Annotated in this window: 54 protein-coding genes and 1 pseudogene (1 of these 55 only partly in view); 26 read left to right on the plus strand and 29 right to left on the minus strand. The window is 63.7% G+C overall.

Annotation, left to right across the window (positions count from 1 at the left end; translation table 11 throughout):
- Together CKW22_RS21810 and tnpB are read left to right on the plus strand one after the other, a co-directional pair.
- Window positions 1-176 (plus strand): annotated as a pseudogene (locus tag CKW22_RS21810) (IS630 family transposase); the annotation flags it as partial.
- A 148-nt stretch (window positions 177-324) separates the two neighbouring features.
- The gene (gene tnpB / locus CKW22_RS21815) at window positions 325-684 is read left to right on the plus strand and encodes an IS66 family insertion sequence element accessory protein TnpB (RefSeq protein ID WP_256577329.1); all 360 of its coding nucleotides are present in this window, start codon (window positions 325-327) and stop codon (window positions 682-684) included.
- A gap of 182 nt (window positions 685-866) precedes the next feature.
- Here the strand turns inward: tnpB and CKW22_RS27620 are convergent, their stop codons facing one another.
- From CKW22_RS27620 to CKW22_RS21835, 3 genes are all read right to left on the minus strand, one after another.
- Entirely contained in the window at window positions 867-1382 is a 516-nt protein-coding gene (locus tag CKW22_RS27620; protein ID WP_177447959.1) for a hypothetical protein, read from the minus strand.
- The gene (locus CKW22_RS21830) at window positions 1382-2002 is read right to left on the minus strand and encodes a hypothetical protein (RefSeq protein WP_095065089.1); all 621 of its coding nucleotides are present in this window, start codon (window positions 2000-2002) and stop codon (window positions 1382-1384) included. Before CKW22_RS21830 ends, CKW22_RS27620 begins: the two co-directional genes overlap by 1 nt.
- Before the next feature lie 297 nt (window positions 2003-2299).
- The gene (locus CKW22_RS21835; protein WP_047583893.1) at window positions 2300-3211 is read right to left on the minus strand and encodes an AraC family transcriptional regulator; all 912 of its coding nucleotides are present in this window, start codon (window positions 3209-3211) and stop codon (window positions 2300-2302) included.
- Between the two features lie 102 nt (window positions 3212-3313).
- Here CKW22_RS21835 and CKW22_RS21840 point away from each other — a divergent pair, with 102 nt between their 5' ends.
- The 5 genes from CKW22_RS21840 to CKW22_RS21860 are packed head-to-tail and all read left to right on the plus strand — an operon-like array spanning window position 3314 to window position 7751.
- The gene (locus tag CKW22_RS21840) at window positions 3314-3874 is read left to right on the plus strand and encodes a carboxymuconolactone decarboxylase family protein (protein WP_033697343.1); all 561 of its coding nucleotides are present in this window, start codon (window positions 3314-3316) and stop codon (window positions 3872-3874) included.
- A 47-nt stretch (window positions 3875-3921) separates the two neighbouring features.
- A complete protein-coding gene (locus tag CKW22_RS21845) occupies window positions 3922-4986 on the plus strand; it encodes an acyl-CoA dehydrogenase family protein (protein WP_033697344.1) in 1065 nt (354 codons plus the stop codon).
- On the plus strand, window positions 4983-5804 hold the full coding sequence (locus CKW22_RS21850; RefSeq protein WP_033697346.1) for an ABC transporter ATP-binding protein: 822 nt from the start codon (window positions 4983-4985) through the stop codon (window positions 5802-5804). Before CKW22_RS21845 ends, CKW22_RS21850 begins: the two co-directional genes overlap by 4 nt.
- Window positions 5791-6996, plus strand: coding sequence for an ABC transporter substrate-binding protein (locus CKW22_RS21855; RefSeq protein WP_033697347.1), 1206 nt, complete (start codon window positions 5791-5793; stop codon window positions 6994-6996). The genes CKW22_RS21850 and CKW22_RS21855 overlap by 14 nt, the downstream gene beginning before the upstream one ends.
- Window positions 6996-7751: an ABC transporter permease gene (locus tag CKW22_RS21860; protein ID WP_033697348.1), complete on the plus strand. Its 756-nt coding sequence runs from the start codon at window positions 6996-6998 to the stop codon at window positions 7749-7751. Before CKW22_RS21855 ends, CKW22_RS21860 begins: the two co-directional genes overlap by 1 nt.
- Window positions 7752-7784: 33 nt before the next feature.
- On the opposite strand, the gene CKW22_RS21865 is transcribed toward CKW22_RS21860, so the two are convergent.
- A complete protein-coding gene (locus CKW22_RS21865; RefSeq protein WP_033697350.1) occupies window positions 7785-8471 on the minus strand; it encodes a GNAT family N-acetyltransferase in 687 nt (228 codons plus the stop codon).
- Window positions 8472-8551: 80 nt separating this feature from the next.
- Window positions 8552-9493 carry an N-acetyl-gamma-glutamyl-phosphate reductase gene (gene argC, locus CKW22_RS21870; protein WP_095065091.1) on the minus strand — a complete coding sequence of 314 codons (942 nt, stop codon included), beginning with the start codon at window positions 9491-9493 and terminating at the stop codon, window positions 8552-8554.
- Window positions 9494-9597: 104 nt separating this feature from the next.
- Here argC and CKW22_RS21875 point away from each other — a divergent pair, with 104 nt between their 5' ends.
- On the plus strand, window positions 9598-10476 hold the full coding sequence (locus tag CKW22_RS21875; RefSeq protein ID WP_033697352.1) for a LysR family transcriptional regulator: 879 nt from the start codon (window positions 9598-9600) through the stop codon (window positions 10474-10476).
- A 368-nt stretch (window positions 10477-10844) separates the two neighbouring features.
- On the opposite strand, the gene CKW22_RS21880 is transcribed toward CKW22_RS21875, so the two are convergent.
- The gene (locus tag CKW22_RS21880; RefSeq protein ID WP_033697353.1) at window positions 10845-11495 is read right to left on the minus strand and encodes a TIGR04211 family SH3 domain-containing protein; all 651 of its coding nucleotides are present in this window, start codon (window positions 11493-11495) and stop codon (window positions 10845-10847) included.
- 203 nt (window positions 11496-11698) lie between these two features.
- Entirely contained in the window at window positions 11699-12748 is a 1050-nt protein-coding gene (locus tag CKW22_RS21885; RefSeq protein ID WP_160015223.1) for a cytochrome D1 domain-containing protein, read from the minus strand.
- Window positions 12749-12888: 140 nt separating this feature from the next.
- Between CKW22_RS21885 and CKW22_RS21890 the strand changes: the two genes are divergently transcribed.
- Window positions 12889-13368 carry a VOC family protein gene (locus CKW22_RS21890; protein WP_033697354.1) on the plus strand — a complete coding sequence of 160 codons (480 nt, stop codon included), beginning with the start codon at window positions 12889-12891 and terminating at the stop codon, window positions 13366-13368.
- Window positions 13369-13412: 44 nt separating this feature from the next.
- On the opposite strand, the gene CKW22_RS21895 is transcribed toward CKW22_RS21890, so the two are convergent.
- Window positions 13413-15164 (minus strand): BCCT family transporter, encoded by a 1752-nt coding sequence (locus CKW22_RS21895; protein ID WP_095065095.1) that lies wholly within the window; start codon window positions 15162-15164, stop codon window positions 13413-13415.
- Window positions 15165-15476: 312 nt separating this feature from the next.
- On the opposite strand from CKW22_RS21895, the gene CKW22_RS21900 reads away from it, so the two are divergent.
- From CKW22_RS21900 to CKW22_RS21915, 4 genes are all read left to right on the plus strand, one after another.
- Window positions 15477-15794 (plus strand): hypothetical protein, encoded by a 318-nt coding sequence (locus CKW22_RS21900; RefSeq protein ID WP_033697356.1) that lies wholly within the window; start codon window positions 15477-15479, stop codon window positions 15792-15794.
- Between the two features lie 8 nt (window positions 15795-15802).
- Window positions 15803-16003, plus strand: a complete 201-nt coding sequence (locus CKW22_RS21905) for a DUF1289 domain-containing protein (RefSeq protein ID WP_033697358.1) — start codon at window positions 15803-15805, stop codon at window positions 16001-16003.
- Window positions 16004-16055: 52 nt separating this feature from the next.
- On the plus strand, window positions 16056-16697 hold the full coding sequence (locus CKW22_RS21910) for a LysE family translocator (protein WP_033697360.1): 642 nt from the start codon (window positions 16056-16058) through the stop codon (window positions 16695-16697).
- Between the two features lie 136 nt (window positions 16698-16833).
- Window positions 16834-17649 carry an ABC transporter substrate-binding protein gene (locus tag CKW22_RS21915; protein WP_033697361.1) on the plus strand — a complete coding sequence of 272 codons (816 nt, stop codon included), beginning with the start codon at window positions 16834-16836 and terminating at the stop codon, window positions 17647-17649.
- Here CKW22_RS21915 and CKW22_RS21920 read toward each other — a convergent pair.
- From CKW22_RS21920 to CKW22_RS21940, 5 genes are read right to left on the minus strand one after another with little or no spacing between them, the layout of a single operon-like run.
- A complete protein-coding gene (locus tag CKW22_RS21920; RefSeq protein ID WP_033697363.1) occupies window positions 17643-18236 on the minus strand; it encodes an NTP transferase domain-containing protein in 594 nt (197 codons plus the stop codon). The genes CKW22_RS21915 and CKW22_RS21920 overlap by 7 nt on opposite strands.
- Window positions 18218-19246 (minus strand): XdhC family protein, encoded by a 1029-nt coding sequence (locus CKW22_RS21925; protein WP_033697364.1) that lies wholly within the window; start codon window positions 19244-19246, stop codon window positions 18218-18220. The genes CKW22_RS21920 and CKW22_RS21925 overlap by 19 nt, the downstream gene beginning before the upstream one ends.
- A gap of 34 nt (window positions 19247-19280) precedes the next feature.
- A complete protein-coding gene (locus tag CKW22_RS21930; RefSeq protein WP_095065097.1) occupies window positions 19281-20627 on the minus strand; it encodes a cytochrome c in 1347 nt (448 codons plus the stop codon).
- Window positions 20628-20644: 17 nt separating this feature from the next.
- Window positions 20645-22891, minus strand: coding sequence for a xanthine dehydrogenase family protein molybdopterin-binding subunit (locus tag CKW22_RS21935; protein ID WP_095065099.1), 2247 nt, complete (start codon window positions 22889-22891; stop codon window positions 20645-20647).
- Window positions 22891-23349 (minus strand): (2Fe-2S)-binding protein, encoded by a 459-nt coding sequence (locus CKW22_RS21940; protein WP_033697370.1) that lies wholly within the window; start codon window positions 23347-23349, stop codon window positions 22891-22893. Before CKW22_RS21940 ends, CKW22_RS21935 begins: the two co-directional genes overlap by 1 nt.
- Window positions 23350-23603: 254 nt before the next feature.
- Between CKW22_RS21940 and CKW22_RS21945 the strand changes: the two genes are divergently transcribed.
- The gene (locus tag CKW22_RS21945; RefSeq protein WP_095065101.1) at window positions 23604-25790 is read left to right on the plus strand and encodes an OsmC domain/YcaO domain-containing protein; all 2187 of its coding nucleotides are present in this window, start codon (window positions 23604-23606) and stop codon (window positions 25788-25790) included.
- Between the two features lie 97 nt (window positions 25791-25887).
- On the opposite strand, the gene CKW22_RS21950 is transcribed toward CKW22_RS21945, so the two are convergent.
- Complete coding sequence (locus CKW22_RS21950; RefSeq protein ID WP_033697374.1) at window positions 25888-26187, minus strand: hypothetical protein; 300 nt, start codon at window positions 26185-26187, stop codon at window positions 25888-25890.
- A gap of 234 nt (window positions 26188-26421) precedes the next feature.
- On the opposite strand from CKW22_RS21950, the gene CKW22_RS21955 reads away from it, so the two are divergent.
- The 3 genes from CKW22_RS21955 to CKW22_RS21965 all read left to right on the plus strand — a co-directional run bounded on the left by CKW22_RS21955 (window position 26422) and on the right by CKW22_RS21965 (window position 28774).
- Window positions 26422-26796, plus strand: a complete 375-nt coding sequence (locus CKW22_RS21955; protein ID WP_095065156.1) for a DUF2231 domain-containing protein — start codon at window positions 26422-26424, stop codon at window positions 26794-26796.
- Window positions 26793-28085, plus strand: a complete 1293-nt coding sequence (locus tag CKW22_RS21960) for a sorbosone dehydrogenase family protein (RefSeq protein WP_033697377.1) — start codon at window positions 26793-26795, stop codon at window positions 28083-28085. Before CKW22_RS21955 ends, CKW22_RS21960 begins: the two co-directional genes overlap by 4 nt.
- 110 nt (window positions 28086-28195) lie before the next feature.
- Entirely contained in the window at window positions 28196-28774 is a 579-nt protein-coding gene (locus CKW22_RS21965; protein ID WP_033697378.1) for a hypothetical protein, read from the plus strand.
- 20 nt (window positions 28775-28794) lie between these two features.
- Here CKW22_RS21965 and CKW22_RS21970 read toward each other — a convergent pair whose 3' ends face one another.
- Window positions 28795-29559 (minus strand): DNA alkylation repair protein, encoded by a 765-nt coding sequence (locus CKW22_RS21970; protein WP_033697379.1) that lies wholly within the window; start codon window positions 29557-29559, stop codon window positions 28795-28797.
- 223 nt (window positions 29560-29782) lie between these two features.
- Between CKW22_RS21970 and CKW22_RS21975 the strand changes: the two genes are divergently transcribed.
- Entirely contained in the window at window positions 29783-30298 is a 516-nt protein-coding gene (locus CKW22_RS21975) for a DMT family transporter (RefSeq protein ID WP_047583743.1), read from the plus strand.
- On the opposite strand, the gene CKW22_RS21980 is transcribed toward CKW22_RS21975, so the two are convergent.
- From CKW22_RS21980 to CKW22_RS21990, 3 genes are all read right to left on the minus strand, one after another.
- Window positions 30283-31203, minus strand: coding sequence for a LysR family transcriptional regulator (locus CKW22_RS21980; protein WP_033697381.1), 921 nt, complete (start codon window positions 31201-31203; stop codon window positions 30283-30285). The genes CKW22_RS21975 and CKW22_RS21980 overlap by 16 nt on opposite strands.
- A 161-nt stretch (window positions 31204-31364) precedes the next feature.
- Complete coding sequence (locus CKW22_RS21985; RefSeq protein WP_033697382.1) at window positions 31365-31694, minus strand: hypothetical protein; 330 nt, start codon at window positions 31692-31694, stop codon at window positions 31365-31367.
- Between the two features lie 74 nt (window positions 31695-31768).
- Window positions 31769-32416, minus strand: a complete 648-nt coding sequence (locus tag CKW22_RS21990; RefSeq protein WP_047583742.1) for a DUF998 domain-containing protein — start codon at window positions 32414-32416, stop codon at window positions 31769-31771.
- Between the two features lie 197 nt (window positions 32417-32613).
- On the opposite strand from CKW22_RS21990, the gene CKW22_RS21995 reads away from it, so the two are divergent.
- Window positions 32614-33363 (plus strand): FadR/GntR family transcriptional regulator, encoded by a 750-nt coding sequence (locus tag CKW22_RS21995; protein ID WP_033697384.1) that lies wholly within the window; start codon window positions 32614-32616, stop codon window positions 33361-33363.
- 81 nt (window positions 33364-33444) lie between these two features.
- On the opposite strand, the gene CKW22_RS22000 is transcribed toward CKW22_RS21995, so the two are convergent.
- The 11 genes from CKW22_RS22000 to CKW22_RS22050 all read right to left on the minus strand — a co-directional run bounded on the left by CKW22_RS22000 (window position 33445) and on the right by CKW22_RS22050 (window position 46041).
- A complete protein-coding gene (locus tag CKW22_RS22000) occupies window positions 33445-35025 on the minus strand; it encodes an aldehyde dehydrogenase (NADP(+)) (protein WP_095065103.1) in 1581 nt (526 codons plus the stop codon).
- Between the two features lie 69 nt (window positions 35026-35094).
- Window positions 35095-36648, minus strand: coding sequence for a galactarate dehydratase (gene garD / locus CKW22_RS22005; protein WP_033697386.1), 1554 nt, complete (start codon window positions 36646-36648; stop codon window positions 35095-35097).
- A 78-nt stretch (window positions 36649-36726) separates the two neighbouring features.
- Window positions 36727-38088 (minus strand): MFS transporter, encoded by a 1362-nt coding sequence (locus CKW22_RS22010; protein ID WP_033697387.1) that lies wholly within the window; start codon window positions 38086-38088, stop codon window positions 36727-36729.
- Window positions 38089-38191: 103 nt separating this feature from the next.
- Window positions 38192-39103 (minus strand): 5-dehydro-4-deoxyglucarate dehydratase, encoded by a 912-nt coding sequence (gene kdgD, locus CKW22_RS22015; RefSeq protein WP_033697388.1) that lies wholly within the window; start codon window positions 39101-39103, stop codon window positions 38192-38194.
- 380 nt (window positions 39104-39483) lie between these two features.
- The gene (locus CKW22_RS22020; protein ID WP_033697389.1) at window positions 39484-40293 is read right to left on the minus strand and encodes a gamma-glutamyl-gamma-aminobutyrate hydrolase family protein; all 810 of its coding nucleotides are present in this window, start codon (window positions 40291-40293) and stop codon (window positions 39484-39486) included.
- A gap of 369 nt (window positions 40294-40662) precedes the next feature.
- Window positions 40663-41445, minus strand: coding sequence for an amino acid ABC transporter ATP-binding protein (locus CKW22_RS22025; protein ID WP_047583739.1), 783 nt, complete (start codon window positions 41443-41445; stop codon window positions 40663-40665).
- Between the two features lie 20 nt (window positions 41446-41465).
- Entirely contained in the window at window positions 41466-42710 is a 1245-nt protein-coding gene (locus CKW22_RS22030) for an FAD-binding oxidoreductase (RefSeq protein WP_033697391.1), read from the minus strand.
- 16 nt (window positions 42711-42726) lie between these two features.
- Window positions 42727-43437 (minus strand): ABC transporter permease, encoded by a 711-nt coding sequence (locus tag CKW22_RS22035; protein WP_033697392.1) that lies wholly within the window; start codon window positions 43435-43437, stop codon window positions 42727-42729.
- Window positions 43434-44153, minus strand: a complete 720-nt coding sequence (locus CKW22_RS22040; protein WP_033697393.1) for an ABC transporter permease — start codon at window positions 44151-44153, stop codon at window positions 43434-43436. The genes CKW22_RS22035 and CKW22_RS22040 overlap by 4 nt, the downstream gene beginning before the upstream one ends.
- A gap of 241 nt (window positions 44154-44394) precedes the next feature.
- The gene (locus CKW22_RS22045; RefSeq protein ID WP_033697395.1) at window positions 44395-45147 is read right to left on the minus strand and encodes a transporter substrate-binding domain-containing protein; all 753 of its coding nucleotides are present in this window, start codon (window positions 45145-45147) and stop codon (window positions 44395-44397) included.
- Between the two features lie 21 nt (window positions 45148-45168).
- A complete protein-coding gene (locus CKW22_RS22050) occupies window positions 45169-46041 on the minus strand; it encodes a MurR/RpiR family transcriptional regulator (protein WP_033697396.1) in 873 nt (290 codons plus the stop codon).
- 142 nt (window positions 46042-46183) lie between these two features.
- Here CKW22_RS22050 and CKW22_RS22055 point away from each other — a divergent pair, with 142 nt between their 5' ends.
- The 7 genes from CKW22_RS22055 to CKW22_RS22085 all read left to right on the plus strand — a co-directional run.
- Window positions 46184-47209, plus strand: a complete 1026-nt coding sequence (locus tag CKW22_RS22055; RefSeq protein ID WP_033697397.1) for an Ldh family oxidoreductase — start codon at window positions 46184-46186, stop codon at window positions 47207-47209.
- Between the two features lie 138 nt (window positions 47210-47347).
- Window positions 47348-48544 carry an amino acid aminotransferase gene (locus CKW22_RS22060; RefSeq protein WP_033697399.1) on the plus strand — a complete coding sequence of 399 codons (1197 nt, stop codon included), beginning with the start codon at window positions 47348-47350 and terminating at the stop codon, window positions 48542-48544.
- Between the two features lie 196 nt (window positions 48545-48740).
- Entirely contained in the window at window positions 48741-50021 is a 1281-nt protein-coding gene (locus CKW22_RS22065) for a serine/threonine transporter (protein WP_033697400.1), read from the plus strand.
- Window positions 50022-50189: 168 nt separating this feature from the next.
- Window positions 50190-50690: a thiol peroxidase gene (gene tpx / locus CKW22_RS22070; RefSeq protein ID WP_033697401.1), complete on the plus strand. Its 501-nt coding sequence runs from the start codon at window positions 50190-50192 to the stop codon at window positions 50688-50690.
- A 231-nt stretch (window positions 50691-50921) separates the two neighbouring features.
- Entirely contained in the window at window positions 50922-52193 is a 1272-nt protein-coding gene (locus tag CKW22_RS22075) for an MdtA/MuxA family multidrug efflux RND transporter periplasmic adaptor subunit (protein ID WP_095065104.1), read from the plus strand.
- A complete protein-coding gene (locus tag CKW22_RS22080) occupies window positions 52190-55285 on the plus strand; it encodes an MdtB/MuxB family multidrug efflux RND transporter permease subunit (RefSeq protein WP_095065106.1) in 3096 nt (1031 codons plus the stop codon). The genes CKW22_RS22075 and CKW22_RS22080 overlap by 4 nt, the downstream gene beginning before the upstream one ends.
- A gap of 109 nt (window positions 55286-55394) precedes the next feature.
- Window positions 55395-55419, plus strand: partial view of an efflux RND transporter permease subunit gene (locus CKW22_RS22085; protein ID WP_033697405.1) — the 5' portion only. 3083 nt of this gene lie beyond the right edge of the window; 25 of the gene's 3108 nt are visible here — the first part of the coding sequence; the start codon lies at window positions 55395-55397; its stop codon lies beyond the right edge, outside the window.

Raw genomic sequence — 55419 nt, forward strand, 5'->3', positions numbered from 1 at the left:
CGCTGAGCGAGAAGTGGATCAAGCGGCAGGCACATGTCAGCGTTAAAGATCTGGAGGGGTCGATCGAGTACTACCTGGAAACCTACAACCAGAACCCGAAGCCATTTCGGTGGCACAAGAAGGCCGAGGACATCCTTGCCTCAGTCGCTCGCGCGGCGCGAGCGCTGGGCAAATGATTTTCAGCGGTATTTCTGAAACACCACACTAAATCCCGCAAATCCAATTACTGCCGTTTAAATGTAAGGGATCCATCATCCCCACATTCCAAGCGTCCACCTGATGCCCGATGCTGCGCTCCCGATTTCTTTCAGGAGCCCGCCCGCCATGATGCGACCCGACAGCAAAGTCGAAAAGGTGTACCTCTATCTCAAGCCCGTAGACTTCCGAAAGTCCATCGACGGCCTCACCGCGCTGGTCGAGTTGGATATCAAGGTCGCCGTGTTCGACCCCGTACTGTTCGTTTTCCTCAATAAAGCTCGCAATCGCATCAAGGTGTTGTATTGGGAGCGCAACGGCTTCTGTCTTTGGCTCAAACGCCTCGAAGCCGAACGTTTCAAAACCTCTCCCGACGCCAGCGACGAAGCGATTGTCCTGACCGTCCAAGAACTGAACTGGCTACTCGACGGTTTCGACCTCTGGCGCAACCGTCCGCATCAGGTTCTGACGCCCCGTTTCGTCGCCTGACCCGGTAATCCGGGCCATGATTTCAGTGCCCGAACCTCCCGGATGACCCTGTTCTGCTCAAGCAAATGCTGCTTGAGAGTTACGCTGCTCGTGCGTGTGAGCAATCGGCTGCCCGTGTGCGCGCGCAGGAGGTCAAGGAGGCTTATGCGACACACATCGACGACCTGAAAGAGCAGATCAAGTTATGGATAGGTGGGGTTCATGGATCGCACTCCCTCATGCAGGGCGCAAGCGTGGGTTATGTATTTGTGCGTCTCCGCGAAATTACCCAGCAAAATCCGCAGGGGCTTGTCGACTTGCCAGAGGTCGACGGTACCTTCGGCTTCGATATCGCCATCGACTGCAGTGTGGGTACCCAGGCGCACGTATTTACCTAGTTCTGACGCCTCCAGTTGTTCGCGGAAATAGGCGGACGATGCTTCCTTCGTGGTGTGTTCCCCGAATTTAAAGCTCAACCTTGGGCCTACTGGCATACCGGTCTCATCATCATGGACAAAGAGCAAACGTTCAGTGGTGGCATCCCTGCTGTCCAGCTTCAAGTGCGTGTTGCAGCGGCGCCAACCGATATTGCTCTGATCGGTCGCGGGCAATTCGGGTTTCTGGCCGCCCGCAGGTTTTTCAGTGCTCGGCTCTATTTTTATGCGCCCATACTCGTCGGCAACAAACTTCCACTCATCGGCCTGATAGGAGTCACCCATCAGGCGCTTTTGAACGCGTTCTGATATTCCTCTACGGTGTCCTCGTTGATACCGTCGGGGAGTGCCGAAGTGTCGCCTACATAATAGTAAAAACTGATAGAGCCTTGAAAAGGAATAGCGCAGTCCCCTGCGCGGATAGACTGTTGCTCCTCAATGGCGCGGTGAACAAGGGCGTTGTCGGCGTAAGCAGGGAGGTTGGTGAGGCTTTCTGTCGCCTTGAGCTGGTACTCGCCGACCCATGTTCTGTTATACGGTATACTGCCGTAGCCATAATAAATATTTAAATTTTTATTTGACGGAGCAAACTCTATAAGGAAGGGGTTAGGTGATAACTTATTTATCCCCGGACTTGGGCGTGCAACTTTGATCCAGCCTGCATCTAGAAGTGATCGTAACGCCATGCCGGCGCGTAGCCGCATGCTGCCGAGCCCGGGAATATTGTTTATGTCTGACCATGCTATTCTTTCGGACTTGCCATCGATCTCTACGGTGACTGAGGTTTCACCGCCCGTGACCCATATGCACTTTTTCCCATCAATTTCAAGCGCGTCACCCTTTTTATAATATTTCTCTACCGTGTCCCTGGTGAAGCTTGTCGTTGGCTTACTTGAAGAGGTCATGGGCTTTCATCCTGGTCGAGATAAAAAGTTCAAGTTGCCGCGCGCACATGTCGTGTTCGCCGCACGGGCGGGACGATTCGTTGGTTTGCTGAGAAAGGCTATGGCCGGCCCGGATGACACACAACTGGTAAAAATGTCAGTGGCAATAAGTTAAATAAGCGCTACATCCGGCCGCCGGCAATCGCCCATCTATCGATGGGCGTAGACGCGCTTTGATTGCCAAGCGCGATGTATCGAGTTCGAACATGCAGCGCAGCAGGTCCGTCCCGACCTGGCGCAGTGATAGGGCCTGTACGTTCAGCGGCTCACGTGTTGCCGCCGATAGGCCCCCGGCTGCTGGCCCACCGCCTTGGCAAAGGCCCGGGTAAACGCCGCCACCGATTGGTACCCCACCTGCGCGCCCACTTGCTCCACGGTATTGCCCGCCCGTAGCAGCTGACTGGCATGGCGCATGCGCAGCGCCAGCAGCACTTGCCCCGGAGATTGCCCGGCCAGTTCATTGAAACGCTTGAAAAACGCCGACCGCGACAAGCCGGTGCAGGCGGCCATGCTCTCCAGTGTCCAGGCTTGCCCCGGTTGCTCGATCAACTGTTCCAGCAGCCCGGCAAACGCCGGCTGGCGGGCGAGGGCGACCAGCCCGCTCAGTGACTGCCCGACATTGACCTGCTGGCGCAGCACGTACAGGAACAACAGGTGCGTCAGCCGCTCCAGCAACGTCTGTGACGGGCCGGCGGTGCGCCGACATTCTTCCAGAATCAGCTCGAACAGCGCCCGCGCTGCACTGCCGGCGGGGTCTTCGGCGCGCAGCAGGATCCAGTCGGCGAGGCCTTCGACAATCAGTGAAGAAAGGCCGGACTGGAAATGGAAGAAGCCACAAACCAGCCCGACGCCGTCGCGGGCTTCGCTATCCAGTGCCTGCATGGCCTGACGCGGTTGGGCGCAGGCGTCGACCGGGTCCTGCTCGCTGGAGAAGCGATAGGCAAGGTCGCGCAACAGGAATACTGCATCTCCCTTCTTCAGACGCACCGGTTGCGGCTGGCCGTCGATGTGCAGCCAGCAATATCCTTGCACCACCAAGTGGAAGCTGGCCCGCCCCATGCCCTGGGTGCTGGCGTGCCAGCCACCGCAATAGCGGCCGACATGAAACAGGCTGGCATCGAGCTCCAGGCCTTCTAATAACCAATCGACAAGGGGGCTGGACGAAATCATCTAATGCAAAGACTCAGGAGCAAGGAAAGGCGACTGATGAATATGGAGGCGAATTCTTATAACCAACAGACTGTAAGGACACCCACCACAGGAGACCACTCCATGTCCTCGCGCATTACTTTACACACGCTGCAGAGCGCCCCGGAAGCGGCCCGTCCATTCCTCGAGAACGCTCAGAAGAATTCTGGCTTCATCCCCAACCTGCTAGGCGTGCTGGCCAACGCCCCGGCCGCCCTGGAAACGTACGTGACCGTGTCGGCGCTCAATGGCAAGTCGGAGCTGACCCTGGCGGAGCGAGAGGTGGTGCAGCTGATTGCCGCTACCCAGCATGGCTGTGATTTCTGCGTCGCCGGTCACACTGCGGTGGCCCTGAACAAGGCCAAGCTGCCCCAGGCCGTGGTCGACGCGCTGCGCGCCCGTGGCGAACTGCCCGATGCCCGCTACGAAACCCTGGCCGCGTTTGCCCGTGAAGTGATCGCCACCCGTGGCAACGTCAGCGAGCCCACCTACCAGGCATTTCGCGATGCCGGCTTCAGCGAAGGCAACGCCCTGGAGGTGATTCTTGGCGTGAGCCTCGCAACCTTGTGCAACTTTGCTAATGTCTTCGCCCAGACACCGCTCAACGACGAACTCAGCAAGTACCGCTGGCAGCCGTCTGCGTAAGCCAAGTGTGGTGCCGGCCACGCCGGCGTTTTCAAAGGAGTAGAGACATGCTTGATCCCGCATTTCGGCAATGGCTGGATGCCAACGCCGAGGCAATCGACCAGGGCGTGTGCGACCCGCACCTGGTCCTGGCGCACATCGCCGAAGCGCAAGTGCTGCGCATCGGCGTCGATGCGGCCCTGGGCGGCACGGGCGGGCAGGTGACCGACGCGGTCGAAGCGATCGCGGCCATTGCCAGCCGTTCATTGGCGGCGGCGTTCGTCTGCTGGGGCCAGCGCGCCTTCATCGAATACCTGCTGCAAAGCCCCAACCAGCCGCTGCGCGAGCGCCTGTTGCCACGCCTGTTGACGGGCGAGCTGGCCGGTGCAACCGGGCTGTCCAATGCCATGAAGTTTCTCTCCGGCATCGAGAGCCTGCAGGTGCGAGGCCGCCAGAGCCGCGACGGGTGGCAGCTTGAAGGCCGGCTGCATTGGGTGACCAACCTGCGCAAGAGCGGTTTTGTGGTGGCGGCAGCCATCGAAGGTGATGCCGAAGGGGCACCGTTCGTGGTGGCCATTCCGTCCGAGGCGCAAGGGTTGGAGCGCTCGGACGACCTGCAACTGATGGGGCTGCAATCGAGCAATACCGCCGCGCTGGCGTTCCACCAAGTCGAGCTGGGCCGCGAGTGGCTGCTGCACGAGAATGCTCGCGCGTTCCTGCCCAAGGTGCGCCCGGCCTTCCTGGCACTGCAATGCGGCATGGCCATCGGCCTGGCCCGGCGGGCACTGGATGAGGTGGCGGAACACCTGCAAGGCCGTGGCTCGTTCCTCGACGAGGCCGGCCAGGTGCTAAAGGCGCGCCTGGAAAACACCGTGAGCGAACTCAAGCAGGGCCTGCTCGACGAGCGCTTCCTGCAGCAGCCAGCGGCGCTGTTCAAACTGCGCATCACCCTCGCCGAATGCGCTGCCGACGCGGTGCAGCTGGAGCTGCAGGCCAGTGGTGGCAAGGCCTACCTGAGCGAGTATGGCGAAGGCTTCGCCCGCCGTTGGCGCGAGTCGGCGTTCGTGCCGATCGTGACGCCGAGCCTGGTGCAACTGCGCGCCGAACTGCAACGCCAGGCGGGCGCCGCATGAGCGAGGTACTGCTCGACGCCCGTGCCATCAGCCTGGGCTACCCCCGCGAGGGGGGCTGGCAAGAGGTGCTGGCACAGTTCGACCTGCAGCTGGCGCCGGGCGAGGTGGTGAGCATCCTGGGCCCCAGTGGTGTCGGCAAGTCCAGCCTGTTGCGGGTGCTGGCGGGCTTGCAGGCGCCGCGTGGCGGTAGCGTGACGCTGCGCGGCGAGCCGCTGCAAGGGCCGCATCCGCGCCTGGCGGTGGCCTTCCAGGATCCCAGCCTGCTGCCCTGGTTGAGCCTTGAGAAGAACGTCGCCTTCGGCCTGGACTTCGCCCGCCAGCCCAAATTGGCGGCCAGCGAGCGGCGTGCGCGCATCGACCATGCGATTGCCGACGTGGGCCTCGCCCATGCGCGCAACCAGTACCCGGCGCAATTGTCCGGTGGCATGGCCCAACGCACCGCGCTGGCCCGCTGCCTGGCACGCCAACCTGAAGTGCTGTTGCTTGACGAGCCGTTTGGCGCCCTCGACGAGGTGACCCGGGCCGACATGCAGCAACTGCTGCTGCAACTGATCGCCACCCACAATACTGCGGCGGTGCTGATCACCCACGATATCGACGAAGCCCTGCTGCTGTCCGACCGGGTCCTGCTACTGGGCAACCACCCAGCGCATATCCTCGGCCAGTGGTGTATCGACCTGCCGCAGCCGCGCACGCACCGGGTCGAGGAACTGGGCGCCCTGCGCATCGAGATCGTCAAAACCCTTCGGCGGGCAAGCCGCACAGTCGAACCTTCCCCCACCCCCTTGCCCTCGGAGGCTGTCCATGTGCATGGATGACTGCTGTTCTGCTTCGTCGCGTCGCGACTTTCTCAAGCTTGGCGCCATGCTCACTGCCGCCGGTGCCTTGCCGTTGCTGTCGAGCTTGCAAGCCCGCGCGGCCGCCGAACCGGACGCGCCGGTGCGCATCGGCTACTTGCCGATCACCGACGCCACGCCGTTGCTGGTGGCGCACAACAATGGTCTGTTCGAGGCCGAAGGCATCAAGGCCGAGCGCCCGGTGCTGCTGCGCAGTTGGGCGCAGGTGATCGAGGCGTTCATCTCCGGTCAGGTCAACGTCATCCACCTGTTGTCGCCAATGACCGTATGGGCGCGCTACGCCAGCAAGGTGCCGGCCAAGGTTGTGGCCTGGAACCATGTCGGCGGTTCGGGCCTGACCGTGGCGCCCGACATCACCGACATGAAGCAACTGGGCGGCAAGACCGTCGCCATCCCGTTCTGGTACTCGATCCACAACGTCGTGCTGCAGCAGATGCTCAACGACAACGGCCTGACCCCGGTGTCCAAACCGGTCAATACGCAGCTTGCGGCCAACGAAGTCAACCTGCTGGTGCTGCCGCCGTCCGACATGCCACCGGCACTGGCCAGCAAGCGTATCGCTGGTTATATCGTCGCCGAACCGTTCAACGCCCTGGCCGAAAACCTCAAGGTTGGCCGTGTGCAGCGGTTTACCGGCGATGTCTGGCGCAACCACGCCTGCTGCGTGGTGTTCATGCACGAGCACGACCTCAACAACCGCCCGGAGTGGTCGCAGAAGGTGGTCAACGCCATTGTCAAGGCCCAGCAATGGACCCGCGAGCACCGCGCCGAAGCCGCCGCGTTGTTGTCCAAGGCCGGCCCCAACAAGTACACCCCGCACGAGCCTGCGGTGCTGAGCAAAGTCCTGGCCCCAGCCGCCGAGGACCGCGCAGCCTATATCGCCAGTGGTGCGATCCAGCACCAGCAATGGGACGAGCGGCGTATCGACTTCCAGCCTTACCCGTTCCCCAGCTACACCGAGGAGCTGGTCAAGCGCCTTCAGCGCACGTTGATCGAAGGCGACAGTGGTTTTCTCGCAGGCCTGGACCCGGCGCAAACCGCCCGCGACCTGGTCGACGACCGCTTCGTGCGCAACGCCATCGCGGCCGTTGGCGGGCCATCGGTGTTCGGTATTGCCGACAGTTTCGAGCGTAGCGAGGAGTTCGCGGTCTGATGGGCAAGCATGTGGTTCATACCGGCCTGGGCTTGGCCGGGCTGTTGCTGTTGCTGCTGGCGTGGTGGGCGGGTGTGGCGCTGTTTGGCGAGGCCGACGGCCTGTCGGCGCGCTTCTCGCCCGAGGCCACCCTGGCCAGCCTGGTCGAGCTGTTGGGGCAGGGCGAGGTCTACGGCCACGTGTGGGTCAGCCTCAAACGTATTTTGATCGGGCTGCTGCTGGCGCTGTTGATCGGCGTACCCCTCGGTTTGCTGGTAGGCAGCTACCGGCACCTGGAGGCGGCGACCACGCCGGCCTTCCAGTTTCTGCGGATGATTTCGCCGCTGTCGTGGATGCCGGTGGTGGTGATGCTGATGGGGGTGGGCGACCAGCCGATCTATTTCCTGCTGGCCTTCGCCGCGCTGTGGCCGATTCTGCTCAACACCGCTGCGGGCGTGCGCCAGCTCGACCCGCGCTGGTTGCAACTGAGCCGCAGCTTGAGTGCCACGCGCTGGGAGACGTTGTGCAAGGTGATCGTGCCGGGGGTGATCGGCCATGTGCTGACCGGTGTGCGCCTGGCCATCGGCATCCTGTGGATCGTGCTAGTGCCGTGCGAGATGCTAGGGGTCAGTGCGGGGTTGGGGTATTTCATTCTCGACACCCGCGACCGGCTGGCGTATTCGGAGCTGATGGCGATGGTGCTGCTGATCGGCGTGCTGGGCTTCATGCTCGATGCCCTGGCGCGTGGCTTGCATCGGCGCTGGGTGCATGGCTGAAAACAGTAGGGGCCGCTGTGCGGCCCCCCCGTATCAATGCACGGTCTTGCGCTGCCTTACACAGGCCTGCGCCTGAACAGCCAGCTCGTCCAGCCGCTCGTCGCGCATCTGCTCGGCCTCGATCATCGCATCCTCGCCCTGCTGGTTGAGCAGGTAGGTATGGATCTGATGTACCTCGGTGGTCTGGTAGATCGGCCCGATATCCAGCCGGCCAATCAACGCCCCGCTGGCTTGCCCGGTGCTGCTCATCAGCACCTGCGGCCCGTTGGCCGCCACCACCTGCATGCCCATCGCTTCGAACCACGGTACCTGGCCGGCAAAGGTGTTCAATTCGACGCAGGCATGGCGGGCCTGCAAATCACCCAGCAGGGCGCGGGCGATACCTTGGCGGCGATGGCTGGCGCGCACGGCGAGAAATGCCAGCGCGCAGGTGTCCGGGTCGTCATCGGCCGGCAACGCCAGGGCAAAGCCGAGCAATTGGTCCGGGGCCTCGGCATCCAGCGCCAAGGTCAGCGTCACCGACAGGCCACCGGTACCGTCCATGGCCTGCAGGTACTGGTGCACCTCCATCCCGACACCGTACTGGTACAGCGGATACAGCGGGTTGTCGGCAAGAATGGCAACGCTGCTCAATTCGCCGACGTGGTTGATCACCAGCTCACGGATCTGGTTCTGGAAAGACTCGGGCGGCACGCTGTCGAGGCGGCTCAGGATGAACATCGGGGGGCGGGCTCCGGCGGGTAGGAATACAACCCGCGCCTGGCTGACGCGGGTACTACAGTCTAACCGGTTTTGCCGAATCAGCCTTGCGCGTGTAGCGCCGCGAGCATCAGCTCGAGGTTTTGTACCGCCGCACCGGAGGCGCCCTTGCCAAGGTTGTCGAACACCGCAGTCAGCAGTACCTGGCCATGCTCCGGGTTGGCGTACAGCGCCAGGCGCAGGTCATTGCTGTCGTTCAGTGCTTCGGGGTCGAGCGCCGCCGCCGGGCCTTGCTGATGCAGGGGCATCAATTGCACGTGGCGAGCCCCTTCATAGTGCTGTTGCAGGCAGGCATGCAGCTGTTCGGCGCTGGCCTTGCCTGGCAGCAAGCGCAGTTGCAGCGGGATGCTGAGGACGATGCCCTGGCGATAGGCGCCGTAGCCGGGCATGAACACCGGCCGCGCCGACAGCCCGGCGTGCTGCTGGATCTCCGGCACATGCTTGTGCGCCAGCTCCAGGCCATACAGTTGCAAGGTCGGGGTTTTCTCGGTACCTGGCTGCTCATGGCGCTCGACCGCCGCGCGGCCGCCGCCGGAGTAGCCCGAGATGGCATGAATGCTCAGTGGGTAATCGGCTGGCAGCAGCCCGGCGCTGACCAACGGGCGCAGCAAGGCGATTGCTCCGGTGGGGTAGCAGCCAGGGTTGCTGACACGTTTGCTGTGGGCGATACGTTCGGCTTGCTGTTCATCCAGTTCTGGCAGGCCATAGACCCAACCTGGGCTGGTGCGGTGGGCGGAACTGGCGTCGATAACCCGTACCTGCGGGTTATGGATCGCCGCCACGGCTTCGCGCGCTGCGTCATCGGGCAGGCAGAGCACGGCGATGTCGGCGCTATTGATCGCTTCGGCGCGGCGTTGTGGGTGCTTGCGCTCGGCTTCGGGCAGGGTCAGCAGGCGCAAGTCGCTGCGCCCGTGCAGGCGGGCGTGAATCTGCAGGCCAGTGGTGCCTTGGTCACCGTCGATGAAGACAACAGGGGTGTGCATGGTCGGGGTCCGGTCGGGGGAGAGATGGCCTATGCTCGCCTGCGGCTGGACTAAAGGAAATTTGAATATCATGATGCTGATGTTCATTTTTACTGAAGCATGCCATGCGCGAAATCAGCCTTGACCGCCTCCGCACCCTGGTCGAAATCTCCGACCTGGGTTCTTTTGCCGAGGCCGCACGCCGGCTCAACCTGGCCCCGCCCACCATCAGCCTGCACGTGGCCGAGCTGGAGGCCCGGGTGGGCGCCCCCTTGCTCACCCGTAACCGTGGCCAGGTGCGCCCTACGGCCATTGGTGAGACGTTACTGGCCCGCGCCCGACGCCTGCTGGCCGACGCCGACCTGGCCCTGGAAGAGGTTCGCCGTCAGGTCGAGGGCCTGACCGGCCGGGTACGCCTGGGCGCCTCGACCGGCGCCATCGCCCACCTGTTGCCCAAGGCGCTGGAACACTTGCGTGTGGCTCACCCGGGGATCGACGTGCAGGTCCAGGTACTGACCTCCCAGGCGTCACTGGCGCGGCTGCGCGAGGGGGCTCTGGACATTGGCCTGGTGGCCTTGCCGCAAGTTGCGGGCAAGGGGCTGAAGGTCACCCCTTGGCGGCGCGACCCGATCCTGGCCTACGTGCCGGCCGACTGGCAGCCGCCGGCCAAGGTAACGCCGGCATGGTTGGCGCAGCGGGCGTTGATTCTGAATGACAGCAGCACGCAGTTGTCGCGGGTGACAGGGGAGTGGTTCGCGGCGGCGGGGTTGTTCCCCGCACCGCGCATCGAGCTGAACTACAACGATGCGATCAAGAGCCTGGTGGGGGCGGGGTACGGTGCGACGTTGCTGCCGCAGGAGGGCGACGCGGCGGAGCTGGACCGGCGTATTGCCCGCCGGCCGTTGCGTCCGGGGTTGTGGCGGCAGTTGGGGATTGCCTGCCGAGAGGGGCAGGTCGAGCGGGCCACGGGGTATGTGCTGGAGGCGCTGGAGCGGTTGTTGTAGGGCACCTGCTATAACAAGGGTCCTGGCAGTAGGACTTGGGAAAGCATCAGGGCTGGCGGGTGCATACCTTGATGCTTTCAGCACCGGTGAGATCGAGCGCCGCCCGCGCGGCGCTTCGCGGGGCAAGCCCGCTCCCACATCTGTTTCGGGCCAGTGAGTCCTGTTAAATAGGCGCGCGCCCCCTTGTTTGTACGACGCGATATCGAGGCGAGCACCAAAGGGCCGCGCGCCAATGCCTCAGGAATAATTGGCCCGAAACAGATGTGGGAGCGGGCTTGCCCCGCGAAGCGCCGCGCGGGCGGCGCTCGATCTCACCGGCGCTAAAACTCCCAAGGCATGCACCTTCCACCCCTAACGCCTAACCAACCTCAGAACCAGCGGTCGTTCTTCTTCCGCCCGCGGGTCAGCGCTGGCATGATCAACCCCACCAACAAACCCGCGCCCGCAATGCTGCCGCCATACACCATATAGCGCATCATCACCTGTTTGTTCTCGTCCCCCAGGCGCGCCTGGGTGTCGCGCAGGGTCGACTGGCTCTGGTCCAGCTGCTCATTCAGCGCCTGGTTGCGCGCCTCCAGCTCATCGATCAATTGCTTGCGCGAATCCAGCGTTTCCTGCATGCCCTGCACGCGGTTCTTCCAACTGTCATCGATGCTCTTGAGCTGCCCGGACAGGTCCGCCACTTGGGCATCGAGCTGCGGCAGCCGCTCGCCCTGGCCAGGCACGTCCTGCAGGTCGCTGCTGAGGATCCACACCAGGTCACCATTCTGCCCGCGTACCTGGCTGTAGCTGCCTTGGCTGCCGACCAGAGTCAGCTTTTGCCCAGACTTGAGCGTGCCGACAATGCGGTGGCCATCGGTCGGCCCGCTGCGCACATAGGTACTCAGGCTGTCACTGACCCAGCGCGCATCACTGGCAGGCGCTTCGGCATGCACCGGGGCGGCTAGAGCCACCAGGGCTGCGATCAAGCCGCCGCGCAGGGCTGGGAGGGCGGAAAATGTTGGACGGGAGTCGGGCATGTTGAGTCTTCGCTGAAACAGGACAAAAGTAGGCCCGATGACTGGGCCGATGAACCGGTCGGTGAGTTGACCGTCAGCGAAAGACCGTTTTTATGTAAGCAGGTTCACTACCTGATATCGGAAATGTCTGCAGAATGTTGCAAAAGCCGAGGTGTACGGCCTGTCGCGATGGTGGTTGAAACACCGCGACAGGCGCGTGGCGATCAGCTCTCTGGCTGCGGCACAATGGCCAGTGCATCAGGCTCCGGCCCGGTTTGCCAGCGTGCCTTCTCGCGCCAGTCAGCGGTATCGATGACGGCTATCTGGTCACCGCCGCTGATGGCCACGTAGACCCGTTTGCCATCCGGCGAGACCACCGCGCCGATGGGCAGGGCTTCGGCACCCAACAGTGTCTTGCGGTACTCGGCGCCTTCCTGAGCCAGGCTGATGCGCTTGATCTCGCGCTTGGCCGCGACGTCGAACACGGCCAGCTCCGCCGACTTGGCGCAGGTGACCAGAGCATGCTTGCCGTCCGGGGTCATGACGACGCGTATCGGAAACAGGCCGGTACGGAGGCGGTCGGTGACCTCTAGGCGTTCGGCATCGACGATCACCACTTCATTGCCTTCGCGATTGCTGACCCACACCTGGGCGCCCGTCTGGGTCACCGCAACGCCCTCGCTGCCGTTGCCGGTGGGGATGTCAGCGATCTTCTTCTTGTGCAGCAAGTCGATGACCGACAACGTGCCGGAGTCTACATGGGTCACGTAGGCGCGGTCCGCACCGGGCGACAGGGCGACCATGTGCGGCTTGCCGCCGCCGACGTCGATGCGGTCGAGGACCTGGCCCTGGGCCAGGTCGACAATCAGCAAGCGCTCGCTGTCCTCGGTGGTAACCACCACCCTCTGGCTGTCTGGCAGGAAGCGGATGCCATGGGGGCGCGAGTCCTTGCCCAGGTCGATAGTGCGCACCACGCTGCGTGACGGCCAGTCGATCACGCTCAGGCTGTTGTTGGCGGTGCCGTGGGCGCCATAGTTGGCCACCACGGCCAAGCGGCCATTGCTGGCAACTACCACCTCGTGCGGGCCGGTGCCCACGGGCAGGCGGACCAGTTCCTTGCCGTTGCTGATGTCCAGTGCCGAGACACTGGCATCGGCCTTGTTGCCCACCAGCAGCACATCCTGCGCCTGAACCAGCGACGCGCAGGCCAGTAGTGCGCCAGCCAAGGCCAGGTTACGGATGCGGAGGGCGATCGGGTTGTAAGGGTAGGGCATGTCCAGTCTCCTTTGGATTACAGTCCATGTTGCATGCTCATAGGGTGTGACCGGGGCAGGGTGGCAAGGGTTTCGTTTTTTTGCCGCGCCACGCTCACGATCTAGACTGAAGGGTTCACACCTGTTCATGGAGCTACACCATGACTGCCAAGAATACGGTTTGCCTCTGGTACAACAATGATGCCGAGGAGGCGGCGAACTTCTACGCCGTGACCTTCCCCGACAGCCGCGTGGTGGCGGTTCACCAGGCCCCCAGTGATTACCCGTCGGGCAAGGCTGGTGATGTGATCACCGTCGAATTCACCGTGATGGGCGTGCCCTGCGTAGGGCTTAACGGCGGCACGGCGTTCAAGCACAGCGAAGCGTTCTCGTTCCAGGTCAGCACTGAAGACCAGGCCGAGACTGACCGCCTGTGGAACGCCATCGTCAGCAATGGCGGCGAAGAGAGCGTCTGCGGCTGGTGCAAGGATCGATGGGGGGTATCGTGGCAGATCTGCCCGCGCATCCTGATCGAGGCCCTCGGCAACCCCGACCGGGCGGCGGCCAAGCGGGCCTTCGAGGCCATGATGGAAATGGGCAAGATCGATGTCGCCGGGATCGAGGCGGCCTTGAAGGGCTGACGGCGAGCAACCCAGGGGCCGACTGGCGGCCCCTGGGTTGCTGCTTAGTCGTTCAACTCCACGTCGGCCTGGGGTTGTGTCTGCTTGGTCGCAGACTTCTTCTCCTGCACCACGATGTAGAACTCCTCGCCATGTTTCACCGCGCCATACAGCACGGCCTTTTCGATCAGCTCGGTACCCCGCAGATGCCGCAGCATCATCGGGTCCTTGCGCAGGTCGCGGTACAGCGCCAGGCACAACAGCACCATCACTACGACAAACGGCAGCGCCACCACGATCGTCAGGTTCTGTAACCCCGTCAGTGCCTCGCCGGGGTTGCTGGGGTCGCCGATCGCCAACATGACCGCCGCCACCGTGCCGGTCAGCGCCCCCCAGAAGATCACGGTGCGCCGCGACGGCGCGGTGGTGCCGTGTTCCGACAGGGTGCCCATGACCAGTGAGGCGGCATCGGCGCCGGAGACGAAGAAGATGCCCACCAGGATCATCACCAGCACCGAGGTCAACGAGGCCAGCGGGTAGCTGTCCAGCAACTGATAGAGCGCGTGGTTGCTGTTGACGGCGCCATTGACCAGCGCGAAGCTGCCCTCGCGCAGGGCATCGATCGCCGCACCGCCGAAAATGGTGAACCACACCAGGCTGACCAGGCTCGGTACCAGCAGCACCCCGGTGACGAACTGGCGAATGGTGCGGCCGCGGCTGATGCGGGCAATGAACATGCCGACGAAAGGCGTCCAGGAAATCCACCAGGCCCAATAGAACACGGTCCAGCCGGCCAGCCAGCTGTCCATCTGCTCACCGCCGCTGGCGTTGGTGCGTGCCATCATTTCTGGCAGCAGCTTGATGTAGATGCCGATCGAGGTGGGCAGCAGGTTGAGCATCAACAGCGTCGGGCCGACCAGGAAGACGAAGGCCGCCAGCACCAGTGCCAGCACCATGTTGGTGTTGGACAACCACTGGATACCCTTGCCGATGCCGGACACTGCGGAGGTGACGAAGGCAATGGTCAGCAAGGTGATGATCGAGATGTAGAACAGCTTGCCGGGGCTCTCGATCCAGCCGTTGTATTCCAGGCCGCCGGCGATTTGCAGGGCGCCCAGGCCGAGCGAGGCGGCAGAGCCGAACAGCGTGGCGAAAATCGCCATCATGTCGATCACGCGGCCGACGGGGCCGTTGGCGTGCTTGCCGATCAGCGGCCGAAAGGCCGTGGAAATCAATTGCGAACGCCCGCGGCGGAACGTGCCGTAAGCAATCACCAGGCCGACGATGGCGTACATGGCCCAGGGGTGCAGGGTCCAGTGGAACAACGTGGTGGCCATGGCCACCTGCATCGCCTCGCTCGATTGCCCGGTCGTCGTTCCGGGAGGGGGCGTCACATAGTGCGACAAGGGCTCGGCAACGCCGAAGAACATCAGGCCGATGCCCATGCCGGCGCTGAACATCATGGCCACCCAGGAGACGGTACGGAATTCTGGCGCTTCGCCATCACGCCCCAGCGGGATCCTGCCATAGCGGCTGGCGGCTAGCCACAGCACGAAGATGACGAACACGGTCGAGGTGAGTACGAAGAACCAGCCAAAGTTGAGAATGACCCAGGACTGTGCCGACGACGCGCTGGCGGCAAGGCTGGCCTGGCTGACGAAGCCCCAGATGACGAAGGCAATGGCCAGAATGCTGGTGATGCCGAAGACGATCCAGTCGATCTTGCCCTCCAAGTGCCTGTCCTGGCGGGCCTCGGCGGTTTTCGAGGGGTCCGTAACGCCAAGGTCGAGCGTTTCGGTGATGTGTTCCTTTGCCATGAATAGTGATGCCCCTTTGTGGCTTACCTGCGTATGCAGGCTTGTTGTTGTGGGCTGCCGGGGTCGGTGACGGTCTCGGCGGGAAGTGCAGCTGGCCGAATTATCCTGCTTGGCAAACAGCGGCTCCTGTCCCGATAACGCCCTGGGGCGTCCACTGAACGACCTGTTTAATACTTTTAGTTCCGGGGGCGATGGCCCTTTCTGCGCTGCGTTCTGGTACCCTGATGGGCATTAACCTGGCCTGCATTCCCGAGCACCGTAGAAGCGGCGTTGCCTGCGGGCCTGGCCTTACCAGGAAACGGAGATTCGTCAATGGCCACTGACCGTGTGAGCCTGATTCATTTCGATAAATTGAGCATGAGCCCGGCTGCTGCCGATCGGTTCCAGACAGCCCTCGACGCGCTGGAAGCGCTCAAGCTGCAGGACCGTTACGTGTACCTCGTTGCTCCTTATCTGGGTGATATCGCCGACGCCTCCGACCGTGAGCAGCTGGCCACGGCCATGGAGCAGGGCATCCGCGTCGTGCATGACCTGTTGGCCGCCAAGTCGATCACCAAGGTGAAGTCCGAAGAGCTGTGCAACGTGTTTGAAAACGCCGCCGAGCGTGTGCGCGCTGAAATGCCGGCCTGAAGGGTGCAATGGCCAAGGACATAGACAACCCCTGCGTTTCGCTATGCCAGCTCAACAGCGAGCTGTGCGTCAGCTGTGGCCGCAGCCGTGAAGAAATCCGCAAGTGGCGTGGCATGAAGCGCCCGGAGAAGATGGCCACCGTGCAGCGGGCGGCCACGCGGATGAAAGCCATCGTCAAGAAGAGCGCGAAGCGGCAGAATGCCAACTGACCTTCGCATGCTGTTATAACCGCGTCCCCTGAAACTTTATCGAGCCTGGAAAATGGATTCTCACTCGCTTCTTGCCTTTACCCTGGTTGCCGCGATCGCCATCGCCAGCCCTGGCCCTGCGACCTTGATGGCGATCAACAACAGCCTGGCCCATGGGCAACGCAGCGCGGTCTGGTCTTCACTGGGCAATGGCTCGGGCCTGTTCTGCCTGTCGGCAGCGGCCATGCTCGGGTTGGGGGCGTTGCTGGCAAGCTCCGAAGTGCTGTTCAACGCCGTCAAGATCATCGGCGCGGGTTACCTGTTCTACCTCGGCGCACGGCAGTTGTTGAAGAAGAGCCCGATGCTGGAGGAGGGCGCCACCGCCGGGGTGGCCAAGGAGCGGCCGACACCGCTCAAGCTGTACAAGTCAGCATTCCTGACGGCGGTCACCAACCCCAAGGCGACCATGTTCTTCACCGCGCTGTTCCCGCAGTTCATCGACCAGGGCGCCGCGTTGCTGCCGCAGTTCCTGATCCTTACCGGGATCTTCGTCGCCTTGTCGCTCATTTCACTGACCCTTTACGCCGCGCTGGCCTCGCGGGCCAAGGGCGTGTTGACCCGGCCGGCGCTTTCGCGCTGGGTGAGCCGGGTCGTGGGCACGACCTTCATCGGCTTTGGTGCGGCGATTCTCACAATCCGTCGACAGTCGGCGTAGGTCTTTGCGGGCCGCCTGACGACGCGCAGCGGCCCTGGCAACTCGCCGGTCGATGAAAACCCTGGCGGCTGGCTGCCGATGGGCCAGACTGTCTACACCACGCGAAGCCAGATGCCCCATGTGCCGAGGGTTGTAGATGATCGAGCGTTGCTTTCGCCACGCCTTGCTGTCGTTGCTGTGCGCGCTGCTGCCCGCGGTTGCAGGCGCGCAGGAGGCCTGCCAGCGCCTGACGGCCACCGGTAACCCCGAATACCCCCCTTATTTGTGGCGCGACCCGCATGACCCTCACCAGTTGATCGGTGCCAATGCCGACCTGCTCAAATACTTGGGCAAGCAACTTGGGCTAGAGATCGAAGTGGTTTACGGGGGGCCGTGGTCACGTGCCCAGGAGCAAGTGCGCACCGGCCGTATCGACCTGCTTGCCGGGTATTTTCTGACCCAGGCACGGCAGCAGATGATGGACTTCATAAGCCCGGCCTTCCTGCACACGCCCAGCGTGGTCTGGGTACGCCAGCAAGGGGCCTTTGTCTACCATCAATGGGCTGACCTGCAAGGCCGCAAAGGCGGGACCCTGGTCAATAACAGCCACGGCCAGCAGTTCGATGACTATGCCAAGGCCAACCTCACGCTCGAAGCGGTGCCCAGTGCCAAGCAGGCTTTCGAGAAGCTGCTGCTCAAGCGCAGCGACTACGTGGTGTTCGAGCACTATCCAGGCATGGCGTTGGCGCAGACGCTGGGCATGCAAGACAGCCTGCAGGTGCTGGACCCGCCGGTGTCCAGCGAAGGCTTGTACCTGGCGCTGTCGCATCAATCACCGTGCAACCAGCCGCAGTTGCGCGAAGACCTGGCACGGGAGATGAAAGCGATCGTTTCCGGCGCATTGCCAGAACAGTTGTTGCGCCAGAACCTGGAGCGCTGGCATCAACAGCACACAGCAGCCATTGTTCAATGACCCATCGGTAAACCGAGGGCCTGAGGGACATCCACGTCCAGCACCACCCCGGCATCGTCAACGGCGACCGTGATACAGGCGTGCGGGTTGTCCAGAATGACCTGCCGGCCGCCCTGATCACCTTGCAGTTGCGCCAGCGCCGGCCAGAACGCACGGCCGAAAATCACCGGATGCCCGCGCTGACCCTGGTACTGCGGCAACACGATGTGTGCTGCGCTTGCTTGCCGGCAAAGTGTTTGCAAGCTGCCAGGTGCGATCCATGGCATATCCGCCAACAGCACCGCCACCGCCTGGGCCTGTGTCTGCAGCAGCGCCGTCACCCCGGCCGCGAGGCTGGTGCCCATGCCAAGCGCTGCCTGCTCGGCCCGCACGATATGGGCCCGCGGGTCGATACCCAGGTGCTGCGCATCGTCACCCGGCCGTAGCACGACGTGCACATCTGCAAAATGATCGAATGCGCGCGCCAATGCCGTCGCCAGCAGGGTGTGCCCGGAGGGCAGCCGTGCCAGGCGTTTGTCGCTGCCAAAGCGCTGCGCACGCCCGGCCGCCAGCACCAGCGCGGTGCAGATCACAGGTTGTGCTGGCACGCCTCGGCCTCCCGGGCAAGCTTGGCCTTGGTCACGTTGACTGCCCCAGGCAGGCTCACGTCATTCTTGGCTGCGAGGATCTCGGCCATGACGCTGACGGCGATTTCGGCCGGGGTCTTGCTGCCGATGTAGATGCCGATAGGGCCGTGCAGGCGCTTGAGGGTGGCTTCGGTTTCGCCAAAGTGTTCGATCAGGCGCTCGCGTCGCAACTGGCTGTTGCGCCTGGACCCGATCGCGCCGATGTAGAACGCCGGGCTGTGCAGCGCCTCGAGCAAGGCCAGGTCGTCAAGTTTGGGGTCGTGGCTGACGGCAACGATGGCGCTACGCACGTCGGGGGCGAAGGTACGCACCACATCGTCCGGCATGCCGGCCAGTTTCGAGACGCCCGCGACGCCCCAGCCGCCCATGTATTCTGGCCGTGGGTCGCACACCGAAACGTTGAAGCCATTGAACAGCGCCATGGTCGCCAGGTACTCGGCCAGCGCGCCGGCGCCGATCAGCAGCACGCGGTAGCCAGGGCCGAGGGTGCTGAGCATGCGCTGGCCATCGAAGCTGAACTGCTCGGGCGTGCTGCTAGCCATGAGCGCGGCTTCGCCGCTGTGCAAGTCCAGTTCACGGCGCACCAGGCTGCCGCTGTCGAGGCAGGCCAGCAGTTGTTCGAGGTGTTCTGCCGAAGGTTCGAACTCGAGGACCAGTTGCAGGGTACCGCCACAGGGCAAGCCGAACCGGTGAGCGTCCTCGGCGCTGACACCGTAGCGCACCACCTCGGGCAGCCCGGTCTGCATACCTGGGCCACCGTAGGCAGTGGTGTAGCGGTGGATGAGGTCATCCTCGATGCAGCCACCGGACACGCTGCCGACCACGCGACCGTCGCTGCGCAGCGCCATCATCGAACCGACCGGGCGAGGGGACGAGCCCCAGGTGCGGGCCACAGTGGCCAGCAAGACGCGCTCGCCGCTGGCAAGCCAGTCGCGGGCGGTGCGCAGGACCAGCAGGTCGATGCTCTCCATCATCTTTCTCCAAAGCGTAATGCTTGTGCCGGTTTCATCGCATGTGCAACACAATCGGGCTGCTGCTGGCCGGGTCTGTGTGCCCGCGCAACGTGCCCACGGCCTGCGCACCCACTGCACCACCGTGATTACCCCAGGCGCCGCGCACGAAGCTCAATACTTCGGCAATTTCCCGGTCGCTCAGCTGTTCACGGAAGGCCGGCATGCGGTAGGCATCGGGCAGCCCGGCAGCGACGATGCGCTGCGAGCCATTGAGGGTGATGTTGATCGCCGACGCGCTTTCCTTGGCCAAGGCCGACGTGGCCCCGGCCAACGGCGGCATCCACTCGGCCTGGCCCTTGCCGTCCAGGCCGTGGCACGACGCGCAACGGGTCACGTAAGTATGCGCCCCAGGGTTATCGAGCTTCGCGGCTACCGATTCAGCCTGGTACTGCCACGGCGTGCCGTCACGCTGTGGATCGCCGGGCAGCGATTTCAGATAGCGGCCGATCGCCGCCAGGTCATCGTCACTCATGAATTGCGTGGAGTTGTTGAACGCCTCGGTCATCGAGCCATAGACCACGGCATGCCGGTTGCGCCCGGTCTTGAGGAACTGCACGATTTCCGCTTCGCTCCAGCGGCCAAGGCCGGTGTTGTGGTCGGCGCGCAGGCTTGGTGCGTACCAGCCATCGAGCAGCGCACCGGCCAGGAAGGGTTTGCCACTTTCATCCAGGGCTTTCTCGTTGAAGGCCAGGCCACGGGGGGTATGGCAGCTGCCACAGTGCCCTGGGCCTTGAACGATGTAGGCGCCGCGGTTCCACTGGGCGTCCTGATCAGGCTTGGCGGCATACGGTGTGTTGGCGGCGAACAGCCCATTCCACAGGGCGATGGGCCAGCGCATGTTCAGCGGCCAGGGAATGTCACTGGCGAGGTTCGCCTGCTGGGCAGGTTGCACGCCCTTCATGAAGAACGCGTACAGGGCCCGCACATCGTCATCGCTGAGCTTGGCGTAGGAAGGGTACGGCATGGCCGGGTACAGCCGCCGGCCACCGGGGGCCACGCCGTGGCGTACGGCGCGGTCGAAGTCGGCAAGGCTGTAGTGACCGATGCCGGTGTCGCGGTCGGGGGTGACGTTGGTGGCGTGGATCGCCCCCAGTGGCGTGGCCATCTCCAACCCGCCGGCGAACGGTTTGCCGCCGGGCAGGCTGTGGCAGGCCACGCAGTCACTCAGCCTGGCCACATACTCGCCGCGGCTGACCAGTGCAGGGTCGAAACGGGCAGCCTGCTTGGCCTCGAAAGGTGACGCGGGGTCACGGGTGACGTACCAGGCCAGCAGGCCTGCCGCGACCAGGCACGGCAGCGCCAGCCAGCCGGCGGTTCTTGCGAATCGGCTGTGGGTCATGGGCGTTCCTTGTGCTGTCAGGTGAAGGTGTAGCGGCTTAGCGGAATGCTGCGGATGCGCTGGCCGGTAAGCCGCGCCACCGCGTTGGCCACCGCTGGCGCAACGGCAGGTAGCGGCGGTTCGCCGATGCCGCCCATCTTCGCGCCGCTTTCGACGATGCGCACATGCACCCGTGCCATGCGCGAAGGCGGCAGGATGGGGTACAGGTCGTAGTTGCGCCCGCGGGGCTGACCGTCGATGTACACCGCCTCTTCCAGCAACGTCTGCGACAGGCCCAAGGCCACGGCGCCGTTGACCTGGGCCTCGATAATCGCCGGGTTGACGATGCTGCCCGGGTCGATCGCCTGCCAGATGTCGTGCACCTTGACCTGGCCATTTTCGATCGAGACTTCGGCGATCACCGCCGCTTCCGAGCCGAACGGCGAGGCCATGGCCACGCCGCGCGCCCGCTTGCTGCCGTCCTCGGCAGTGAACGGCCCGCGCTTCCAGCCGCCAGACAGCTCGCCTACCGCGTGCAGCAGGTTGGTCAGGCGCTGATTGTCACGCAGCAGGTGCAGCCGCAGCTCATAGGGGTCCTTGCCACCCTTGTCGGCCAGCTCGTCAAGGAACGCTTCGTAGAAGAAGTCGTTCAGCGAATTGCCCACCGAGCGCCAGTAGCCGAGCATGACCGGGCCTTTGACGTAGATCTGGGCGATGCGTTTGTTGGCGATGGCGTACGCTTTACCCGACAGCCCTTCGAGGGCGGTGGGGTCTATCTTGTCCCCTTGCTTGCCGGCCAGTGCCTCGGTCGGGCCTTCGGTGGCGCTCACCGCTTCTATGGCCACGGGCAGCCCATCGGCGTCCAGCGCGGCGCGGAACTTGACCACCGCCAGTGGGCGCAACACGTCGCGCAGAAACTCTTCCTCACGGCTCCAGATCAGCTTGACCGGGCGGCCGACCGCTTTGGCCAGGGCGATGGCCTGAGGGTAAGGGTTTGCCGAGTCGTAGAGAAAGTGCCGGCCAAAAAAGCCGCCGAGCAAGGGCGAGTGCAGGGTGATGCGCGCAGCGTCCAGGCCGGTGCGCTTGGCGATGTCGTCGCGGAACATGTCTGGAGCCTGGTTGGGTAGCCAGACCTCCAGCGAGCCGTCGGGGTTGAAGCGGGCCAGGGCAGAAGGTGGTTCAAGCTGGGCGTGGTTGAGGTACTGGTTGTGGTAGGTGGCCTCGACCTTTGTTTTGGCGTTGGCCAGCACCCCAGCCACATCGCCTTCGTTCTCTTCGTCGCGGGCCGGGCCTTGCTCGCTGGCCAAGCGCTCCCGGTAGGCGTCGCTGGAAAAATCCGCCGGCATCGGCCGTAGCGGGGAATCATTGCCGGGCTCTTGCCAGTCCACCTGGATGGCCTCGACTGCGCGCTTGGCATGCCACCAACGCTCGGCGACCACCGCCACCGCGCCCGGCAATTGATGCACCGAGTGCACGCCTTTCATGGCCTTCACCTGCGCTTCGTTGCGCAGGCTGCCCACCGTCATGCCCAGGCGGGGGGCATGCTGCACGGCGGCGTGCAGCATGCCGTCGAGCTTGATGTCGATGGTGTACAAGGCTTTGCCGGTGGATTTGTCATAGGCGTCGACCCGGCGTACCGGCTTGCCGATCCAGCGAAACTGGCTGGGGTCGCGCAGCTGTACGCTGGCCGGGTCTGGCACGGGCAGGTCGAGGGCGCGCTCGGCCAGTTCACCGTAGGGCAGTGAGCGGCCAGATGCGGCGTGCACCACCTTGCCAGGCTCGGTGGACAGTTCGCCGAGCGGTACCCCCAGTTGTTCGGCAGCCGCCTGCAGCAACATGGCCCGGGCCAGCGCGCCGAGGCGGCGCATGGTCGGGTAGCTCATGCGCACCGACATGCTGCCGCCGGTGATGCGCATGCCATTTTCCATCACCACATAGGCCTCGCCGGGCGGCGCGCTGTCGACCAGGAAGGTGGCAGGGTCGGCATCCAGCTCTTCGCCAACGATCTGCGCCATGGCGGTGTAGGTGCCCTGGCCGCCCTCCATGAACGGGCAGAGCAGGCGAACGGTGCTGTCCGGGCGGATTTCGAGGAAAGCCGGGACCTGGGTGCCGCGCTCCTGGCCAGCAGCGGTGGCGGCCTGGGCCCTGGCCGAACCCAGCGGCAGGCCAAAGCCGAGCACCAGGGCACCGGCGGCGGCACCGGCCGAAGCCAGCAGGAAGCGGCGGCGCGACAGGTTGACCGGCGCGCCCAAGGGCCCAAGCGGGCTATCGACAGGCGTGTTCATCAGGCACCCTCCTGCTGCGCGGCAAGGTCGTGCACGGCCGCATGGATGGCGTTGTAGGTGCCACAGCGGCACAGGTTGACCATGGCCGCATCGATCTGCGCGTCGCTGGGGTTGGGCGTGTGCTTAAGCAGCGCGGTGGCCGCCATCACCTGGCCCGACTGGCAGTAGCCGCACTGCGCCACCTGGTGCTCTACCCAGGCTGCGACCACGCGCTTGCCGACGCTGTCGGCCTCGATCGCCTCGATGGTGGTCACCTCACGCCCGACCACGCCTGCCACCGGGGTCACGCAGGCGCGCACCACGCTGCCGTCCACCAGCACCGAACAGGCGCCGCACTGGGCCAGGCCGCAGCCATACTTGGTGCCGGTCAGCCCGAGGTCGTCACGGATCACCCACAGCAGCGGCGTGTCAGCGTCGGCTTCGACCTCATAGGTCTTCTGGTTGATGCGTAGTTCCATGGTTCACCTGCCCATCATCGGTTTGCTGTCGCGTCGTTGTCTTGAGCGGGGGGTACGTTGCCCCCCAGTGCAGAAACGCTAGCACAGCGCGGCGGCCGGTGAGCCGGCGCTGCCGGGAGGTCAGGAGGATCAGGCAAGTAATCCGGCGAAATGCGCAAGGCCGGCGTTGCGCCAGGCAAACAGGACTTCCAGGCGAAAAACCCGGATAATGCCGGCCAATTTCGTTTTGCACGCTTAAATCACGGTAATCCCGCATGGAAATCAAGGTCAATTTTCTCGACAATCTCCGCCTCGAAGCCAAATTCGACGACTTCACGGTGATCGCCGACCAACCGATCCGTTACAAAGGCGACGGTTCGGCCCCAGGGCCGTTCGACTATTTCCTGGCGTCTTCGGCGTTGTGCGCGGCTTACTTCGTGAAGCTGTACTGCCAGACCCGCGATATCCCCACCGAAAACATTCGCCTGTCGCAGAACAACATCGTCGACCCGGAAAACCGCTACAACCAGATCTTCAAGATCCAGGTCGAGTTGCCCGAAGACATCTCCGAGAAGGACCGCCAGGGCATCCTGCGCTCCATCGACCGTTGCACGGTGAAGAAGGTGGTGCAGACCGGGCCTGAATTCGTCATCGAAGTGGTCGACAACCTGGATGCCGATGCCCAAGGGCTGTTGATGCCGGTGTCGGACACCACCACCTACATCCCGGGCAAGGACCTGCCGCTGGAGCAGACCATCGCCAACATGTCGGCGATCCTGGCCGGGTTGGGGATGAAGATCGAGATCGCTTCGTGGCGCAATATCGTGCCCAACGTATGGTCGCTGCATGTGCGCGATGCGCAGTCGCCGATGTGCTTCACCAATGGCAAGGGCTCGACCAAGGAGGCCGCGCTGGCCTCGGCGCTGGGTGAGTTCATCGAGCGTTTGAACTGCAACTTCTTCTACAATGACCAATTCTGGGGCGAAGAGATCGCCAACGCTGCGTTCGTGCACTACCCGAACGAGCAGTGGTTCAAGCCTGGGCCAAAGGATGCGCTGCCCAGCGAGATCCTCGACGCGAACTGCCTGGACATCTACAACCCCGACGGCGAACTGCGCGGCTCGCACCTGTACGACACCAACTCGGGCAATACCGCGCGGGGCATCTGCTCGTTGCCGTTCGTGCGCCAGTCGGACCAAGAGGTGGTGTATTTCCCGTCCAACCTGATCGAGAACCTGTTCCTCAGCAATGGCATGAGCGCTGGCAATACCCTGGCCGAAGCGCAAGTGCAGTGCCTGTCGGAAATCTTCGAGCGGGCGGTGAAGCGCGAAATCCTCGAAGGCGAGCTGTGCCTGCCGGATGTACCGCAGGAGGTGCTGGCCAAGTACCCGGGCATCGTTGCCGGCATCCAGGGGCTGGAAGAGCAAGGCTTCCCGGTGCTGGTCAAGGATGCGTCGCTGGGCGGTGAGTTCCCGGTGATGTGCGTGACCTTGATGAACCCGCGTACCGGTGGCGTGTTCGCCTCGTTCGGCGCGCACCCGAGCCTTGAAGTGGCGCTGGAACGCAGCCTCACCGAGTTGCTCCAGGGCCGCAGCTTCGAGGGCCTGAACGACCTGCCGCAGCCAACCTTCGAAAGCCACGCGCTGACCGAGCCGAACAACTTCGTCGAACACTTCATCGACTCAAGCGGCGTGGTGTCGTGGCGTTTCTTCAGTGCCAAGGCCGATTTCGAATTCGTCGAGTGGGACTTCTCCGGCCACGGCGAAGACTCCAACGTGCAGGAAGCCGCGACCCTGTTCGGCATTCTTGAAGACCTGGGCAAAGAGGCGTACATGGCGGTGTACGACAACCTGGGTGCTACTGCGTGCCGCATCCTGGTGCCGGGCTACTCGGAGATCTACCCGGTAGAGGACCTGATCTGGGACAACACCAACCGGGCTTTGTCGTTCCGCGCCGACATCCTCAACCTGCACAGCCTGGACAACCGCTCGCTCAAATTGCTGCTCAAGCGCCTGGACAACTGCGATGTGGATGACTACACGACCATCACCACGCTGATCGGTGTCGAGTTCGACGACAACACGGTGTGGGGCCAGTTGACCATTCTTGAGCTGAAGCTGCTGATCTGCCTGGCTGTGCAGCGCTTTGAAGAGGCCAAGGAGCTGGTCGAGGCGTTACTGCAGTTCAACGACAACACCGTCGAGCGGGGCCTGTTCTACCAGGCCTTAAATGTGGTGCTGGAAGTGGTGCTGGACGATGAACTAGAGATGGAAGACTACGAAACCAACTTCCGCCGCATGTTCGGCAACCCGCGAATGGACGCGGTGCTGGGCTCGGTAGACGGTAGCGTGCGGTTCCATGGCTTGACGCCGACCAGCATGAAGCTGGAAGGCCTGGATCGTCATTTGCGTTTGATCGAGAGCTACAAGAAGCTGCATGCCGCTCGGGCCAAGTTTGCCTGAGGCGGTGTAGGCCTGGAGTGTTTCAGTGCCTGTAAGATCGAGCGCCGCCCGCGCGGCGCTCGATCTACCAGGCGCCTCAAGCCTCAAGCCACACGCCTCAGTTCTTGCACTTCGCCATCACCACCTGGCAAGTCTTGGGTGTCCCCCCCGATCGGCCTGCGTAACGAACGCAGTTATTCAGCGACTTCTGCCGGGCAATACTCAAGGTATTGCCCCAGGCCAGGCCGCCTTCGCCGGTGCTGGGCACGGCCTTGGCGAAGCAGTTGGAGCCGACTGTGGTGGCTGCGTAGCGGGCCTTGCTGTTTTTGCTGGAGCAGCCCGAGGCCAGGCCCAGGCCGAGGATGAGCAGCGTGTTCAGTGCCCAGAGCGCACTCGTGCGCCCCCAGTTGTTGCTCATGCCGATCTCCTCGTTGAAAAATGCCGCACAGAAACACCGTGGCGGTTCCTGTCAGGATATTTCATTCAAGCGAAACGGTGAACTATCGCGTTGTAGAGACGCTCCTTTGCTAAGCGCACCCCGCGCACGCCTGATGGCTTCAGCCATCAGCCAAGGGTCACTGAACGATAAGGAGGCGCCGTGACCGCATCAGAGCAAACCCTCTACCGCTGCACGCCAGGCCCGTTGCACGCCATGCTGCTGGCCGGCAGTGTTCCGTTGTTTCTTGGCGCGCTGCTGAGCGATATCGCCTACTTCAACAGCTTCCAGATCCAGTGGAGCAACTTCGCTGCCTGGCTGATCGCCGGTGGCCTGCTGTGCTGTGGGCTGGCGCTGCTGTTCGCGTTGGTCAACCTGGTCCGCGCCGAGCACAAGGGTGGGCGTGCAACCCTGTACTTCGTACTGTTGCTGGCCACCTGGGGGCTGGGGCTGGTCAATGCCTTCGAACATGCCAAGGACGCCTGGGCGGTAATGCCCTCAGGCTTGGTGTTGTCGGTGATCGTGACCGCGCTTGCAGCTGTGGCCGCGTGGACCGGGCTGAGCAACCTGCGTTCGGGAGGTGTGGCATGAAGCCTTTGCATGCATTGAGCCTGTTGAGCGTGGCGGTATTGCTGAGCGCGTGTGGCGGGGAAGGGGAGCCTACCCAGGCCCATGGCCCCGACCCGAAGTTGCCGGAGCCACAGCGCGGGCTGCTGCCGAGCATGAAAATCGCCGAGCCGGTGGCCTGGGGTGAACAGAAACCCACCGTGCCCGAAGGCTTCAGCGTCACGGCGATCGCCACCGGCTTGAAGATCCCCCGCCAGAGCCTGGTGCTGCCCAATGGCGATATCCTCGTGGCCGAGGGCCGCGGTGGCAGCGCAGCGAAACTCAAGCCCAAGGATGTGATCGCCAGCCAGATCAAGGCCAAGGGCAATACCCAGGTCAAAGGCGGCAATCGCCTGACCCTGCTGCGGGACGCGGACGGCGATGGCACCTACGAGCTGCAGACGGTGTTCGCGGAAAACCTCAATGCGCCCTATGGCCTGGCGTTTGCCGACGGCAAGCTGTACGTGGCGAATCAGGATGCGCTGGTGCGTTTCGACTACCAGGACGGCCAGACCAAGGCCAGTGCTGCGCCGACCAAGGTCACCGACCTGCCGGCCGAGATCAACCACCACTGGACCAAGGCGCTGACCGCAAGCCCTGATGGTCGTTTCCTGTATGTCGGCATTGGTTCGAACAGCAACATCACCGAGCGCGGCCTTGAAGTGGAGATCGATCGGGCTATGGTCTGGCAGGTCGATGCCCAGACCGGCGCGCACCGGCCCTACGCGACGGGCCTGCGCAACCCGACGGCCTTGGCTGTTCAGCCACAGACCGGGCAGGTGTGGGCGGTGGTCAACGAGCGCGACGAACTCGGCCCCGACCTGGTGCCGGACTACCTCACGTCAGTGCGCGAAGGCGGCTTCTATGGCTGGCCCTACAGCTACTGGGGGCAGAACGTCGATGAGCGGGTCAGGCCGCAGAACCCGGACAAGGTAGCGGCGGCGATCAAGCCGGATTACAGCCTGGGTTCGCATGTGGCCGCCTTAGGTGTCGACTTCTCTATTCCGGCCATGGGCGAGCGTTTCGCCGACGGTGTGTTCGTGGGGCAGCACGGCAGCTGGAACCGGCCGAACCCGGTGGGCTACAAGGTGGTGTTCGTGCCGTTCAGCAAGGGTAAGCCGGCAGGCGAGCCGGTCGACTTCGCCACAGGCTTTCGCGGTGAGGATGGCAAGACCCGTGGGCGGCCAGTGGGGGTCACGGTCGACCCGCGTGGCGCCTTGATCATCGCCGACGACCTGGCCAACACCGTCTGGCGGGTGACTCGCAACCGCTAAGCGCAACGGGCGCCCTTGCATCGCCGCACGGGCGCCCGACAGTGTCTATGCTTGTTGGCGCGTGAGTATTTCACGCACCAACCCGGAAACGATTACAGGGAAGCATGCCTATGAAACCTATCAGTTCACTCGCTCGCGCTGTGGCAATCGCCTCGCTGGTCTTCGCTGGCAGCTTCACAGCCCAGGCCGCCGACGTGCCGATTGGCAGTGAAGCGCTTGAAAGCCATGTCACCACCCAGGTCCAGGCCATTGACCTGGAGAAGCGCCTGGTCACGGTGCAGGGTGCCAACGACAAGCCTGTGACCTTCCAGTTGACGGAAAAGGCCAAGGCGCTGCCCAACCTCAAAGTCGGTGACACGGTCGACATCTACGTGACCCGCGCGGTGGCCTATGTGCTCAACACCGATGTGGGCGGTGCGCCGAAGGTCAGTGATGAGTCCGGCACCATTCGCGCCACCGAAAACAACCCGAACCCGGGCGGCGAGGCGTTCCGCCAGGTCAGGGTCACCTCGCAGATCAAGAAGATCGACCTCAAGCAGCATGAAGTGAGCCTGCTGCCGCCAGAGGGCAAGCTGCAGGTGGTCAAGGTCGAGAACCCCGACCTGCAGGCGCGGATGAAAAACCTCAAGGTGGGCCAGACGGTCGATGCCATCTACACCGAAGTGCTGAGGGTCGAGACGTCGCGTTGACGGCGGCCGCTTAGGGGGATTCAGCGCGTCAGGCTGCGTGTGGCCCTTTGCTGGATGCGTCGCGAGGCCTTGCAGGCCGGTGGATGGCGCTCGAACAGGTCGAGTACCCAGTCTGGTCGGGTTTTGCTGGCGTCATTGAGCCAGTTGGCTACCGAGTCCTGGGGGTATTTCTCGCTTTCCGCCAGGTGCGGCACCAGCAGCGCTTCAGCGGCCTCCGGCGCCTGCTTGAGGGCCGTTATGTGTTCGCACCAGACGCCGCGGGGGCGCAGCACTTCGATGCAGAACCGACGTTCCAGCGGGTCTTCGCTACTGGCCTGCCTGCCGAGCAATGCGAGGGCCGCAGGGAGGTCCTCGCTGAGGCGCGGTCGCAAGGCGATCCAGGCCCATTCGCGCACACCGAAGTGCGGGTCTCTGGCGAAGCGCAGTTGGGCCGCCACGGCCGCGTGCAGGTCAAGGCTGACGGTGAGGTGCGCCTGCGCGAAGGCCGCCCAGCTGCGCACCGTATCCGAAGGGTGGGCACCGCAGTGTTCGAACACCTGCTGGCTAATCGCAACGGGGGCTTGTTGCAACCATTGGCCGAGGGCCAGGCCGATGCCCGCGATTTTTTTCGACAGCCCCAAGGGCTGTTTTTCCCTGGCTGCCTGAACCAGGCATTCACCTACGGCAGGCGGCAGTTGCTGTGCGACGGCCGTTGCCAGGGCAAGTTGGTCGACTGCCAGGCATTCTGCAAGGTTGCGGGTCGGTATCAGGCCGTGGTCCAGTTGCGTCTTGCGTTCATCGCTCATCGAATGTGTTCCATCACAAAAGGGGAAATACGCCTGCGGCCGACAGCGTGTAGGCGCGCAAGGCCAGCATCCTAGCTCAACGGGTTGGTTCTGGGGCTGCCCTGTATCACGCTAGGTCTCCCGCCATCCATCGCGCGAATAATTCGCGTGCATATTTTCGATTTCCATGGTCCTGGCAAATGTCCGGATCATTACCCTCTTACTACCGATATTGAGGGCGGTCATGTACAGCAAAACCCTGCTTTTCATCGTTGTCCCGGTGGCCATGGCCTTTCTCGCGGGGGCGCTGCTGCCGTTTCAGGCGGCTGGCAACGCGGCGGTTGGCCGTGCCTTGGGGCATTGGTTGTGGGGGGCATTCACCTCACTTGCGGTGAGTTCGCTGGTGGTGATCGCAGCGCTGCTGATCCTCCGGGTGCCCGTACCAGACGTAAGCAAGGCCCTGCAAGGGCCCTGGTGGTTATGGATCGGCGGCGTGCTGGGCGCCATTTACGTGGCCGGCGCGGCCGCACTTACGCCGAAACTGGGCGCAGCGGGTTTTCTTGCGCTGGTGGTGGCAGGGCAGATCCTGATGGCGGTAATCGCTGACCATTTCGGGGTAATGGGGTTGGGTGGCAAGCCGATCAGCCTGGTCAGGCTGGCCGGGGTGGTGCTGATTTTGTGCGGGGTATTCATGGTGCAGGGCAACTGGGCGACAAGCGCTGCGGCCAAGCCGCCAGCGCTCAATCAGTCAGAAGGCTGATCAAGCGGCTGACTGCAAGCCCACACGGCTTCGCGCAGCCAGCGGTGCCCAGGGTCGCTGTCTTTGCGCTGGTGCCAGGCCTGTTGATAGGCAAATGAGGGAATGGCCAGTGGCGGTTCAAACCGGCGCAATGCTGTGTGCTGGCGCAATGAACCGACCGCACGGCTGGCCACTGTGAGAATCAGGTCGGTGCCGGCAAGTACCTCCACCGCCGCGCTCCAGTGCGGCAGCGCCAGGGCAATGCGCCGTTGCAGGCCTCGGGCGGCCAGCGCGCGTTCGATTTCATCGTGGGCATCCGGGCGCATGGCTATCAACACATGGGGCCGCGCAAGCCACTCGGCCAACGTCAGGCCCCCGCTGGCGGGCAACACCTGGCGGTCGGCGACGCTGGTGAAGCTTTCCTCGAACAGTGGCTGTGCGGTGATGTCCTGCGGCAGGTCGGGGAATATCCCCAGGGCCAGGTCGAGTTCGCCATCGAGCAACTGAGCCAACATGGTTTCACGGCTGGCCTGGCTGATCGCCAGGTCCACGCCTGGGGCGACCTGGCGCACGTGGCGAACCAGCGCTGGCAGGATGATGCGCGACGAATAGTCGGACAGTGACAAGCGGAAGCGGCGCTGCGCCTGGGCCGGGTCGAACAGGGGGGCGGCCAGCAGCGCATTGAGGTTGCCCAAGGCGTCTTGCAGCGGCTTGGCCAGCGACTGCGCACGTGCGGTCAGCGCCATGTGGCCGTTCTGGCGGATCAGCAACGGGTCGTCGAAATGCCTGCGTAGTTGTGCCAATGCATGGCTCACTGCCGGCTGGCTGCGATGCAGACGAAGGGCGGCGCGGGTCACGTGCTTCTCGGTCAGCAGCGCATGCAAGGCCAGGAGCAGGTTGAGGTCGATCTTGCGTAGTTCATCCATGGGGCGAATAGTCGAGGCTGGGCGAGAGGGGTTTGATCAGCCTAACAGATGTCCAGGCGCTGGACGCCGGTCACAGCGTCTAGCGGCTTGATAGTTCGGACAGGATCCGTATTCAATGTTTTACTTAAAGTTTCGACTATAAGTTTATGAAAAATAATTACTTATCTTCTTGCCACAGCATGCTGCACGCATTGCTCGTAGTAGGTCTGCTTGATCGCCGCCGGCTTCAACCGCGATCGGCTGTTGTAGGTCTGCTCGGTAATGCCGAAGGCGGTCATGCGCATCCACGGTTTGGCGAACCTGCGCACTTGCAGCTTCTTACGCGTGGCATACAGGGTTACCCCCGCTAACTTGGCCTGCTGAGCTTCTGCGGCAATCTGCGCGCCCCAGCCACAGGTGTGGCGATCATTCTGGCTCAGCGCCCTGGCCTGGGCGCCGAAGGCAGCCGTGGCCAGCAGGCAGCCGGCCATCGTTGCTAGAAGTACTCGCATGTTGCTGTCCTAAGCATCTGAAGGAGAAGGGAGTTTGCCTTCGCTTCAAGCCGCTGGGGGCCAGCAATTTGCCGTCAGATTGCGGCCATGCGCAGCGCGTTGGCTGGCGCGCGCAAGCTGGCCCAGGCCAGGCCAGCCACCCAGATCACCGATATGCCGTAGTTCAGGCGCTGGTACAGGCCGAACAGATGGCCGCTCTGCGCCGCCTGCCCCATCAGCACGACGGTGGCGATCGCCAGCACCACGCACGCCAGGGAGAACAGCGCCAACGTTCGCGAACCGGCAACCCGCTTGCCCAGCCATGCCCACAGGGCACTGGCCAGGGTCAATGAAAGAAACATCAGCAGGCCCGAGAGGTTGTGCAGTTGCTGTGACAGCGAGGGCTGCGCCGGTGCGCAGCCCTGGTCGCAGGGGAACCAGCCAGTGCCCAGGCTGCCCAGGCCATGCAGCAGCACCAGAACGGCGCTGACCCGTGCCAGGGTCGACCCCTGCCAGCGACGGGCCAGGCCCCAGGCGAACAGGGCGAACAGCACGGCCAAGGGGAAGTTGTTGACCCGTGGCGACCAGAGCTGGGTGGGTGCACCCTCGGCGCCGAGTTGGCTCATGGCCTGTTGCAGGTGGTCGTAACCTGGGTAAGCCTGGGCGGTCAGCCAGACGCCGGCCAGCAGCCAGAGGGGGATCAGCAGGCCAGTGGCGAGCAGAAGACGGTCGAGGGGTTTCATGCTGTCGTTTCCTTCCATGGATGAGTGAGCGCGAAGGCGCACAGTACAGCCTCGCATTGGGGATAGACCAGTGCATGAAGCAGATTTTTTGCGTGGTGCGTGGCGCAGACCCATACAGAAATACCGCATACGGTGTATGTGATCGTACAACTGCTTGCGCTATCATGGGCATTGTCTTTCAAGGTGAAATACAGGGCATGACAGAGCAGCAGGTACAGGCAAGGACCCGGCGCAAGCCGCGCAGTCTGGCCCAGGAACTGGTCACAGTGCTGACCGAGCGGATTCGCAGCGGCCAACTGAAGCGTGGCGACAAGCTGCCGACCGAATCGCAGATCATGGCCGAAGAGGGCGTCAGCCGCACGGTGGTGCGCGAGGCTATCTCGCGGCTGCAGGCCGCAGGGCAGGTGGAGACCCGGCACGGCATCGGTACGTTTGTGCTGGATGCACCGTCCACGGGCGGTTTCCGTATCGACCCGGCGACCGTGGTGACCCTGCGTGAAGTGCTGGCGGTGCTGGAATTGCGCATTGCCCTGGAGATCGAGTCGGCGGGCCTGGCGGCGCAGCGGCGCAGCGATGAACAGCTGGTCGGCATGCGCGCGGCGCTGGATGAGCTCAACGAAGGCGCGGCCCATGCCAACGATGCCGTATCGGCGGATTTCCAGTTCCACCTGCGCATTGCCCAGGCCAGTGGCAACCACTACTTCGCCGACATCATCAACCACCTGGGTACCAGTATCATCCCGCGTACCCGGCTCAACTCGGCGCGCCTGGCCCATGACGACCAGGCGCACTACATGAGCCGGCTCATGCATGAACACGAGGCGATCTACGAAGCCATTGCCCGGCAAGACAGCGAAGGGGCGAAGATGGCCATGCGCATGCACCTGAGCAACAGCCGCGAGCGCCTGCGCCAGGCGCATGAGGAAGCTGAGGCGCAAGGGGCCTGAGACCTCTCTCACCCGCGAAGAGGCCGGTACCGACAAAAGAAAAAGCCCCGACGTGTGCGGGGCTTTTACATTTCAGGGCGATCAGATCCTCCCGTCACTCCACTGCCCATTCACCAACCGGCGCAACCCCAGCGGGTTCTCATCGCGAAGTGCCTCAGGCAGCAACGCCTGTGGGTAGTTCTGGTAGCACACAGGGCGCAGGAAGCGGTCGATGGCCAAGGTGCCGACTGAGGTGCCGCGCGCATCCGACGTAGCCGGATACGGCCCGCCGTGGACCATGGCATCGCACACTTCGACGCCGGTGGGGTAGCCATTGACCAGAATCCGCCCGACCTTTTCTTCCAGCAGCGGCACCAGCCAGGCGAAGGCTTCGAAATCTTCAGGCTCGCCGATCAGGGTCGCGGTCAACTGGCCACGCAGGCCGAGCAGCGCGGCGCGCAGTTGGGCGTTGTCCTGGGCTTCGACAGCCACGGTGGTCGGGCCAAACACTTCTTCTTGCAGCAAGGGGTCGGCGTCGACCAGCAGGCGCACCTGTGCCTTGAACAGCTGTGCGCGCGCCTGGCTGCCTGCTTGCGGTTGGCCGGCCAAGTGTTCGATACCGGCATGGGCGTGCAGGTGTTCCAGGCCGCCCACATAGCTGCGCAGGCCGCCGGCGTTGAGCAGGGTCTGGCCGGCCTGTTGCTCGAGGTGCTGACCGAGGTCGGCGAGCAGTTGGCTGTATTGCGGCGATTGCAGGCCGATCACCAGGCCCGGGTTGGTGCAGAACTGGCCGGCACCCAGGCACACCGAGCCCGCCAGTTCGCGGGCGATGGCTTCGCCGCGCTTGGCCAGGGCACCAGGCAGGATGATCACCGGGTTGATGCTGGACATCTCGGCGAATACCGGGATTGGCTGTGGGCGCTCGGCGGCCATGCGGCACAAGGCGTCGCCACCCTTGAGCGAGCCGGTGAAACCGACCGCCTGGATGGCCGGGTGCTTGACCAGCCATTCGCCGACACCACCGCCGAAGACCATGTTGAACACGCCCTTGGGCATGCCGGTGCGCTCGGCGGCGCGCTGGATTGCACAGCCGACCAGGTCTGCTGTGGCCATGTGGCCGCTGTGTGCCTTGAACACCACCGGGCAGCCAGCGGCGAGGGCGGCAGCCGTGTCGCCACCGGCCGTCGAGAAGGCCAGCGGGAAGTTGCTGGCACCGAACACGGCGACCGGGCCTACGCCGATGCGCATCTGGCGCAGGTCGACGCGAGGCAGTGGTTGGCGCTCGGGCAGGGCCAGGTCGATGCGTGCACCGAGGTAGTCACCGCGCCGCAGCACGTGCGCGAACAGGCGCATCTGGCCACTGGTACGGCCGCGCTCGCCCTGGATCCGCGCTGCAGGCAGAGCGGTTTCGCGGCAGACGATGGCGACGAAGGCGTCGTCCAGTTCATCCAGCTCGGCGGCGATGGCATCGAGGAACTCGGCGCGGCGCGCCGGGGCCAGTTGGCGGAACTCGGCAAAGGCGGTAGCGGCGGCCTGGGCGGCTTGGTCGACTTCGCTTTCAGTGGCTTGCACGAAGCTGTAAGGCAGGGCCTCGCCGGTGGTGGCGTCCAGGCTCTGCAGGCGTTGCGCGCCAGCGGCACTGCGCTGACCGGCGATGAAGTTGTGGCCTAGGATCTCAGGCATTTTGGCACTCCTGTAGGTGAATGAAGGGGGGTAGGCGGTCGAGAAGGGCTGCAAAGCAGCCCAAGGGCCTCACGTAATCGGCGCCGGGTTGAACAGGGTGATGTCGTTGTGCAGCCTGTGCTGTTCGGCCCAGGTCTGCTTGCGGCCGCTGGCCACATCCAGGTAGTAGTGGAACAGCTCCCAACCCAGCTCCTCGATGCTTGAGCGGCCTGTGGCGATGCGCCCTGCGTCGATGTCGATCAAGTCGGGCCAGCGTTCGGCCAGTTCGGTGCGGGTGCAGACCTTGACCACCGGGGCCATGGCCAGGCCGTACGGCGTGCCGCGGCCTGTGGTGAACACATGCAAGTTCATCCCGGCCGCCAGTTGCAAGGTGCCGCAGACGAAGTCGCTGGCCGGGGTGGCGCAGAAGATCAGGCCTTTGCGCGCCACTCGCTCGCCAGGGCCAAGCACGCCCTGAATGGCGCCGCTGCCGGACTTCACGATCGAGCCCAGGGACTTTTCGACGATGTTGGACAACCCACCCTTCTTATTGCCCGGTGTGGTGTTGGCGCTGCGGTCGGCGGCGCCTTGTTGCAGGTAGCGGTCGTACCAGTCCATCTCACGCACCAGCGCCTCGGCCACGTCCTGGTTCTCGGCGCGGGAGGTCAGCATGTAGATGGCGTCGCGTACTTCGGTCACTTCCGAAAACAGCACGGTCGCACCCGCACGTACCAGCAGGTCCGAGGCGTAGCCCAGTGCCGGGTTGGCGGTGATGCCGGAGAACGCATCGCTGCCGCCACACTGCATGCCCAGGATCAGCTCGCTGGCGGGCACCGTTTCGCGGCGGCGCTGGTCGAGTTTTTTCAGGCGGGTTTCAGCCAGCGCCATGATCTGTTCGATCATTTCGCCGAAGCCCAGGCTGGCATCCTGCAGGCGGTACAGCCACGGGTCACTGAGGTCTACCGACGGATCGTTGTCATGCATGACCTGGCCGGCCTGCAGTTTTTCGCAGCCCAGGCTGATGACCAGCGCTTCGCCACCAAGGTTGGGGTTGCGCGCCAGGTTGCGCACGGTGCGGATCGGGATGTAGGCATCGCGGGCATTGATCGCCACGCCGCAGCCGTAGCTGTGGGTGATGGCGACCACGTCATCGACGTGGGGGTACTTGGGCAGCAGTTCTTGGCGAATGCGCTTGACCGCATGCTCTAGCACGCCGGTCACGCATTGCACGGTGGTGGTGATGCCAAGGATGTTGCGGGTGCCCACGGTGCCGTCGGCATTGCGGTAGCCCTCGAAGGTGAAGCCTTCGAGCGGCGGCAGGGCCTCGGGCACGGCATCGCAACGCGGCAGGCTGTCCAGCGCCGGCGCCTCTGGCATGGCCAGCTGGCTTTCCTGCACCCAGGTGCCCTGGCGCAAGTCTTCCAGGGCGTAGCCGATGATCTGCCCATAGCGGCGCACCGGCTCGCCCTTGGCGATCAGCACGGTGGCCACCTTGTGGCTCTGTGGCACGCCTTCGACCAGGGTCAGGCCGTCGGGGAAGCGGGCGCCTTCACCCAGGCCACCGTCGTTGACCACTACCACGACATTGTCGTCATCGTGCAGGCGGACGTAGCGGGGCGAGTCGGAATGTTCGATCAACTGCATGTTCGGGCCCTTCTAGTGATTGCTCAGGCTTTATACATCCGCCCGCCGCCGGCAGGTGCCGGCGGCGGGCGTGTTCACTCAGTGACGGGAGCTTGCCAGTTCGCCATTGGCGCCGGGCTCGGCTTCAGCCTTTGGGGTTTCACGCAGCTCGATGCGCTTGATCGGGCCGACGATCACCAGGTAGCTGAACACCGCGACCAAGGCATTGGCACCCACATACACCAGGGCCCACTTGAACGAGCCGGTGGCGCTGATGATGTAGCCGATGACGATGGGCGTGGTGATCGAAGCGATGTTGCCGAAGGTGTTGAACAACCCGCCCGACAGGCCAGCGATCTGCTTCGGCGAAGTGTCGGCGACCACCGCCCAGCCCAGTGCGCCAATGCCCTTGCCGAAGAAGGCCAGGGTCATGAAACCGACCACCATCCACTCAGCATCGACGTAGTTGCAGAAGACCATGGTGGTTGACAGTAACAGGCCGCAGACGATGGGCAGCTTGCGCGAGAAGGTCAGCGAGTTGCCGCGGCGCAGCAGCCAGTCCGACAGCACACCGCCCAGCACGCCACCGATGAAACCACAGATGGCGGGCAGCGAGGCGATGACACCCGCCTTGAGGATGGTCATGCCGCGCTCCTGCACCAGGTACACCGGGAACCAGGTCAGGAAGAAGTAGGTGATGGCGTTGATGCAGTACTGGCCCAGGTACACCCCCAGGAGCATGCGGCTGGTCAGCAGCTGCTTGATGTAGCCCCATTTCGGGCCGTCGTTGCCGCGTTTCTGGTCCATGTCCACCAGGCCGCCGTTCTGCTCGATGTGTTCGAGCTCGCTTTGGCTGATGCGCGGGTGTTGCTTGGGGTTGTAGATGGTTCTCAGCCACACGAACGAGAACAGGATGCCAAGCACGCCCATCACCACGAACACGTGTTCCCAACCGAAGCTGAAGACGATCCAGCCCATGATCGGGGCAAACAGTGCGGTGGCAAAATACTGCGCCGAGTTGAAGATGGCCGACGCCGTACCGCGTTCTGCGGTGGGGAACCAGGCCGCGACGATGCGGGCGTTACCCGGGAACGACGGGGCTTCGGCGAAACCGACCAGAAAGCGCAGGGTGAACAAGGTTACCACCGCCCAGGCCACCGGCATGCCACCAACAAACCCTTGCAGCAGGGTGAACAGCGACCAGGTGAAGATGCTGAAGGCGTAGACGTTCTTGGAGCCGAAACGGTCGAGCAGCCAGCCACCAGGAATCTGGCCAGCCACGTAAGCCCATCCAAAGGCGGAGAAGATATAACCGAGGGTGACGGCGTCAATGCCGAGGTCTTTCTGCAGGCTGGAGCCTGCGATTGCAATGGTGGCGCGGTCGGCATAGTTGATCGTGGTCACCAGAAACAGCATGAACAGGATCAGGTAGCGCACATGCGTCTTTTTAGTCGCTTGCATGCTGGTAATACTCCCACTAGTTATTTTTGTGCGGGCTCACGAGTTGTAGCCGGGGTGGGGGGTTCCCACTCCGGCGGCGGCAGTTCAGGCCGCAGGGGTTCGCTTATTGCGGACCCATCTTGTCCATCAGCGCTGCGAGCATTTCGTATTCTTCGCCGGTCAGGTCGGTCAGCGGCGTGCGTACCGGGCCTGCGTCGTAACCGGCAATCTTCGCGCCCGCCTTGACGATGCTCACGGCGTAGCCGGCCTTGCGGTTACGGATGTCCAGGTACGGCAGGAAGAAGTCATCGATCAGCTTGCCGACGGTGGCGTGGTCTTCGCGGGCGATGGCGTGGTAGAAGTCCATCGCGGTCTTCGGCACGAAGTTGAACACGGCCGAGGAGTACACCGGCACGCCCAGCGCCTTGTAGGCCGCAGCATACACCTCGGCGGTCGGCAGGCCACCCAGGTAGCTGAAGCGATCGCCCAGGCGGCGACGGATCGACACCATCAGCTCGATGTCACCCAGGCCGTCCTTGTAGCCGATCAGGTTCGGGCAGCGCTCGGCGAGCTTCTCCAGCAGGTCGGCATTCAAACGGCAGACATTGCGGTTGTAGACCACCACCCCGATCTTCACCGATTTGCACACGGCTTCGACGTGGGCGGCAACGCCATCCTGGCTGGCTTCGGTCAGGTAGTGGGGCAGCAGCAGCAGGCCCTTGGCACCCAGGCGCTCGGCTTCTTGTGCGTATTCGATGGCCTGACGGGTCGAGCCGCCGACGCCGGCAAGGATCGGTACCGAGGTGGCGCAGGTATCGACGGCGGTCTTCACCACCTGGCTGTACTCGCTGGCTGCCAGGGAGAAGAACTCACCGGTACCACCGGCCGCGAACAGGGCGCTGGCGCCGTAGGGGGCGAGCCATTCCAGGCGCTTGATGTAGCCAGCCTGGTTGAAGTCGCCTTGGGCATTGAAGTCGGTGACCGGGAAAGACAGCAGGCCGTGGGAGAGGATGGATTTGAGTTCTTGTGGATTCATTGTTGTTGGCATCCTGAGGCGCTTGGGGTGAAGGGAGTGATGTGTTGCGATGGAGGTAAGTTATCGTACAACTAGAGGGATGGCTAGTGCCTTAGGAGAATTTTTTATGATTGGGGTGCTTGGCTGGGGTGTTGGGGGGATGCTGAAATCGAGCGCCGCCCGCGCGGCGCTCGATCTTCCAGGCATAGAAAATCCCCCGACAACCACCTGAACAGTCATCGTATCTCTTAAGCGGGGGAAAGGCTAAAAAAAGGATCGCGGAGACAGGCACAAGCCCGCCGCCCGCTTCCACGGGAAGTGTTCTGGGACCAGCAGAGGGTGACCGGGGAAGCGGGGGCGGCCTTGCGCCGCCCCGCGATCAAAGCTAACGAAGCTTTGTGTCAGGCAGCCTGATGGTGCTTGACCTGGGACTTGCGGACCTGGGCACGGCACGCATCGCCGAACGCCTGGAAGATCTTGATCGAATCAGGGTTCTTCGCGGCTTGCCACTCGGGGTGCCACTGCACCGCGAACAGGAAGGGCGAAATGCTCGGGGCATGGATGGCCTCGACCAGGCCGTCTTCGGCCAGGGCAATAGGCTCGATGCCTTTACCCAGGTTGCGCAGGCCTTGGCCATGCAGCGAGTTCACGCGGATCTCGTCGCAGCCCAGGGTGTCGCGCAGCCAGCTACCTGGCTTGACCTTCACACTGTGGACCTGGGCGTACTGTACTTCGACCGGGTCTTCGGGGTTTTCACGGTGGTCGTTGAAGCCTGGCTCGGCATACACCTTCTGGTAGATGTCGCCACCCAGGGCCACGTTGATTTCCTGCATGCCGCGGCAGATGCCGAAAATCGGCAGGCCACGCTTGATGGCTGCCTTGACCAGCGGGATGTCGAACAGGTCGCGTGCTTTATCCTGGCCCTTGCCCGGGGTTTCGTTGTCCTGGCCGTACAGGGCCGGGTCGATGTTGCTGCCGGCACCGGTCAGGTAGACGCCGTCGGCCATGTTCAGATAGGTCTCGAGGTCTTCGGTGCCACAGCAAGTGGGTACCAGGACCGGGACGCAATCGGCGAAGTCGACCAGCGGCGTGATGTATTTATGGGTCATGACCTGATAGTCATGGCCTTTGCGCTCTTGGCTGCCCATGGTCATCAGGACGACGGGTTTGCGCAGGGAAGGTTGCTTGTTGCCAATGTTGCTGTTGGACATATGTCACCTTGGGACAGGTTCGACCTGTCGTTGTTGTGCAGGCGCACGGCCGGGGCCTTGTGTGCGACCTGAAGCCCCGAGCACTGCCGGCTCGTCAGAGGCGACGATTCCGGTCGGGACTTGTTGATAGCTTGCCAGAGCCGTTCGATATGTCAAACGACTGGTAGAGGCTTTAGCGGGGGGGATACGCCGAATTCAGGGGGGTTAAACCGTTGCAGCCCTGTAGCGGCAAGGGTTTGGCAGGGGGTTAGGTCAATTATATTTAACGACGCAGTTGGTTCATTGCACCGCTGCAATGAAGGGGGGCTGTACCGGCCTCTTGGTGGGCAAGCCCGCTGCCAAAGGAAGCCGGTACAGGGAGGAACGGGCTCAGTGCAGAATCTGCGCCAGGAAACCCTTGGCCCGTTCTGTCTTGGGCTGGTTGAAGAACACCTGTGGCGGGCTGTCCTCGATGATCTGCCCGCCCTCAAGGAACAGCACCCGTTCGGCCACCTGCCGGGCAAAGCCCATCTCATGGGTAACGCAGAGCATGGTCATGCCCGTGCCGGCCAGTTGCACCAGGACATCCAGCACTTCGGCGACCATTTCCGGGTCCAGTGCCGAGGTCGGCTCATCGAACAGCATGATCCGGGGTTTCATGCACAAGGCGCGGGCAATGGCCACGCGTTGCTGCTGGCCACCGGAAAGCTGGCTGGGGTATTTGTGCGCCTGGGACTCGATGCCGACCTTGCACAGGTACATCCGTGCCCGTTCTTCGGCGTCCTTGCGCGACAGCCCGCGCACGCTGGTAGGGGCCAGCAGGCAATTGTCGAGCACAGTCATGTGCGGGAACAGGTTGAAGTGCTGGAACACCATGCCGATTTCGCTGCGGATCTGCGCCGCCTGGCGTGTGGTGGCAGCCAGGTCGGTGCCATCAACCTGGATGCTGCCCTGTTGGGCCACTTCCAGGCGGTTGATGCAGCGGATCAGGGTCGACTTGCCCGAACCGGACGGGCCACAGAGGACGATGCGTTCGCCTTCGCGTACCTGCAGGTTGATGTCGTGCAGCACATGGTACGCGCCATAGTGCTTGTTCAGGCCCTCGATGCGGATGAGCACCGGGCGCGGGTCGGGTTCTGGGGCAAGGCTGGCAAGGCTCAGAGGGGCGGTCATATTGTTGTTCTCCGCAAGGTTCAGTCGAAACGCGTCGCGCTGTAGGGCGCAGGGTCGGTAAAGGGGCGCTCGCCGGTCAGAAGCTCTGCCAGCAGCCGGCCACTGACCGGGCCAAGGGTGAGGCCATGGTGGGCATGGCCGAAGTTGAACCACAGGCCTTGGTGCCGAGGGGCAGGGCCAATTACCGGGCGCATGTCTGGCAGGCACGGGCGACGGCCCAGCCAAGGGGTATCGTCGAGGCGCTCGCCGAGCGCCGGGAACAAGCGCCTGGCCAAGGCCTCGCAGCGGCGCAGCTGGATCTCGTTGCCGGGCGCATTACTGGCGGCAAACTCGATGCCGGTGGTCAGGCGCACGCCCCGGGCCATGGGCGCCAGCACGTAGCCGCCTTGGGTATCGCAGACCGAGTGTTCGAGTTGCGCACCGTCGCGGGTGCTGTAGTGCATGTGGTAACCGCGTTTGATCGCCAACGGGATCTTGTACCCCAGGCCTTCGTACAAGTCTGCCGACTGTGGACCGAGGCAGACCACCACTTCGTTTGCGGTGACAGGGCCACGACGGCTGTCGACCTGCCATTGCCCTTCCACTTGGCGCAGGCTGCGCGCATCACCATGCAGGAACTGCCCACCACGCTGCACGAACAACGCGGCATAGCCCCGGGTGAGGCCACCGGGATTGTTCACCGTCTTCGGGTCGAGCCAGTGAATGCCACCGACCACGGTGCTGTCCAGTTGGTGCTCGCGGGCCTGGAGCTGCCCGCATTCGAGGATTTCATACTGCAGGCCGTAGCGGCTCAGGCCTTTGACCTCGGCCTTGGCCTGCTCGAACAGGGCCGGGTCACGGAACACTTCGATCCAGCCTTTGGCCTGTACCAGCCCTTCAAGGCCGGCGGCTTTGATCAGGGCGTCGTGCTCCTCGACGCAGCGTTGCACCAGCGGCAGCATGTCGGCAGCGGCGCCCGCCAGGCGCCCCGGCGCCGATTGGCGCCAGTAGCGCCACAGCCAGGGCGCGGCCTTGGGCAAGTGCAGGAGGCTGTAGCGCACGTCAGGCTGGCGGTTCAGGCCGTAGCGCAGCAGCGCACCGGCTTGGCGCGGGAAGGCATACGGGATGACGCTGGAGCGCTCGATCAGCCCGGCGTTGCCATGGCTGGTACCGCTGCCGGGTTCGTCACGGTCGATCAGAATCACCTGGCGCCCACGCGCCTGCAGGTGCAGCGCGGTGCTGACGCCGACAATGCCGGCGCCGAGGACGAGGGTCTGGCAATGCATGGTAGGTATCCTTCGGTCAGTTCAGGTGGCGGCCCAGGCGGGCTTCCAGGTGTTTCAGGAGGCGCCGCACCAGCTCGACGATCACCAGGTAGAGCACGGCGGCCCACAGGTAGATCTGGAAGTCGAAGCTGCGCGAGAACGCCAGTTTGGTCACGCCCATCAGGTCGTAGATGGTTACCAGCGAGGCAATGGCGCTGGCCTTGATCATCAGAATCAATTCATTGCCCAGCGGGCCGATGGCCACCAGCAACGACTGCGGCAGGATCACCTTGAAGAAGGTGGTCGAGCGTTTCAGGTTCAGCGCCCGCGCAGCTTCGTACTGCCCAGGCGCGACGGCCATCAGGCTGCCGCGGAAGATCTCGGCCTGGTAGGCGGCGGTGTTCAGGGTGAACGCCAGCAAGGTGCAGAACCAGGCCTCGCGGAAGAACCACCACAGGCCGACGTCCTGCCAAAACCCCTTGAGCGAACCGAGGCCGTAATAAAGCAGGAACAACTGAGCCAGCAGCGGCGAGCCGCGGAAGAAGTACACGTAACCGGCGGCCATGCGTTGCAGCAGTTGGCTGCGCGACAGGCGTGCCAGTGCCAGCAACAGGCCGAGCACGGCACCCAGGGTGAACGAAATCGCCACCAGCTTGGCTGTTACCAGCAGGCCATCGACGAAGCGTGGGCCGTAGCGTTCCAGCAGGTCGGGGTCGAGGACTACCGCCAGCCATTGTTCGACGTTCATGCCCGGGCTCCTTGCAGGTGGCGGCTGCTACGCCGCTCGATGAAGGCAAAGACCCGGCCCGAGACTGCCGAAAACAGCAGGTAGCCCAGGCAGGCAACGCCATAGAAGAACATCGGTTCCTTGGTCACGCTCACCGCCAGGTTGGTCTGGCGCATCAGGTCGACCAGCGAGATGGTCGACACCAGCGAGGTGTCCTTGAGCAACGACAGCCAGTTGTTGGACAGGCCGGGCAGGGCGATGCGCGTCAGTTGCGGCAGCACTACCTTGAAGAAGCCTGTGCGTTTGCTCAGGCCCAATGCCGAGCAGGCCTCAAGCTGCCCTTTGGGCAGGGTCTTGAAGGCGGCCAGCCAGATCTCGCTGGAAAACGCGGCAAACACCAGGCTGAACGCGATCATCGCGGCCAGGAAGGTGTTGATTTGGAACTCGCCCTGGTAGCCCATGGCGGCCAGCAGCTTTTGCGCTGCGATCTGGCAGCCGTAATAGATGATCAGCAAGGTCAGCAGTTCGGGCAGGCCGCGGAAAACGGTCGAGAAGGTCGTGGCCCAGGCCCGGGGCAGGCGCTTGCGCGAGCGCGCCGCGAGGGCCACGGCCAGCCCCATGGGCAGGCCGATGGGCAGGCAGGCGAGGGCCAGCGAGACGGTTACCAGGGCACCGGCCAGCAACGCCTGGCCCCAGCCTCCGCTGGCAAAAGACAGCAAGGACAATTGATCGAGCATGACAAACCCCTTGGACGGGTAATGCGGTCGCTGTAGGAGCGGCCTTGCGTCGCGAAAGGGCCGCGTAGCGGCCCCGGCAATCTGTGCCGTTGCATAAATCCCGGGGTCGCAAAACGTCCCCCGGCAATCTGTGCCGTCGCATACATCCCGGGGCCGCAAAACGTCCCCGGCAATCTGTGCCGTCGCATAGATCCCGGGGCCGCTACGCAGCCCTTTCGCGACGCAAGGCCGCTCCTACAGATCAGTTGTAGATATCGAAAGCGAAGTACTTGCTGGCGATCTTCTGGTAGGTACCGTTGGCGACGATCTGTTGCAGCGCGGTGTTCAGGCGCTGGCGCAGCGCCTCGTCTTCCTTGCGCACGGCAATGGCGGCGTCGGCCTTGGTGTCGGCCACGTCGCCGAGGATCTTGCAGCAGTCCTGGCCGTTCTTGTTCATCCACTCGTGCAGGGGGAACTTGTCGGCGATCACCCCGTCCAGGCGGCCCGCGGCCAGGTCGGCGTTGGCTTCGTCCATGGTCGGGTACAGCTTCACATCGGCGCCGGCCTTGCCATAGACGTCTTCGGCATAGATGGCCTGGGTCGAAGAGGACTGCGCGCCGACGGTGTAGCCGACGAAATTGTTCTGGGCGTCGCTGATCTCGCTGTCCTTGGCCACGGCCACGGTCAGCGGGGTGCGGTAGTAATGATCGGTGAAGGCGATTTTCTTGCGGCGCTCTTCGGTGTCGATCATCGACGCGACCACGGCGTCGTACTTACGTGCCATCAGGGCCGGGATGATGCCTTCCCAATCCTGGGCCACCAGCGTGCACTCGACTTTCATCTGTTCGCACAGGGCGTGGGTGATGTCGATGTCAAAGCCGTGCAGTTGGTTATCGGCGTCGACATAGTTGAAGGGCGGGTACGCGCCCTCGGTGGCGAAGCGCAGGGTTTCGGCACTGGCGGCGCCCGTCAGCAGCAGGGCACACGCACCCACCATAGCCATGGTCTTGTTCATCTCGCACCTCTTGCACTCTTGCTATTGTTGTTTTGCCGACGGCCACGAGGTGTAGCCGACGAATTCGTTATGTAGAGCGGCAGTCGCTTCCAAGCGTTTTTCAACATCCGGCCCGAGCTTCTTGCAGACCTCGTTGACCATCAGGTGCACCCACGACAGCATGGTCGCGGTGGATTCCCAGAACAGATTGAACTCGGTGGGGATGCGGAACACCTCGTCGGCGTTGGCATCGGCCCAGTCACAGAAGGTGTCGGTCACCAGGGTGACCGCAATGCCGGCTGCGCGCGCCTTCTGGCACAGCTGCAGGGCGTGACGTGAATAGCGGCGGGCCTCGAACACCACCAGTGCGCTGTCTTCGGCGCGGCCCAGCAGCACGTCGCCGAAATGCCCGGCGCTGAGGTCGACCAGTTGCACGCCATCGCGCAGGTACTGCAGCAGGTGGCTCATGCACATGGCGACGCCGCGCTCGGTCTGAAAGCCCGCGACGAATACCCGCTGCTTGCTCGCCAGGCGTTGCGCGGCGCGGTGCCAGGGCTCGCTCTGGCGGTACTCGTGCACGCGGACCAGGGCGGCGATTTCCAGCTCCAGGCTGCCGGCGGTGTCGCTGGCATCGTGGTTCTGGCGGTAGTCTTGCAGGCGGTCACCCACCAGCCATGGGCCATCGCCCAGGTCGTTCTGCAGGTCTTGCTTGAGCGCCTTGAGGTGGGCATAACCTAACGAGCGGCAGAAACGGCCGACACTGGATTCGCTGACGCCGAGCTTGGCAGCAATGCTGGCCGAGGTCTGGAACGGCAGTTCGTGCAGGTTGGCGAGCATGTAGCTGGCGATCGTGCGGCCTGAGGCGGCAGCCCCTTGCAGGCTGTTTTCCAGGCGTTGCTTGATCGGTTGGCTCATGCTGCATCTCCGGGGTGAGGCTTGCGATAGAAAATGAATGTTTTCTGTCATCAAGTCAACATTTGACAGATAGCTGTCACATGCAGGAAAGTTTTTGTCGTTGCAACGCTGTAGCCATTCCAATTCCAACAAGGAGCTTCAGATGTCCGCACCTTCCACCGGCACTGTCGTACGCGTGCCTTTTACCGAGCTGCAGACCCTCTTGCAGGCGATTTTTCAGCGTCATGGCTGCAGCGAGACAGTGGCCCAGGTGCTTGCCCACAACTGCGCCAGCGCCCAGCGCGATGGCGCCCACAGCCACGGGGTGTTCCGTATTCCGGGCTATGTTTCGACCCTGGCCAGCGGCTGGGTCAATGGGCGTGCCACCCCGAAGGTGACCGACGTGGCCTCCGGTTATGTGCGTGTCGATGCCGCCGGCGGCTTCGCCCAGCCGGCACTGGCAGCGGCCCGTGCGCTGTTGCTGGAAAAGGCCCGCAGCGCCGGTATCGCCGTGCTGGCCATTCACAACTCGCACCATTTCGCCGCGCTGTGGCCGGATGTCGAGCCGTTCGCCGACGAGGGCCTGGTGGCGCTCAGCGTGGTCAACAGCATGACCTGCGTGGTGCCGCATGGCGCCCGCAAGCCGCTGTTCGGCACCAACCCCATCGCCTTTGCCGCGCCCTGCGCCGAACACGACCCGATCGTCTTCGACATGGCCACCAGCGCCATGGCCCACGGTGACGTGCAGATCGCCGCCAGGGCTGGCCAGCAGTTGCCCGAGGGTATGGGCGTGGACGCCAATGGCCAGCCGACCACCGACCCCAAGGCCATTCTCGAAGGCGGCGCCTTGTTGCCGTTTGGCGAGCACAAGGGCTCGGCGCTGTCGATGATGGTCGAGTTGTTGGCCGCAGCGCTGACCGGCGGGCACTTTTCCTGGGAGTTCGACTGGTCCGGGCACCCAGGGGCGAAAACGCCATGGACCGGGCAGCTGATCATCGTCATCGACCCGAGCAAGGCCGAAGGCGAGCGTTTTGCCCAGCGCAGCCGCGAACTGGTGGAGCAGATGCAGGCGGTGGGGTTGACGCGGATGCCGGGCGAGCGCCGCTACCGCGAGCGTGAAGTGGCCGAGGAGGAGGGCGTGGCGCTGACCGAGCAGGAGCTGCATGGCCTCAAGGCGCTGCTGGGCTGAGCCAGGCTGTCGGCGCAGATTGGCGGCTGTGCAATCTTGCATAGACAACCTGCACAATAGGTGATGTTACTCAGCAGCGACTCCGGGTATCCTCAGGGCAGCCTTTCCGAACTGTCCTGATCCAAGGAGCTGCACGCTGTGTTCAAACATGTCGATGCCTATGCCGGCGACCCGATCCTCTCGCTGATGGAAACCTTCAAGGCCGATCCCCGTGCCGACAAGGTCAACCTGAGTATCGGCCTGTACTACGATGAAGCCGGCGTGGTGCCGCAGTTGGCAGCGGTGGATGCGGTCGAGAAACGCATCGCCGGCCAGGCTCACGAAGCCTCGCTCTACCTGCCGATGGAAGGCCTGGCCAGCTACCGCCAGGCCATTCAGGCACTGCTGTTCGGTGCCGATCACCCGGCGGTGACCGGCGGCCGAGTGGCCACCGTGCAGACCGTGGGCGGTTCTGGCGCACTGAAAGTCGGTGCCGACTTCCTCAAGCGTTATTTCCCGCAGTCCGAAGTCTGGGTCAGCAACCCGACCTGGGATAACCACCGCGCCATCTTCGAAGGCGCCGGTTTCAAGGTGAATAGCTACCCGTACTTCGACCAGACCAGCCGTGGCGTCGACTTCGCTGGCATGCTGCAAGCGCTGCAGACCTTGCCGGCCAACAGCGTCGTGCTGCTGCACCCGTGCTGCCACAACCCGACCGGTGCCGACCTGGACCAGAACCAGTGGCAGCAAGTGGTGGAAGTGGTCAAGGCGCGTCAGCTGATCCCGTTCCTCGACATCGCCTACCAGGGCTTCGGTGAGGGGCTGGTCGAAGATGCCTTCGCCATCCGCGAAATGGCCCGTGCCGGCGTGCCGTGCCTGGTCAGCAACTCGTTCTCGAAAATCTTCTCGCTGTACGGCGAGCGAGTAGGGGGCCTGTCGGTGGTCTGCGACGACGACGCCACTGCCCAGAGCGTACTCGGCCAGTTGAAGGCTACCGTGCGCCGCAACTACTCCAGCCCTCCCAACTTCGGTGCTCAGCTGGTTGCCGGCGTGCTCGGCGATGCCGCGCTCAATGCCCAGTGGGCGGCGGAGGTCGAAGTGATGCGCAAGCGTATCCTCGACATGCGTCAGGCACTGGTCGATGCCCTGGGCACGCTGCTGCCGGGGCAGGACTTCCAGTTCTTCCTGCGCCAGCGCGGCATGTTCAGCTACACCGGTTTCAGCGTCGAGCAGGTGCGTCGCCTGCGTGACGAGTTCGGCGTGTACCTGATCGACAGCGGCCGGGTGTGCATGTCTGGCCTGCGGCCGGCCAACCTGCAACGGGTGGCCGAGGCGTTCGCCGCGGTTCAGCAGTAATGTGACAGGGGGGCCGTAAAGCGGTCCCCTTGGTTTCACCTTGTTGTCATGACAAGTGCAACCGTCCCTCGGACGGGGCTTCGCAAGTGCAACCTTTCAGTGCACAATCGCGCCCTCTTTTTCGGTTGAGGGGTGCGATACGTCTGTTTCGCCACTCTCAGCCTGTTGCAGTCTTGCGAGTGGAGCTACACCCGGAATGAATGAGCAGGCCCCAAGCGTCGAACGGCGCTATGAAGAATCGACCCCGGCAGCCTTGGGCAGCTGGGCACGTCAAGACACCACCTGGATGCTGGGCCTGTTTGGCACTGCCATCGGTGCAGGCACCTTGTTCCTGCCCATCAATGCCGGCTTGGGTGGCTTCTGGCCGTTGCTGATCCTGGCCGTACTGGCCTTCCCGATGACCTACTTCGCCCACCGCGGGCTGACCCGTTTTGTCCTTTCCGGGCGCACGGGCGGCGATATCACGCAAGTGGTCGAGGAACATTTCGGCATCAAGGCCGGTGCGCTGATCACCGTGCTGTACTTCTTCGCCATCTTCCCGATCCTGCTTATCTATAGCGTGGCGCTGACCAACACCGTTACCAGCTTCATGGAAAACCAGTTGCACATGACGCCGCCGCCACGGGCGCTGCTGTCGTTCGTGCTGATCCTCGGCCTGCTGGCCATTGTGCGTTGCGGTGAGCAGGCCACGGTCAAGGTCATGAGCCTGCTGGTCTACCCGTTCATCGTTGCCCTGGCGTTGCTGGGCCTGTACCTGGTCCCGCACTGGACCGGGGGTATCCTCGACAGCGCCACGCAACTGCCCTCGGGCTCCGCCTTCCTGCACACCGTGTGGCTGGCGATTCCGGTGATGGTGTTCTCGTTCAACCACTCACCGATCATCTCGGCCTTCGCCGTCGACCAGAAGCGCCGCTACGGCGAGCATGCCGATGAGCGCAGCGGCCAGATCCTCGCCCGCGCCCACCTGCTGATGGTGGCCATGGTGCTGTTCTTCGTCTTCAGTTGCGTGCTGACCCTCAGCAGTGCCCAACTGGCTGAGGCCAAGGCGCAGAACCTGTCGATCCTGTCGTACCTGGCCAACCACTTCAGCAACCCGACCATCGCCTTTGCCGCACCACTGATCGCCTTCATTGCCATCGCCAAGTCGTTCCTGGGCCACTACATCGGCGCCAGCGAAGGCCTCAAGGGCATCATCGTCAAGGCCGGTGCGCGCCCGGGTGCAAAAACCCTGGACCGCGTGGTCGCTGCGCTGATGCTGGTGGTCTGCTGGATTGTCGCCACCCTCAACCCGAGCATTCTGGGCATGATCGAATCGCTGGGCGGCCCGATCATCGCGGTGTTGCTGTTCCTGATGCCGATGTACGCCATTCGCCGTGTACCGTCGATGCGCAAGTACAGCGGCGCGATGTCCAATGTGTTCGTCGTGACAATCGGCGTGGTTGCGCTGACTTCGGTGGTTTACGGCTTGCTGAGCTGATTCACCACCGCTGCAAGCAGTGCCCAGGTCGCTTGTCGCGATCTGGGCATTTTTTTTGTCCACAATAATTGTCTGGCAATAGAACAATTTTAACTTCACCCATAGGCACCCGGCCGCCTTCATGCTTAACTCAGTGTCCTTTTCAAACCCCGCATAAGGATTTCGTTCATGGCTCAAGTGACTCTCAAAGGCAACCCGGTTCAGGTCAAGGGCAACCTGCCGCAGGCCGGTGCTCAGGCCCCAGCCTTCTCGCTGGTGGGTGAAGGCCTGGCCGACCAGTCGCTGCAGAACTACGCCGGCAAGCGCAAGGTGCTGAACATCTTCCCAAGCGTCGATACCCCAACCTGCGCCACCTCGGTGCGCAAGTTCAATGCCCAGGCCAATGACGTGGCCAACACCGTGGTGCTGTGCATTTCCGCCGACCTGCCGTTCGCCCAGGCGCGCTTCTGCGGTGCCGAAGGCCTGGAGAACGTGAAAAACCTGTCGACCCTGCGCGGCGCCGAGTTCCTCGAGAACTACGGTGTGGCCATTGCCGACGGCCCGCTGGCCGGCCTGGCTGCGCGTGCGGTAGTGGTACTGGACGAGAACGACAAGGTGCTGCACAGCGAGCTGGTAGCTGAAATCGCTGAAGAGCCTAACTACGAGGCAGCGCTGGCTGTCCTGAAGTAAGGGCTTCTGGCGGGGCCGGTTACCGGTAACGGAACTCCAGCCACGCCCACCGCTCCAAGCAACACCCTGTAACGGCCCGGAACGATTTCCGGGCCGTTTTCGTTTAAAGTTCAGCGTTTTGGCAACGTCAGCCAAAGGTAAACCTCTGGTAAAGGGCCTTTGCTAAAACGATGCCAGTGCTTATCGTTCACCCTCCCCACATCGTTATTCCGAACAAGGTTCGTTCAACCCATGCAAGCGTCCAAATCCCGTTCCTCCCGTCGCTGGCTCGTCGGCCTGCTGATCCTGCTGCTGGTGGCCTTGCTGGCCTGGTGGCTGTGGCCCGCAACGCCGGCCCACACAGAGGCCGGCAGCGGGCGCATGGGCAAGGGCGGGCGCCCAGGGTTCGGCGCATCCAGCGACCCGGTGCCGGTACGCGTCGAGCCGGCACGGGTTGGCGACTTCCCGCTCTATTACAAAGCCTTGGGCACGGTCACCGCGACCAACACCGTCAACGTGCGCAGCCGGGTGGGCGGTGAGCTGGTCAAGATCCACTTCAAGGAAGGCCAGCAGGTCAAGGCCGGCGACCTGCTCGCCGAGATCGACCCGCGCAGCTACCGCATCGCCTTGCAGCAGGCCGAAGGCACCCTGGCGCAGAACCAGGCTCAGTTGAAGAACGCCCAGGTAGACGTCGCGCGCTACCGAGGCCTGTATGCCGAAGACAGCATCGCCAAACAGACCCTCGACACCGCCGAAGCCCAGGTCGCGCAGTTCCAGGGCCTGGTCAAGACCAACCAGGCGCAGGTCAACGACGCGCGCCTGAACCTCGATTTCACCCAGATCCGTGCGCCGATCAATGGCCGTGTAGGGCTGCGTCAGCTCGACCTGGGCAACCTGGTAGCCGCCAACGACACCACGGCGCTGGTCGTCATCACCCAGACCGAGCCGATCAACGTCGTGTTCACCCTGCCGGAAACCGAGCTGAGCACCGTACTGGAACGTTATCGCAGCGGCGCCAGCCTGCCGGTCGAAGCCTGGGACCGCAGCGACAGCAAGCTGCAGTCCAGCGGTGTACTGGGCAGTATCGATAACCAGATCGACACCACCACCGGCACCCTCAAGTTCAAGGGCCGGTTCGAGAACAAGGACCTGGCCCTGTTCCCCAACCAGTTCGTCAACGTGCGCCTGCTGGCCGACACCCTCAAGCAGGTGGTAATGGCCCCTGCGGCGGCCATCCAGTTCGGTAACGACGGCACCTTCGCCTATGTGATCAACGCCGAGAACACCGTCAACGTGCGCAAGCTCAAGGTCGGTGCCAGCGATGGTGAAAACAGCGTGATTCTCGAAGGCCTGGCTGCCGGCGACCGCCTGGTGCTGGAAGGCACCGACCGGCTGCGTGAGGGCACCAAGGTGGACGTGGTGGAAGACAGCTCGCAAGTACCGACCGCCCCCGGTCAGCACCTGCAAGGTCAAGACGCCAAGGGCGCCGCCCAGGCTGCTGAAGCAGGCAAGGCGGGCGCATGAACCTCTCGCGCCTGTTCATCCTGCGGCCGGTCGCCACCACGCTGAGCATGCTGGCCATCGTCCTGGCCGGCCTGATTGCCTACACGTTGTTGCCGGTTTCGGCCCTGCCTCAGGTCGATTACCCGACCATCCGAGTCATGACCTTGTACCCCGGCGCCAGCCCGCAAGTCATGACCAGTGCGGTCACCGCGCCGCTGGAACGCCAGTTCGGGCAGATGCCGGGCCTGACCCAGATGGCCTCGACCAGCTCCGGCGGTGCTTCGGTGCTGACCCTGCGCTTCAGCCTCGACATGAACATGGATGTCGCCGAGCAACAGGTGCAGGCAGCGATCAATGCGGCCAGCAACCTGCTGCCCAGCGACCTGCCTGCACCGCCGGTGTACAACAAGGTCAACCCGGCCGACACCCCGGTGCTGACCTTGGCCATTTCCTCCAAGACCATGCCGCTGCCCAAGCTCAACGACCTGGTCGATACCCGGGTGGCGCAAAAGCTCGCCCAGATCAGTGGCGTGGGCATGGTCAGTATCGCCGGTGGCCAACGCCAGGCGGTGCGCATCAAGGTCAACGTCGATGCCCTGGCTGCCAATGGCCTCAACCTCGATGACGTGCGTACGCTGATCGGCGCGTCCAACGTCAACCAGCCCAAAGGCAACTTCGACGGCCCGACCCGGGTGTCGATGCTCGATGCCAACGACCAGCTGCGTTCCCCGGCGGAATACGCCAACCTGATCCTGGCCTACAACAACGGTGCGCCGCTGCGCCTGAAGGATGTGGCCGAGATCGTCGACGGTGCCGAAAACGAGCGCCTCGCCGCCTGGGCCAACGAAAACCAGGCCGTGTTGCTGAACATTCAGCGCCAGCCGGGGGCCAACGTCATCGAAGTGGTCGACCGGATCAAGGAACTGCTGCCTTCGATCACCGACAACCTGCCGGCCGGCCTCGACGTGTCGGTGCTCACCGACCGTACCCAGACCATCCGCGCTGCGGTCAAGGACGTGCAGCACGAGTTGCTGATCGCCATCGTCCTGGTGGTCATGGTCACCTTCGTGTTCCTGCGCCGTTTCAGTGCCACCCTGATCCCGTCGATTGCCGTCCCGCTGTCGCTGATCGGCACCTTTGGCGTGATGTACCTGGCCGGTTTTTCGGTGAACAACCTGACCCTCATGGCCCTGACCATCGCCACCGGTTTCGTGGTGGACGATGCCATCGTCATGCTGGAGAACATCTCCCGGCACATCGAGGAAGGCGAAACCCCCATGCAGGCCGCGCTCAAGGGCGCCCGGCAGATCGGCTTCACCCTGATATCGCTGACCTTCTCGCTGATCGCGGTACTGATCCCGCTGCTGTTCATGGCCGATGTGGTCGGCCGGCTGTTCCGCGAGTTCGCGATCACCCTGGCGGTGGCGATCCTGATTTCCCTGGTCGTGTCGCTGACCCTCACGCCGATGATGTGCGCGCGCTTGCTCAAGCGCGAGCCCAAGGAAGAAGAGCAGGGCCGTTTCTACCGCGCCAGTGGCGCCTGGATCGACTGGCTCATCGAGCACTACGGCCGCGGCCTGCAGTGGGTGCTCAGGCACCAGCCGCTGACCCTGCTGGTGGCGGTGGCCAGCCTTGCGCTTACCGTGGTGCTCTACATGGCGGTGCCCAAGGGCTTCTTCCCGGTGCAGGACACCGGCGTGATCCAGGGTATTTCCGAAGCGCCGCAATCGACCTCGTTCGCCGCCATGAGCGAGCGCCAGCAGTCGCTGAGCAAGGTAATCCTGCAGGACCCGGCCGTGCAGAGCCTGTCGTCTTACATTGGCGTGGATGGCGACAACGCCACGCTCAACAGTGGGCGTTTGCTGATCAACCTCAAGCCGCACGGTGAACGTAACGTCACCGCCGGCGAGGTCATCAGCCGCCTGCAGCCGCAGCTCGACAAGCTGGTGGGCATCCGCCTGTTCATGCAGCCGGTGCAGGACTTGAGTATCGAGGACCGGGTCAGCCGCACCCAGTACCAGTTCAGCCTGTCCTCGCCTGACGCCGACCTGCTGGCGCAGTGGAGCGGCAAGCTGGTGCAGGCGCTGCAACAGCGCCCGGAGCTTGCCGACGTGGCCAGCGACCTGCAGGACAAGGGCCTGCAGGTGTACCTGGTGATCGACCGCGACATGGCCAGCCGCCTCGGCATCACGGTTGCGCAGATCACCAACGCCTTGTACGACGCCTTCGGCCAGCGGCAGATCTCGACCATCTACACCCAGGCCAGCCAGTACCGCGTGGTGCTGCAGTCGCAAGCCGCCGCCAGCATCGGCCCGCAGGCCCTGGAGTCGATCCACGTCAAGGCCACCGATGGCGGCCAGGTGCGGTTGTCGGCGCTGGCGCGGATCGAGCAGCGCCAGGCGCAGTTGGCGATTTCGCACATCGGCCAGTTCCCGGCGGTGATGATGTCGTTCAACCTGGCCCATGGCGCGTCGCTGGGCGAGGCGGTCAAGGTCATCGAGCAGGTGCAGCAGGAGATCGGCATGCCGATTGGCGTGCAAACCCGCTTCCAGGGCGCCGCAGAAGCCTTCCAGGCCTCGCTGTCGAGCACCTTGCTGCTGATTCTCGCCGCCGTGGTGACCATGTACATCGTGCTGGGTGTGCTCTACGAGAGCTACGTCCACCCGGTGACCATCCTTTCGACCTTGCCCTCGGCGGCGGTCGGCGCGTTGCTGGCATTGCTCATCAGTGGCAACGACCTGGGCATGATCGCCATCATCGGCATCATCCTGCTGATCGGCATCGTCAAGAAGAACGCGATCATGATGATCGACTTCGCCCTTGAAGCCGAACGCCATCAGGGCATGACCCCGCAGGACGCCATCTACCAGGCCGCGTTGCTACGCTTCCGGCCGATCCTGATGACCACCCTGGCTGCGCTGTTCGGTGCGGTGCCGCTGATGCTCGCAACCGGCTCCGGTGCCGAACTGCGCCAGCCGCTGGGCCTGGTGATGGTGGGCGGGCTGCTGGTCAGCCAGGTGCTGACACTGTTCACCACGCCGGTCATCTACCTTTATTTTGATCGGCTTGCGCGTCGTTTTGGTCGGCAGGACGTTGCGGAGGAGCCGGCATGAGCGGCCTCAAGCATCAAGCCGCAAGCTGCAAGCTGATTGGCGTGAGCCGGAGTTCCGAGCCTGCTCGCACGCCCACTTGTAGCTTGCAACTTGCAGCTTGGAGCTGCAAATGAACCTGTCCGGACCGTTCATTC

This window comes from Pseudomonas sp. Irchel s3f19 (assembly GCF_900187555.1).
Classification (GTDB): Bacteria; Pseudomonadota; Gammaproteobacteria; order Pseudomonadales; family Pseudomonadaceae; genus Aquipseudomonas; species Aquipseudomonas capeferrum.

Excerpts from the sequence above, each read along its gene's own strand:
- CKW22_RS22010 (WP_033697387.1), bottom strand. The coding sequence starts at position 38,088 with ATGCAAGCGACTAAAAAGACGCATGTGCGCTACCTGATCCTGTTCATG.
- CKW22_RS22080 (WP_095065106.1), top strand. The coding sequence starts at position 52,190 with ATGAACCTCTCGCGCCTGTTCATCCTGCGGCCGGTCGCCACCACGCTG.
- tpx (WP_033697401.1), top strand. The coding sequence starts at position 50,190 with ATGGCTCAAGTGACTCTCAAAGGCAACCCGGTTCAGGTCAAGGGCAAC.
- CKW22_RS21885 (WP_160015223.1), bottom strand. The coding sequence starts at position 12,748 with ATGCCCTACCCTTACAACCCGATCGCCCTCCGCATCCGTAACCTGGCC.
- CKW22_RS21980 (WP_033697381.1), bottom strand. The coding sequence starts at position 31,203 with ATGGATGAACTACGCAAGATCGACCTCAACCTGCTCCTGGCCTTGCAT.
- CKW22_RS27620 (WP_177447959.1), bottom strand. The coding sequence starts at position 1,382 with ATGGGTGACTCCTATCAGGCCGATGAGTGGAAGTTTGTTGCCGACGAG.
- CKW22_RS21930 (WP_095065097.1), bottom strand. The coding sequence starts at position 20,627 with ATGACCCACAGCCGATTCGCAAGAACCGCCGGCTGGCTGGCGCTGCCG.
- CKW22_RS21915 (WP_033697361.1), top strand. The coding sequence starts at position 16,834 with ATGATCGAGCGTTGCTTTCGCCACGCCTTGCTGTCGTTGCTGTGCGCG.
- CKW22_RS21960 (WP_033697377.1), top strand. The coding sequence starts at position 26,793 with ATGAAGCCTTTGCATGCATTGAGCCTGTTGAGCGTGGCGGTATTGCTG.
- CKW22_RS21935 (WP_095065099.1), bottom strand. The coding sequence starts at position 22,891 with ATGAACACGCCTGTCGATAGCCCGCTTGGGCCCTTGGGCGCGCCGGTC.
- tnpB (WP_256577329.1), top strand. The coding sequence starts at position 325 with ATGATGCGACCCGACAGCAAAGTCGAAAAGGTGTACCTCTATCTCAAG.
- CKW22_RS21950 (WP_033697374.1), bottom strand. The coding sequence starts at position 26,187 with ATGAGCAACAACTGGGGGCGCACGAGTGCGCTCTGGGCACTGAACACG.
- CKW22_RS21830 (WP_095065089.1), bottom strand. The coding sequence starts at position 2,002 with ATGACCTCTTCAAGTAAGCCAACGACAAGCTTCACCAGGGACACGGTA.
- CKW22_RS21860 (WP_033697348.1), top strand. The coding sequence starts at position 6,996 with ATGGGCAAGCATGTGGTTCATACCGGCCTGGGCTTGGCCGGGCTGTTG.
- CKW22_RS21990 (WP_047583742.1), bottom strand. The coding sequence starts at position 32,416 with ATGAAACCCCTCGACCGTCTTCTGCTCGCCACTGGCCTGCTGATCCCC.
- CKW22_RS22065 (WP_033697400.1), top strand. The coding sequence starts at position 48,741 with ATGAATGAGCAGGCCCCAAGCGTCGAACGGCGCTATGAAGAATCGACC.
- CKW22_RS21945 (WP_095065101.1), top strand. The coding sequence starts at position 23,604 with ATGGAAATCAAGGTCAATTTTCTCGACAATCTCCGCCTCGAAGCCAAA.
- CKW22_RS21840 (WP_033697343.1), top strand. The coding sequence starts at position 3,314 with ATGTCCTCGCGCATTACTTTACACACGCTGCAGAGCGCCCCGGAAGCG.
- CKW22_RS21865 (WP_033697350.1), bottom strand. The coding sequence starts at position 8,471 with ATGTTCATCCTGAGCCGCCTCGACAGCGTGCCGCCCGAGTCTTTCCAG.
- CKW22_RS22050 (WP_033697396.1), bottom strand. The coding sequence starts at position 46,041 with ATGAGCCAACCGATCAAGCAACGCCTGGAAAACAGCCTGCAAGGGGCT.
- CKW22_RS21975 (WP_047583743.1), top strand. The coding sequence starts at position 29,783 with ATGTACAGCAAAACCCTGCTTTTCATCGTTGTCCCGGTGGCCATGGCC.
- CKW22_RS21985 (WP_033697382.1), bottom strand. The coding sequence starts at position 31,694 with ATGCGAGTACTTCTAGCAACGATGGCCGGCTGCCTGCTGGCCACGGCT.
- CKW22_RS22075 (WP_095065104.1), top strand. The coding sequence starts at position 50,922 with ATGCAAGCGTCCAAATCCCGTTCCTCCCGTCGCTGGCTCGTCGGCCTG.
- argC (WP_095065091.1), bottom strand. The coding sequence starts at position 9,493 with ATGCACACCCCTGTTGTCTTCATCGACGGTGACCAAGGCACCACTGGC.
- CKW22_RS21940 (WP_033697370.1), bottom strand. The coding sequence starts at position 23,349 with ATGGAACTACGCATCAACCAGAAGACCTATGAGGTCGAAGCCGACGCT.
- CKW22_RS21880 (WP_033697353.1), bottom strand. The coding sequence starts at position 11,495 with ATGCCCGACTCCCGTCCAACATTTTCCGCCCTCCCAGCCCTGCGCGGC.
- CKW22_RS22025 (WP_047583739.1), bottom strand. The coding sequence starts at position 41,445 with ATGACCGCCCCTCTGAGCCTTGCCAGCCTTGCCCCAGAACCCGACCCG.
- CKW22_RS22045 (WP_033697395.1), bottom strand. The coding sequence starts at position 45,147 with ATGAACAAGACCATGGCTATGGTGGGTGCGTGTGCCCTGCTGCTGACG.
- CKW22_RS21970 (WP_033697379.1), bottom strand. The coding sequence starts at position 29,559 with ATGAGCGATGAACGCAAGACGCAACTGGACCACGGCCTGATACCGACC.
- kdgD (WP_033697388.1), bottom strand. The coding sequence starts at position 39,103 with ATGAATCCACAAGAACTCAAATCCATCCTCTCCCACGGCCTGCTGTCT.
- CKW22_RS21835 (WP_047583893.1), bottom strand. The coding sequence starts at position 3,211 with ATGATTTCGTCCAGCCCCCTTGTCGATTGGTTATTAGAAGGCCTGGAG.
- CKW22_RS22055 (WP_033697397.1), top strand. The coding sequence starts at position 46,184 with ATGTCCGCACCTTCCACCGGCACTGTCGTACGCGTGCCTTTTACCGAG.
- CKW22_RS21925 (WP_033697364.1), bottom strand. The coding sequence starts at position 19,246 with ATGGAGAGCATCGACCTGCTGGTCCTGCGCACCGCCCGCGACTGGCTT.
- CKW22_RS21855 (WP_033697347.1), top strand. The coding sequence starts at position 5,791 with ATGTGCATGGATGACTGCTGTTCTGCTTCGTCGCGTCGCGACTTTCTC.
- CKW22_RS22040 (WP_033697393.1), bottom strand. The coding sequence starts at position 44,153 with ATGCTCGATCAATTGTCCTTGCTGTCTTTTGCCAGCGGAGGCTGGGGC.
- CKW22_RS22020 (WP_033697389.1), bottom strand. The coding sequence starts at position 40,293 with ATGTCCAACAGCAACATTGGCAACAAGCAACCTTCCCTGCGCAAACCC.
- CKW22_RS21955 (WP_095065156.1), top strand. The coding sequence starts at position 26,422 with ATGCTGCTGGCCGGCAGTGTTCCGTTGTTTCTTGGCGCGCTGCTGAGC.
- CKW22_RS21845 (WP_033697344.1), top strand. The coding sequence starts at position 3,922 with ATGCTTGATCCCGCATTTCGGCAATGGCTGGATGCCAACGCCGAGGCA.
- CKW22_RS22000 (WP_095065103.1), bottom strand. The coding sequence starts at position 35,025 with ATGCCTGAGATCCTAGGCCACAACTTCATCGCCGGTCAGCGCAGTGCC.
- CKW22_RS21895 (WP_095065095.1), bottom strand. The coding sequence starts at position 15,164 with ATGGCAAAGGAACACATCACCGAAACGCTCGACCTTGGCGTTACGGAC.
- CKW22_RS21995 (WP_033697384.1), top strand. The coding sequence starts at position 32,614 with ATGACAGAGCAGCAGGTACAGGCAAGGACCCGGCGCAAGCCGCGCAGT.
- CKW22_RS22035 (WP_033697392.1), bottom strand. The coding sequence starts at position 43,437 with ATGAACGTCGAACAATGGCTGGCGGTAGTCCTCGACCCCGACCTGCTG.
- CKW22_RS21900 (WP_033697356.1), top strand. The coding sequence starts at position 15,477 with ATGGCCACTGACCGTGTGAGCCTGATTCATTTCGATAAATTGAGCATG.
- CKW22_RS21905 (WP_033697358.1), top strand. The coding sequence starts at position 15,803 with ATGGCCAAGGACATAGACAACCCCTGCGTTTCGCTATGCCAGCTCAAC.
- CKW22_RS21965 (WP_033697378.1), top strand. The coding sequence starts at position 28,196 with ATGAAACCTATCAGTTCACTCGCTCGCGCTGTGGCAATCGCCTCGCTG.
- CKW22_RS21875 (WP_033697352.1), top strand. The coding sequence starts at position 9,598 with ATGCGCGAAATCAGCCTTGACCGCCTCCGCACCCTGGTCGAAATCTCC.
- CKW22_RS21850 (WP_033697346.1), top strand. The coding sequence starts at position 4,983 with ATGAGCGAGGTACTGCTCGACGCCCGTGCCATCAGCCTGGGCTACCCC.
- CKW22_RS22030 (WP_033697391.1), bottom strand. The coding sequence starts at position 42,710 with ATGCATTGCCAGACCCTCGTCCTCGGCGCCGGCATTGTCGGCGTCAGC.
- garD (WP_033697386.1), bottom strand. The coding sequence starts at position 36,648 with ATGCAGTTGATCGAACATTCCGACTCGCCCCGCTACGTCCGCCTGCAC.
- CKW22_RS21890 (WP_033697354.1), top strand. The coding sequence starts at position 12,889 with ATGACTGCCAAGAATACGGTTTGCCTCTGGTACAACAATGATGCCGAG.
- CKW22_RS21910 (WP_033697360.1), top strand. The coding sequence starts at position 16,056 with ATGGATTCTCACTCGCTTCTTGCCTTTACCCTGGTTGCCGCGATCGCC.